The following is a 44,869-nucleotide window of genomic DNA, read 5'->3' on the forward strand; positions in this document are numbered from 1 at the left end:
CTACCAGGGGCTTCACTCATGCCTGACGCCGAGTCACCATCCCACCGTCCAACACCATCACGCACCGTAACCGTTACGTTGCCGAGAAGACTTCACTGTCCAGGCCCTGTGCCGGCATGCCAAGTTCACCGAGACGTGGGACACGTACGCGCACCCGCCGGTCGCCGTTCACGGTGTCACGGTGTCACGGTGACCACCTTCGGGGGACTCTTCGCCTCCGCATGAACGGTCCAGCCCGGAAACGCAGAGTTCAGCAGCGCCGATCCGGACTTGACCCCAACGACCCCTCCTGTGCAAGACTCAGAAGCAGCTTGAGGCTAACCACCGCGGCGTGAGGGTGAGAAGGTCCGTGGAATGACCTGCCCACCCAATTCGACCCCGATTCGACCCAGTGGGTGCGCACAGAGCAGTTCAACGCGCTGACCAGGGTAAGGGTGGCGTGGCGGACCCGGCAGCCTATGACTGCGGGTACCAGGCACATCCACGGCCGGCGGTGTTGACTGGGGCCATGACGGCGACGGAACTCGGACAGGCGCTACGGCGCTGGCGCGACCGGGTCGCCCCGGACACCGCCGGGTTGCCGGCCGGCGGCCAGCGGCGCGCGGCCGGTCTGCGGCGCGAGGAGCTGGCGCTGCTGGCCGGGATCTCGGTCGACTATGTGACGCGCCTGGAACAGGGCCGGGCGGCCAATCCGTCCGTCCAGGTCGTCGAGGCGCTGGCGCGGGCACTGCGGCTGTCCGCGGACGAACGGACCTACCTGTTCGGGCTGGCGGGGCTGGTGCCGCCGGGCCCCGACGTGGTTCCCGGGTACATCACGCCCAGCGTGCAACGGCTGCTGGACCGGCTGGCCGGCACTCCGGTCGCGGTCTCCGACGCGGCCATGACCCTGCTGGTGGCCAACCCGATGTACGCGGCGCTGATGGGCGATCCGTCCGGTCTCCGCGGCTTCGAACGCAACGGTGTGTGGCGCAACTTCCTCGGCCGGCCGACCCGGGTGCGGCACACCCCCGAGCAGCGGCGTGCCTTCGAGAACGGCCTGGTCTCCGAGCTGCGCTCGACGGCCGCCCGCTATCCGGCCGACCGCCAACTACAACGCCTGATCGTGGAGTTGCGCACCGGGAGCGAGCGGTTCGCCGAGCTGTGGGACGCAGGGGTCGTCGGCCGGCTCGAGGCGTCGCGCAAGACCATCGAGCATCCGCAGGTGGGCCCGCTCACGCTGGACTGCGACCAGCTCCGGGTCGAACACCACGATCTGCACATCCTCGTGTACTCGGCCGAGCCGGGTACCGAGGCCGCCGAGAAACTCGAACTGATCTCGGTGCTCGGCACGCAGAGCCTGGTCGAGAGGCTCTGACGCAGACGTCAGCCGTCCTGCGGGCGTTTCACGGGTCCCGGACGGCCGTGCAGACACCGCCGTCGACGAGGATGCCGCCGAGCGGTGTCGCGTCGACCGGGATTCCGCATGGACGTCTCACGGGCCGGACCCACCGCCGAACAGAAACTTGCGTAACTCAAGCAAAACCTTTAGCTTCCTTTCATGTGGAAATCGGTGCGGCGCGCCGGGTGGGCCACGGCCCATCTCTTTCTGGCCGCCGCGATGGCATTCGGAATGTGGATCTTCGTCACCGTCCTGTTGATCACGGCGATCGGCTCGGCGGTGGTCGTCGGTGTCTGGCTGCTGCCGGAGACGGTGCTGCTGATCCGGCGGATCGCGGGGGCCAAGCGGAGCCTGACCGCCGCCTGGACCGGGGTGAAAATCCCCGAGGTGTACCAGCCCCTGACCGGGACGGTGCGCGAGCGCGTGGTCATGGCCGTACGGGATCCCGGCACGCGCACCGACGCGCGGTGGATGGCCGCCTATTGGTTCTACGGCGCGCTGCTCGGCGTCGCCCTGCCCCTGTGGCCGGTGGGGCTGGTCGTCGACGGTGTGTGGTGCGGGCTCCTGCGCCGCGAGGCGGTCGTACTGCCGCTGATCGTGCGGCTCGCGGATCTGGAGGCCGACTGGTCGACCGCGCTGCTCAAGCCATCGCCGCAGGCGCACCTCGCGGCCCGGGTCCAGGAACTGGCCGCGACCCGCGCCGACGCGATCGCCGCGCACGAGGCCGAACTGCGCCGGATCGAGCGGGATCTGCACGACGGGGCACAGGCGCTACTGGTGGCGCTGTCCATGCGCGTCGGGCTCGCCAGGCGCGCCTACGGCGGTGATCGCGACACCGGTCTCCGACTCCTTGACGAGGCCCAGGAGCAGGCCGAGAAGGCGCTGACGGAGCTGCGGCAGGTGGTGCGCGGCATCCATCCGCCGATCCTGAGCGACCGCGGCCTCACCGGCGCGGTGCGGGCACTGGCGGCGGGCAGCGTTCTGGAGGTCGCCGTGGACGACGACGGCCTGGGTCAGGGCGTGCGCGCGCCGGCCGCGGTGGAGGCGGCCGCCTACTTCGCGGTGGCCGAGTCGCTGACCAATGTCGCCAAGTACAGCGGGGTGTCCCGTGCCGAGGTCCGGCTCGTCCGGGTGCGGCGCGGGCTGCGTGTGCGGGTCCAGGACGAGGGCTGTGGCGGCGCCGACGAGACCGGCGGGTCGGGGCTGCTCGGCATGCGGCGACGGGTTGCCGCGCTCGACGGAAGCATGGAGGTGTCCAGCCCGGTCGGGGGGCCGACCGTGATCGAAGTGGAGTTGCCGTGCGTGTGGTGATCGCCGAGGACAACGCCCTCCTGCGGGAAGGGCTGGTCCTGCTGCTGACCTCGGCCGGACATGACGTCCTGGCCGTCGCGGGCAGCGGACCCGAGATAATGCCCGCGCTCCTGGAGCACCGCCCGGACGTGGCCGTGGTCGACGTACGGATGCCCCCGGGCTTCCGTGACGAGGGGCTGCGGGCGGCGCTGGAGGCCCGCGAGCGGCTGCCCGGGCTGCCGGTGCTGGTCCTCTCGCAGTACGTCGAGGAGTCGTACGCCGGCGAGTTGCTCGGCGGCGGGACCAGCGGGATCGGGTATCTGCTCAAGGACCGGGTCGGCCGGGTCGACGAGTTCCTCGACGCGCTGGAGCGGGTGACCGCCGGCGGTACCGCGCTGGACCCCGAGGTGGTCACCGAACTCCTCACCCGCCGCAAGGACTCACCGCTGGACTCGCTCACGCCCCGCGAGCGCGAGGTGCTGGCGCTGATGGCCGAGGGCCACGACAACGCGACCATCGCCAGGACCCTCGTCGTCACCGAGCGCGCCGTCCACAAACACATCGGCAACGTGTTCCTCAAGCTCAGCCTCCCGCCGAGCGACAGCGGCCACCGCCGGGTCCTGGCGGTCCTCGCCTACCTGGCCCACGCGCCCCAGCCGTGAGCGCTGCACCGAGGCACCTGGACGGAGCGCAGAGGGAGGGGCCGCGACCACCGATCAGGGCAGGGACGGCCGCCACGATCCCGTCCTGGCGGCGAAGGCGCCGATGAAGCCACCGGCTCCGTTGGTCAGCGCCTCCTGCACGATCCGGTAGACCGCGTGGTCCCCGGCGGGGCCAGCGGCCGCGCCTCGCCCGTGCGCTGCAGCTCGACATCGCATCGTCCGGGCGGGCACTCCGACTCGACGTCGAGATGACCACGCGGGCCGCGGCCGAACAGCTACCCGCCACCCGCCGCGAAGCGGTCGCCGCCTGCCACCGCTACTTCACCGGCCACCTCGACCAACTCCACTACGACACCGCCCTGGTGCCGCACCGGGTACCGGCAGCCACGTGCTGGCCAGCGTGCGGTGTCGGCGACCGGGCGTCCTGACCGGAATTCCAGTGCGGCGGCGCCAACGACCCGAGCCGGCCGCAGCTGGGCCATTCCCACGGGCGAGACCGCCGGCTACGCCTCGCCCGCAACGCCCACACGGGCCTGCGCACGTTGCGGGCCACCGCACGGGGCGCGCGAGTGGACAGCGGGCAGAGTGCCGGCAAAGCGGCCGGACCGCGGGACCGATCGACTCAGCCGCCGCTCTTACGCCTGAACGACCGCTGGCTCGCAGCCGGGCCGTGCGCCGCACGCACCTTCGACGCATCGGGGTTGGCGGCGACATCGGCGGCGTCCGCCTGCGCACCGCGCTTGCGCGCCAGGGCTTCGCGGAACTTGCGCTTGAGGTCGTAGTTGCCGTCGCTGTCCGGCGCCAGAGGGGACGTCTCGGGGTCAGCCGGCTCCGAACCTTCCGTAGATACGGGCTCTGCGGTCATGGTGACCTCCTGGGTTCGGGGGGTGTGCAGGCACAGCTTGTCATGCCGGGCGCAGTGCGGGGCGCCGGCGACATCGTCCTGCTCCGTTTCGGCGAGTATCCCTCTCGCCGGCAAGGGCGTTCACGTCGTAGGTGAGGCGCACAGGACGGGCTTCGGGGCGGGCCGAGGGTTGTCGATCCCGTGGCCGGGACGTTCAGCGCCAGGGCAATGCCTCTCAGCCGTTGCGACGCACGAGTGCGGCCTTGCGGGCCTCGGCGAGCTTGCGGGCCTCGCCGGCCTTTCGGGACTTGCCGCCGGCGCCGCGGGAGGTGTCCTTGCTGGTGCCGAGGCCGCGGAAGGGAGCATTGCTGTTCTTCGGTCGGGGGACGGCGGGCCCGCCGTCGAGCGGGGTCCCGGAGGGAGCCTTGGCTCCGGTGATCCGGCTCAGCTCCGCCTCGCCCGAGCGCACCTTGGTGACGGTTGCCTCGATACCGGCCCCGGCCATCATTCGGCTCGTCTCGCGGCGCTGGGCCGACAGCACGAGCGTGACCACGCTGCCGGACTCACCGGCGCGGGCGGTGCGGCCCGCCCGGTGCACATAGTCCTTGGCGTCGGTGGGCGGGTCGACGTTGACCACGAGATCGAGGTCGTCGACGTGCAGGCCACGGGCCGCGACATTGGTCGCCACCAGAACGGTGATCTGGCCGTTCTTGAACTGCGCCAGGGTCCGTGTGCGCTGTGGCTGGGACTTGCCGCTGTGCAGGGCCCCGGCGTGCACGCCGCTGGCCCGCAGATGCCGGGTGAGCTGGTCGACGGCGTGCTTGGTGTCGAGGAACAGCAGTACGCGGCCCTCGCGGGCGGCGATCTCCGTGGTGACGGCGTAGCGGTCAGGGCCGTGGACGACCAGAACGTGGTGTTCCATCGTCGTGACCGTGCCGGCGGACGGGTCGACCGAGTGGACGACGGGATCGTGGAGGTAGCGGCGGACCAGCTGGTCGACGTCGCGATCCAGAGTGGCCGAGAACAACATCCGCTGACCGTCGGGGTGCACCTGATCGAGGACGTCGACAACCTGCGGCAGGAATCCCAAGTCGCACATCTGGTCGGCCTCGTCCAGCACGGTGATCCTCACCCGTCCCAGGCGGCAGGCCTTGCGCTCGATCAGGTCGTGCAGGCGTCCGGGGGTGGCGACGACCACCTCGGCTCCCTGACGCAGCTCGGCGACCTGCCGGCCGATCGACATGCCGCCGACGACCGTGGCCATCCGCAGCCGCAGTGCCTCGGCGTACGGCGCCAGCGCCTGGCTGACCTGTTGGGCCAGCTCCCGGGTGGGCACAAGGATCAGAGCGAGGGGCTGCTTGGGTTCGGCGCGCCGCCCGGCCGTACGTGTCAGCAGCGGCAGGCCGAAGGCGAGCGTCTTGCCCGATCCGGTGCGCCCGCGTCCCAGGACATCGCGCCCCTCCAGGGCATCGGGCAGTGTGGCGGCCTGGATCGGAAAGGGTTCACGCACCCCGAGTCCGCTCAGTGTCCGCACCACCTCGACCGGCAGTTCAAGACCGGCGAAGGAGACGGCCGGGGGCAGCGCCGGGGTCGTGGCCTCGGGCTGGGCGGGACCGCCGTGAGCGATGCCGGAGTCATCGGGATGCTTCATGAACAGCCTTCCGCAGAGGAACGTACCGAGGAAGGCCCGGCAGGATTGAACAGCCCACGCACAAACGGAACCGAACAGGCAGAATCGCCCACCGCGACGACCACGCAAACGCACGACGGTAGCACACTCACCGAGATCCGCCGACGCATCACCGAGGTGACCGCCCCACACACCTGCCTGCAAAAAGGGGCTTTCCTACGGCGAGATCGTGACCGCCTGAGGCGGCATCGCGAACGGCCGGAGCAGCGGCACGGCCAGTGCCGACGAAACGGGGAGCCGCAGCGCACATGACCTTCGCTGCCGCAAGGTCGATACTGATGAGCAGGACGCCCGCCCACCGACTCCAAGGGACCCGGGGAGACTGATGACCCGTCAGTTATGTCAGCATTTGGTCAGCTCCGGTACCGCCGGGACCCGCCGTCAAGCGCCCGGGACCGCCAAGGTCAACACCCTGTTACACCTCGCTTGAACAGGGAAAATGCCGGTCAGAGAACTACTTGCTACGCTGTATGGGAGACAGCCATGAAGATGCTGATCAACGTCCCGGAAACCGTGGTGGCGGATGCGCTGCGGGGCCTGGCGGCCGCCCATCCCGATCTCACCGTGGACGTGGAGAACCGGGTGATCGCACGACGGGACGCCCCCGTCGCCGGGCAGGTCGGGCTTGTGTCGGGCGGGGGTTCCGGGCATGAGCCGTTGCACGGCGGATTCGTGGGTCCGGGGATGCTGTCGGCTGCCTGTCCCGGTGAGGTGTTCACCTCTCCCGTTCCGGACCAGATGGCCCGGGCCGCCGCTGCCGTGGACAGCGGGGCGGGCGTCCTGTTCATCGTGAAGAACTACACGGGCGATGTGCTTAACTTCGACATGGCCGCCGAACTCGCCGAGGACGAGGGCATCCAGGTCGGCAAGGTACTCGTCAACGACGACGTGGCCGTCACCGACAGCCTCTACACCGCCGGCCGGCGCGGCACCGGCGCCACCCTGTTCGTGGAGAAGATCGCCGGCGCGGCCGCTGCCGAGGGGCAGCCGCTGGAGCGGGTGGAGGCCATCGGGCGCCAGGTCAACGAGAACTCCCGCAGCTTCGGCGTGGCGCTGAGCGCCTGCACCACCCCGGCAAAGGGCACCCCCACCTTCGATCTGCCGTCGGGCGAGCTGGAGTTGGGCATCGGCATCCACGGCGAGCCGGGCCGGGAGCGGCGGGCGATGATGACCTCCGGCGAGATCGCCGACTTCGCCGTGAACGCCGTCCTGGAGGACATGCCGCCGCGCAACCCGGTACTCGCCCTGGTCAACGGCATGGGCGCGACCCCGCTCCTGGAGCTGTACGGCTTCAACGCCGAGGTCCAGCGCGTGCTCGCCGAGCGCGGTGTCGCCGTCGCCCGCACGCTGGTCGGCAACTACGTCACCTCCCTGGACATGGCCGGCGCCTCGGTCACCCTCTGCCAGGTCGATGAGGAACTGCTGCGGCTGTGGGACGCCCCGGTGAAGACGCCGGCCCTGCGCTGGGGAATGTGAGCGAGAGACAACAGCGCCCCGCGCCCGTACCGCAACGCAAGGAGATCCAGTGCTCGACGCCGACTTCTTCCGCCGCTGGATGGCGGCGACCGCCTCCTCCGTCGACCGCGAGGCGGAGCGGCTCACCGCCCTCGACTCCCCCATCGGGGATGCCGACCACGGCAGCAACCTCCAGCGCGGGTTCAAGGCGGTGGTGGCCGCGATCGAGAAGGAGGCGCCCGACACCCCGGGTGCCGTGCTGACGCTCGCCGGGCGCCGGCTGATCTCCACGGTCGGTGGCGCGTCGGGACCGCTCTACGGCACGCTGCTGCGCAGCACCGGCAAGGCACTCGGTGACGAGGCCGAGGTCAGCGAGACACAGCTCGCCGAGGCGCTCCGGGCCGGGGTGGACAAGGTGATGGCCCTCGGCGGGGCCGCGCCCGGCGACAAGACGATGATCGACGCCCTGGTGCCGGCCGTGGACGCGCTCGGCGACGGCTTCGGCGCGGCGCGGACCGCCGCCGAGGAGGGCGCCGAGGCGACCACCCCGTTGCAGGCCCGCAAGGGCCGGGCCAGCTACCTCGGGGAGCGCAGCATCGGTCACCAGGACCCGGGCGCCACCTCGTCGGCGCTGCTGATCGCGGGACTTCAGGAGGCAGCCGGTGAGTGACGACAAACTGGTCGGGATCGTACTGGTGTCACACAGCGCGGAGGTCGCCGCCTCCGTCGCCGAGCTGGCCAAGGGCCTGGCGGGCGGCGGCACGGCGGTACCGGTCGCCCCGGCGGGCGGCACCGAGGGCGGCGGGCTCGGCACCAGCGCCGAGCTGATCGCCGCCGCTGCCGCGTCCGTCGACCGGGGCGCGGGGGTCGCCGTCCTCACCGACCTGGGCAGCGCCGTGCTCACGGTGAAGGCGCTGCTCGCCGAGGGCGACGAACTCCCTGACGGCACCCGCCTGGTGGACGCCCCGTTCGTCGAGGGCGCGGTCGCCGCGGTCGTGACGGCGGCCACGGGCGCCGACCTCGGCGCGGTGGAGGCGGCCGCCGCCGAGGCCTACAGCTACCGCAAGGTCTAGGCGTATCGATCACGAGCGTTGTCAACACTTGCCGGGCTTGATCATGGCGAGGACCTCGTGATCGCACGCCACCAGTCCCCGAGGCGTCGATGGTGGACCTCGTCGAGGAACTCGCGGCCGCCGACCGCGGCAGCCGGTAGGCGGTCACCTCCCTGCGAGAGACTGGATCGAGCGGCATGGCCGGATGCCGTGTCGGCACGGCGATGGTGTCGATGCCGGGTTCCCTCAGGGCAGAAGTCACGGACGTGCGGCGGCTGCAACGTCTCCCTCGGCGGCTCCGGCAGGTCACCGTGCCGCCCTCACGCGTCGAGGCGCCTCCTGAGCACGCAGGCGCGCCCGTACCGATGCAGAGGAGTCCGACGCGGTCTCCGCGGCGAGGAGTGCCCCTGCCGACCCCCTAGGCAACTCCCGTCGCCACCAGGGCGAGAGCCGAGCGCAGGGTCGTCGTGAGTTCGGCCTCCGCCGTGGCGGGGTCCGTCGTCCCGTCGGCGACCCGCCAGGCGTAGTGCTCGACGGCCGCGCGCAGCGCCGCGTTGAACATGGCCGCCTGGATGGTCGGACGGAGATCGTCGGCGGGCAGCCCGGAGCGCTCGGCCAGGGCGCGGGCGAACGCGGGTTCGGCCTCGTCGTAGGTCTGCAGCCACTCCGCGCGCAGGCCCGGCTCGGTGCGGGTCAGGCGGACCAGGGCGCCGATGGTGCCGCGGTCGGGGCCCCGCACCAGACGGCTGTCGGTCGGTACCGCGCTCTCGAAGGCCTCCTCCAGCGGCCGGCCCGGCCGCCAGGCACGCAGGCAGTCGGCGACCACCTCGATGCCGGCCGCGAACAGCGGTCGTACGCACGCCTCCTTGCTCGGGAAGTAGCGCCACACCGTGCGCGCGGAGACCCCGACCGCCTCGCCGATCTGCTCGCCCGTGGTCGCCGCCACCCCCTGGACGACGAACAGGTCCACCGCGGCGCGGGCGATCTCCAGTCGGGTCTCGGCCCTGCGCTCCTCCGTCAGGGGCGGGCGCCCCGTGCGTCCCCCTGGTGCGGTCATCAGTTCCTCCGCTTCCGCCGACTGCTGCACGGAATTCTCGCCGAAGCGTCGGAAAGATCTCGCCACGACTTTATGTCACTGAGCGACATTAAGTCGTATGGTGTGCCCGTCACCGGGCGCCAGGACGCCCTCGAACCACCTGATGGGAGCACCACATGGCCAGCGGACTCGACGGGCGCGGCGTCATCGTCACCGGCGCGGGATCAGGGATCGGACGTGCCGCCGCCCTGGCCTTCGCCAGGGAGGGCGCCCGGGTCCTGGTCGCCGACCTGAACGCCGAGGGCGCGGGCGCCGCCGTCAAGGAGATCGAGGAGGCCGGCGGTACGGCCGTGGCCGTCACCGGTGACCTCAGCGAGCAGTCCGTGGTCGACGAGGTGGTCGCGACCGCCGTGGACCGGTTCGGCGCAGTGGACGTCCTGGTGAACAACGCCGGGATCATGGACCGGATGTCGGCGCTGGGCGAGGTGAGCGACGCGGAGTGGGAGCGGGTGATACGGGTCAACCTCACCGCGCCGTTCCTCCTCACTCGCGCGGTGCTGCCGCACATGCTGGCGGCGGGCAGGGGTGTGATCGTCAACACCGCCTCCGAGGCCGGTCTGCGAGGCAGCGCGGCCGGCGCGGCCTACACGGCCTCGAAGCACGGTGTCGTCGGTCTGACCAAGAACCTGGCGGTGATGTACCGCAACCAGGGCATCCGGGCCAACGCGATCGCGCCCGGCGGCACCAGGACCGCGATCCAGATCGACCTGGCGGACGGCGCCCACGGGCCGGCCGCTCTCGGCCCGTACTTCGGCAACGTCGGCCAGGTCTCCGAGCCCGAGGAGCAGGCGGCCGCGATCGTCTTCCTGGCCTCGGACGCGGCCGGCAACATCAACGGCGCGATCCTGCCGGTGGACAACGGCTGGGCGGCCGTCTGACCCTCCGCCGGGGGTGGCCGGTCAGCCGCCCTCGATGAACTGCGCCGCCAGCCGCTCCCCCTCCTCCTGCGCCGCGTCGCGGTCCTCGATGGGCTTGATGGCTGAGTCCTTGAAGACGATGAAGGTGACGCCGGACGGCACCCCGCCGACACGCGGATCGGGGTTCACGCCCAGACCCTTCGCGGTGGCGTACGACGCCTCGCCGATGATGTCGCGCGGTCCCGTGTCGCCGACGACGGCGTACTGCACCCGGTCCTTGTAGATCACGGCGGCGACCGCACCGCCCTCGATGCCCGAAGCCCAGTGGTTCCAGCGGCTGCTGGGGCCCGGTACGACGACGTAGGGCAGCGTCTCCGCGTCGAGGTGGCGGCCGTCGGACTGCTGGAAGGCGGTGGCGGCGGAGAAGGCCGGGTCGGCGGTGCGGTTGCAGTGGGCGGTGGGCCGGCCGTCGCAGTCGATGTCGAGGTCGGCCTTCCAGAAGACGGCCTGCTCGGTGCCGCACACGGGGACGGTGGCGGCGGTTCCGGCATCGGTACGGTAGCGGCCCTTGGAGATCTGGGTGCAGTCACGCATCCGGGCCAGCAGGTCGGTGGCGGTGATCCTGTTCCTTTCTCCCGGGGCGGTGAGCGGGGCGGCGGGGGCGGGCAGCGTGGTCGGAGCGAGCAGGGCGGCGCCGGCCACGACCAGCGTCAGCGACTGGACACGCACAGCGAGGGACCCTCTCGGTGGGGGACATGGAGTCACCCGGTCCAATGTGGTGTGGGCAGGGCGGACGGGCCAGCAAGAGGGGGCCGTACAGGGCCGTACGGAGCAACGAACTGACACTCCGTCGAGAATCCGTCAGGGGCCGGGGCGCTGAGCCGGTGTCAGCCCAGTCGCCCCGGCCGCCCGCGTCGGCGCGGGATCAGCGACGACAGCGTTCCGCGCCACGGGCGCGAACTCCCCCGCGTTCTCAGGAAGTTCAGCCGCAGAGCCCTCAGCATACGTAACCATTGCCCGCCGTCTCCAATACGGCCCCCTTGATGTCCGCATCTCAGGCGGGTCATATTGGTCCGGACCTTTGCCGTGCTGCCGTCCCCGGGGAGGCGGAACCGTGCGCCGAGTTGTCGTCCTGGTCTGCGCCCTGCTGTTGATGACGTCCTGCGCCTTGGACGGGGCCGGCGACGGCGACAGCGGCCGACTGCCCGGCGCCCCGACGGGGGTCACCGCGGCGGCCGGGAGCGCGACGAGCGTGCATGTGATGTGGAACGCGTTGCCGGACAGTTCGGGCATCCGCGTCTACGAGGTATACCGCGGCACCACAAAAGTCGCTGAAGTGCCGGGGGCGCAGCACATGGTGGACGTCACCAGGCTCAGGCCGTCCACGGTGTATGCGTTCACCGTCCGGGCGCGGGGCGCCGACGGCAGTCGCGGCCCGCGCAGCCGTGCGGTGCGGGCGAAGACACCGGCGGTGGTCGCGGCGGACCGCACAGCGCCTACGCGTCCGGCGCACCCGGGCGGCCGGGCCGTGGGCAGCCGTGCGGTGCAGCTGTCCTGGGGCGCCGCGAAGGACGACCGGGCGGTGGTGTCGTACGACATCTACCAGGGCGGTGCGAAGATCCACAGTGTGGGCGGGAGCCAGACCGCGACCGTGGTCACGGGGCTGCGGCCGGGCGCCCACTACGTGTTCACCGTCCGGGCCCGGGACGCGGCCGACAACCTCTCGCCGGCCGGCGCTGCGGTGCGTCTCACCACCCCGGGCAGCGACGACGGCCGGAACACCGCACCGACCGGGTTCACGGTCAGGAGCCATGAGGAGAGCGGGGCGTACTACCTCGATCTGGCCTGGGATCCGCCGCGCGTGGACGGGGTGATCACGGAGTACCAGATCCGGCTCGACAGCGGTACGACGACCTCGCTGGTCTGGGGCGGCACCCCACCGAAAGGCCACTCGACGTACAGCTTTTATGTGGGGCGGGACCATGGGGTCGTGCACCATGCCCGGTTGCGGGCGCGGCTGCCGGACGGGACCTGGGGCGGGTGGTCGGCGGAGCGGGCCGTGACGACGGGGCGGTGACCGGCACCCGGCCTGGGCCGGACGGGCGAATAGATCACCTGGTCAGCCGCCCCCGGGTGCGACGCGGGCCGGGGCCGCTTTGGCTGACCCTAGGCAGCACGGGAGTCTCCGATCCTCGGCGGCGCAAGGGACGTTCCGCCTACCGTGCCGCCGGAGGGCAGCCACATGCGCATCTCACGACTTCTCCTCCGCTCCGGCCTGACCCTGGCGGCCGCCGCCGCGCTCCCGACCTGGCTCGCCGGCCCGACCGCCGCGGTCTCGGGCATCTCCGTGAGCACCACCGGTACCACGGTCTCGGTGGTCACCAGCGCCTGCACGCAGAGCAACGGCAGCTGGGGCAACGCCTCGCTGCTCAACAGCGGCCAGACCTCATTCGCCCAGGGACGGCAGGCGGCCCTGGCGGGCACGTCGGTGAGCCAGTCCGCCGCCTGGTCGGGCGTGTCGCCGGGCACCTACACGGTGGTCGTCGTCTGCTCCAACGGCGGTACGGCGGGCTCCCAGTCGGTGATCGTCTCGGCGGCCGCGGCCCCGACGACCTCCTCCACCACCAGGTCGGCCGCGCCCGCCCGGGGCGTGATGGGCGGTCTGGGCGGTGCGGCGCGCGACTACGGCCCGCTCACGCTGGGCGTCGGCGCGGCGCTGGTCGGCTCCGGTGTCATCGCCACGGGCTGGTACCTGCGCAAGCGCTCCAAGCCGTACCGGCTCTGACCCCCCTCAGGTCTCCGGGAGCTCGGTCTCCGGGAGTTCGCCGACCTCCCGGAGGGCCTGGCCGAGCCACTGGGTCCAGAAGGTCTCCAGGTCGATGCCGGCCCGCAGCACCAGGTGCCGCAGCCGGTCCTCGGGGGCGTCCTTGCCCGGCGGGAAGTCGCGCCGCTGGATCTCCTCGTACTCGGCCAACTGCCTTCGGTGCAGCTCCAGATGGCGGCGCAGATCGGCTTCGAGTCCGGCGGTGCCGACGACCGCCGCCGCGCGCAGCCGCAGCAGCAGCACGTCCCGTTGCGGCTTGGGGTCCTGGGAGGCGGCGGTCCAGCGGGCCAGTTCGGCGCGGCCCGCGGGCAGGACCTCGTAGCTCTTCTTCTGCCCGCGGGCCGGCTGCTCGGCCGGCAGGGTGCGGATGTGGCCCTCGGCCTCCAGCTTTCCCAGCTCGCGATAGATCTGCTGGTGCGTCGCCGACCAGAAGTAGCCGATCGACCTGTCGAACCTGCGGGTCAGCTCCAGCCCGGACGACGGCTTCTCCAGCAGGGCGGTGAGAATGGCGTGCGGGAGTGACATGGGCTCATCCTAGGGACGGCCTCTACAGGGCGGCCGCCAGCTCGGTGCCCTGCTTGATGGCCCGCTTGGCGTCCAGTTCGGCGGCGACGTCGGCACCGCCGATGAGGTGTGCGCTGCGGCCGGCGGCCACCAGTTCCTCGTACAGGTCCCGGCGCGGTTCCTGCCCGGTGCAGAGCACGACGGTGTCGACCTCCAGGACGGTGCTCTCCCCGTCGACGGTGATATGCAGCCCGGCGTCGTCGATCAGGTCGTACCGCACGCCGGGGACCATGGTGACGCCCCGGTGCTTGAGTTCGGCGCGGTGGATCCAGCCGGTGGTCTTGCCGAGGCCGGCGCCGACCTTGCTGGTCCTGCGCTGGAGCAGGTGGACGGTACGCGGGGGCGCGGGGCGCTCGGGAGCGGCGAGGCCGCCGGGTGCCCGGTAGTCCATGTCGACGCCCCAGTGCCTGAAGTACGTCGCCGGGTCCTCGCTCGCCTTGTCGCCGCCGTCGGTGAGGAACTCGGCGACGTCGAAGCCGATGCCGCCGGCGCCGAGGATCGCGACCCGGTCGCCGACGGGGGCCCCGTCGCGCAGCACGTCGAGGTAGCCGAGGACGCGGGGGTGGTCGGCGCCGGGGATGTCGGGCGTGCGCGGGGTGACGCCGGTGGCGACCACGACCTCGTCGTAGCCGGTGACGTCCTCGGGCTCGACGGTGGTGTTCAGGCGTACGTCCACGCTGTGGGCGGCGAGCTGGTGGCGGAAGTAGCGGAGGGTCTCGTCGAACTCCTGCTTGCCGGGGACCTTGCGGGCCACGTTCAGCTGACCGCCGATCTCGGCCGCCGCGTCGAACAGGGTGACCTGGTGGCCGCGTTCGGCGGCGGAGACCGCGCAGGCGAGGCCGGCGGGTCCCGCGCCGACGACCGCGACGCGCTTGCGCAGCCGGGTCGGCGCGAGGACCAGTTCGGTCTCGTGGCAGGCGCGCGGGTTGACCAGGCAGGAGGTGATCCTGCCGCTGAAGGTGTGGTCGAGGCAGGCCTGGTTGCAGCCGATGCAGGTGTTGATGGCCTCGGGCGTGCCGGCCGCGGCCTTGGCGACGAAGTCGGGATCGGCGAGCATCGGGCGGGCCATCGAGACCATGTCCGCGCCGCCGTCGGCCAGCAACTCCTCGGCGACTTCGGGGGTGTTGATGCGGTTGGTGGTGACCAGCGGGACGGAGACCTCGCCCATGAGCCGCTTGGTGACCCAGGTGTAGGCGCCGCGCGGCACCGATGTGGCGATGGTGGGGATACGGGCCTCGTGCCAGCCGATGCCGGTGTTGATGATGGTCGCCCCGGCGGCCTCGACGGCCTTGGCGAGAGTGATCACCTCGTCGAGGGAGGAGCCGCCGGGCACCAGGTCCAGCATCGACAGCCGGTAGACGATGATGAAGTCCGCGCCGACGGCCTCGCGCACCCGCCGGACGATCTCGACGGGGAACCGCATGCGGTTCTCGTACGACCCGCCCCAACGGTCGGTGCGCCGGTTGGTCGGGGCCGCGATGAACTCGTTGACGAGATAGCCCTCGGAGCCCATGATCTCGACGCCGTCGTAGCCGGCCTGCCGGGCGAGGCGGGCGGTGCGGGCGTAGTCGTCGATGGTCCGCTCGATGTCCTCGTCGGTCAGCTCGCGGGGCGGGAAGGGGCTGATGGGGGCCTGGAGCGGGCTGGGTGCGACGAGGTCCCGGTGGTAGGCGTACCGGCCGGTGTGCAGGATCTGCATCGCGATCCTGCCGCCCTCGCGGTGCACGGCCTCGGTGACGACCCTGTGCTGCTCGGCCTCATCCTCGGTGGTGAGCTTGGCGCCGCCCTCGTAGGGGCGCCCCTCCTCGTTGGGCGCGATGCCGCCGGTGACGATGAGGCCCACTCCCCCGCGGGCCCGGGCCGCGTAGAACGCCGCCATCCGCTCGAAGCCGCGCTCGGCCTCCTCCAGGCCCACGTGCATGGAGCCCATGAGCACGCGGTTGGGCAGGATGGTGAAGCCAAGGTCGAGGGGTTTCAGCAGATGCGGGTAACGGCTCATCGGGCCCTCCGTGCGCGGTGTCGTCGCTCCAGTTCTAGAGGACCGCGCACGGATTATGCAACTAGTTGCACAAAGGCTCCTGGGTGACGTGTCTCAGATCACCGCTCACCTGCTTTCGAGCAGGACGTGCAGCTCCTTCTCCTGGTCGCCCGAGGCGGAGGAGAGGCTGCGTACCGTGAACAGGGAGTCGAGGGTCGTACGGAGCCGGTCGATCGCCCAGTAGCCGCCCTGCGCGTCGGCCTCGACCGAGGCCGAGAGCCGGGGCGGCGGGGCGCACTCATGGGTGTCGGTGACCTCGAACGTGCCGAGCCACACCATCGGGCGTGTCTCGTGGAGTTGCTGGGGCACGTCCTCGGCATCCCGGTCGGACTCGAAGCACTGGCGCAGTGTGTCGAACACGATCCGGGCGTCTTCCTTGTTGCATCCGCTGATCTCAAGGGAGACGGATTCCTCGTGCAGTCGCTCAGGGCCCATCGTGATAGCTCCTCTCATGGCAATGGCGCGGTGTCACGGGTTCCCCCGCGAACCGCGCCATGCCAACAGAAAAGCACCGATTCCCGAGTGGTGCACCACTCGGGAAGGGACTCAGCCCCGCGTGAACTTGTACGTCTTGCTGTCCGTGAGGATGCAGAACCCGGGCGACATCACGATGACGCGCAGGGTGCCGGTGCGCCGGTCGTAGTCGATGCCCTCGGCCTCGAAGGTGCCCGAGCAGGAGCTGCGCAGCGGAAGCTGGCGCAGCGCGGTGACATGTCCGGTGACGTTGGCGGAGCCGGGCTGGGCGGACAGGTCGATCTGCAGGAGCGGCTTGGTGTAGCCGAAGAGGCTGCCGTCCGGGTCGTCCGAGGAGCACAGCAGCGTGGTCGCACCGGAGAAGTCGCAGCCCTGGACGTCACGCACGGCGTGGTCCAGGTTGACGACGGACACCAGCGGGAGGTTCGCGGACGGCGAGGTGGTCTTGTTGACGCCCGGCGTGGGGAAGACCAGGAAGCGGGTCATCGTGCCGTACTCGCCGGAGAGCATGTACTGGCCGTCGGGCGAGATCGCGTCCCAGGAGTTGTTGAGTGCCTCGCCGGAGGCGAGCGTGTGCACGTACTCCGACCAGGTGCCGCCGGGGGCCTGCACCCGGTACATCTTGGTGGTGCCGGAGTCCGCCTGGTACGGCTCGACGTAGTAGCCGTCGTACGACTCGTCGGGGTCGCCGACGTGGTTCCAGCCGCGGCTGGAGACGCTGAGCGGGATGGTGCCGACGCCGGTGTAGCGGTTGGCGCTGTTGGCAGGGACCTCGACCGAGGTCAGGCCCTGGCTCTCGGTGAGCGGGTCGGCGCGGTCGGAGCCGGTCTCGTTCCAGGTGTCGGCGGCGGACGCCGTGCCGGTCGAGAGGACGAAGGCCGCGGCGAGGGCGACCAGGGAGGTCAGGCCTGCGCGACAACGTTGCCGGGTGGACGCGGGCATGGAAGCCTACTCCTCGGTTCAGGGGGGTGGGACGCGCGTGCGGCGGTCAGTCTGGCGTGCGCCTGACAGGCATGTACAGACCAACGACGGAAAGGGGAGGTGAACTCGCGCCCGCGCCGCCCCCGTGGTCGTTTCGCCGTACGGATGCCGCCGTGTTGAGAGATGGTGGAAAAAGTCGGCGGCGGCGTCGGAGAGTCAGGTGTGAGCGCGATAGAACAAGGGGAGTCGGCACGGGGGACGACGTGCCGTGCGAAGGTTCGAAGGCGGTGCGTGGGATGAGTCCAGCCGAGGCGTCGGTGGCCGAGGGCGAGGAGCCGGTGCGCGGGCCCGTGCGACCGGGCGGACTGCTCGACGTCCTGGGCGTGGCCTCGGTCGTGCTGGACGCCAAGGGCCGCATCGTGCTGTGGAGCCCTCAGGCGGAGGAGCTGTTCGGCTACTCGGCCCGCGAGGCGCTCGGGCAGTACGCGGCCCGGCTGATGGTCGACGAACGCCATATCGATCTGGTCGGCAAGCTGTTCGCGGACGTGATGAGCACCGGGCAGAGCTGGGCGGGCGGCTTCCCCATCCGGCGCAAGGACGGTTCCACCCATGTGGTGGAGTTCCGCAACATGCGGCTCATGGACGACAACGGCGACGTGTTCGCGCTGGGTCTCGCCGCCGACCAGTCGACGGTGCGCCGGCTGGAGCAGGACGTGGCGCTGTCCGAGCGGATCGTGAAGCAGTCGCCGATCGGGCTGGCCGTCCTCGACACGGAGCTGCGGTTCGTCTCGGTCAACCCGGCGCTGGAGCGGATCAGCGGGATCGCCGCCGAGGAGCACGTGGGGCGGACGGCCCGCGAGGTGCTGCCGCATCTGGACGCCGACGCCCTGGAGTCCGCGGCGCTGCGGGTGCTGCGCACCGGTGAGCCGGTGATCGACCGGTTCACGGTGGGCCGTACGCCGGCCGACCCGGACGAGGAGCACATCTGGTCGGTGTCGGTGTACCGCCTGGAGGACGCGTCGGACAACGTGCTGGGCGTGGCGGCCTCGGTGGTGGACATCACCGAGCCTTACCGGGCCGGTGTCGAGGCCGAGAACGCGCGCCGGCGCCTGGCCGTGATCGCCGACGCCTCCGCCCGGATCGGCACCACTCTGGACCTGGAGCGCACCGCCGCCGAGCTGGCCGACGTCGCCGTGCCGGAGCTGGCCGACGTGGCGGCCGTGGACCTGCTGGACACGGTGGTCGAGGGCCGGCGCAGCACGCTCGGCCCGGCCGAGGACGCGGTGCTCCGCGCTCTCGCCGTGCGCGCGGAGCAGGAGTCGGACGCGGTCCAGGCGGCCGATCCGCCGGGCACGGTCGCCCGGTACGCCCCCGATCGGCTGGTCACCGAGTGCGTACGGACCGGCGAAGCGGTTCTGGTGCCGCACGTCAAGGACGAGGACCTGCCCAGGATCGCCCGCTCCCCCGAGGCGGCCGTGCTGCTGGGCCGGGCCGGGCTGCACTCGTATCTGGCCGTGCCGCTGATCGCCCGCGGCGAGGTGCTGGGCGCCCTCGACCTCAAGCGCACCCGCACTCCGGCACCCTTCGACGAGGACGATCTGCTGCTGGCACGGGAACTGGCCGCCCGCGCGGCCGTGCAGATCGACAACGCCCGCTGGTACCAGAACGCCCGCACCACCGCGCTCACCCTCCAGCGCAGCCTGCTGCCCACCCACCCCCGGATCACCACCGGCCTGGAGGTCGCCTCCCGCTACCAGCCGGCCGGCGCCACCGTCGAGGTGGGCGGCGACTGGTTCGACGTCATCCCGCTGGACGGCGGCAGAACGGCCCTCGTGGTGGGCGATGTGATGGGCAGCGGCATCAACGCGGCGGCCACGATGGGCCGGCTGCGCACCGCGACCACCACCCTGACCGCACTGGGCCTCGACCCGGCCGTCCTGCTGGAGCACCTGGACAAGACCACCTCGGGCCTCGACCACTCCATCGCGACCTGTGTGTACGCAGTGCACGACCCGCGGCTGCGCCAGTGCCGGATCGCCAACGCCGGCCATCTGCCCCCGGCCCGGCTCCGCCCCGGCCGGCCGCCGGAACTGCTCGACCTGCCCACCGGGGTGCCGCTGGGCGTCGGCGGGATCCCCTTCGCCACGACGACCGTGGACTTCCAGCCCGGCGACGAGCTGGTGTTCTACACCGACGGTCTGGTCGAGACCCGCAGCCACTCCCTGGACGAGCGGCTGGACGCGCTGCTGGCCCTCCTCGACGACCCAGCCCGCCCGCTGGAGGAGGTCTGCGACCTGCTGTTGCGGGAGCTGCACCACCCCGACAACCACGACGACGTGGCGCTGCTCATCGCACGGGCGCAGGAACTGCCGTAGCCGAAGCGGTCAACGGCGATCAACCGACTTCATGGGCCTGGGCCGAGGCGGCGGCATGCACGACCACAGCCGCCCGGGCGACCGCTCACCGTCACCGAGCCCTTCGGACAGCGGGGCGACGACCTAAGCGGGTCGAGCGAAGTCGGCTGCGGTTCGGTGGCGCCCCACCGGGGCGCGGGGCGGCATCGGCACAAGGCGCCGCGGCCGGACGACGGCACGTCACGGCGCTTGCGGCGAAGCGCTCAGTCCCGGTCCCGTACGCCGATCACGACGTTGGCGTACAGCTCCTCCGAGACCGCGAGCCGGGCCGTCAGACCGGTCTGGGCGAAGGCCTCGACGGCCGCCTGGGCCTGGCGTTCGCTGGTCTCGACGAGGACACAGCCGCCGGGCGCCAGCCACTCGGGGGCCCCGGCGGCGACCCTGCGCAGCACGTCCAGGCCGTCACCGCCGCCGTCGAGGGCGACCAGCGGCTCGTGGTCGCGGGCCTCGGCGGGCAGCAGGCCCACCTCGCCGCTGGGGACGTAGGGCACGTTGGCCGCGAGGATGCCGACCCGGCCGCGCAGGGCGGCGGGCAGGGCGTCGAACAGGTCGCCCAGGTGTGCGTGACCGCCGTAGGGGGCGATGTTGCGCCGGGCGCAGCCGACCGCGGCCGGGTCGATGTCGGCGGCATGCAGCTCGGCGTCCCCGAGGGCGGCGGCGAGGGCCGCGCCCACCGCGCCGGAGCCGCAGCACAGGTCCACGACGACGGATGCGTCCGGGGCCTCGGCCAGGGCCTCGCCGACCAGGAACTCGGTACGGCGGCGGGGCACGAACACGCCCGGTTCCACCAGCACCCGCAGCCCGTGGAAGCCGGCCCAGCCGACGACGTGTTCGAGGGGCTGTCCGGTGGCACGCCGGTCCACCATCGTGGCCAGCTCGTCCGGGGTGCGGGCGGTGGCGAGGATCAGCTCCGCCTCGTCCTCGGCGAAGACACAGCCCGCGGCGCGCAGCGCGGAGACGACGGCGGTGGTGTCGGAGAGTGAGAGCATCGCCGAGAGCCTATCCGGCCGCCGGTCCGCCGGTCACACGCCGACCGTCTCCTCGGCCTCTTCCTCCGCCTCTGCCTCTTTTGCCGTTTCCTCCGCCGCGAGCGCGGCGGGCGAGTCCGTTACGGCCACGCGCACGGCGGGGGCCTTGGCCCGCTCGTACGCCGCCGCGACCGCGGTGACCGCGAGGCCGACCAGCAGCCAGACCGCGAGGGTCCACACGTTGCGGCCCAGGCCGTCGTCGCCGAAGTACAGCAGGCTGCGGACGCCCTCGACGAAGCCGGCGCCGTTCCAGAAGGCGTGCAGGGTGCCGAAGAAGCCGTTCTGCAGCTCGGGGCGGAACAACCCGCCCGAGCTGGTGAAGTTGAGCATCACGTACAGCACCATCATGGCCAGCGTGGTCCACCGCTTGAGGAAGGTGTGCAGGCCGACGCCGATGAGCAGGGTGCCGGCCGAGTAGAGCCAGGCCATGCCCCAGACTCCGGCCAGATCGTGGTGGGCGAGGTGGAACACCGGTCCGGCGAGCAGTGCGCCGATGCCGCTGACGACGGCGGAGACGCCGAGCGCGAGCAGGGCGCGTATCCGCATGGGGAGGGTGCCGCCGGCCGCGCCGAGGGCGGCGACCGAGGCGTAGGAGCCGATGCTCACCGCGATGAGCAGGAAGAACAGGCCCTGTCCTGTGGGGTCGTCGGCGACCGGTCGGGCCACGTCGGTGACCTTGAGCGGGACCCCCTCCTCGGCGGCGACGGGGGTGAAGACCTTCTCGACGGCGGTGGCGCCCATGTCGGAGGCGGCGCTCGCGACCAGCAGCTCCGGCGTCCTGGGGCTGGGCACATAGGCACCGGTGACGGTACGGGACGTCAGCAGGTCGACGGCCGCGGCGCGGGTGGGGACGGTACGGACGTCGAGCCGGTCACCCGCGGTGTCCTTGACGGTCTGCGCGAACACCTTCGCCTCCGGTCCGGCGCCGACCACGGCGACGGGCAGATGGTGGGGCTCCGGATGGACGAACGCACCCATGTACGCCAGCCCCATGCCCAGGCACATCAGCAGCGGGGTGATCAGGTGGGTGAGCACATGGCGCAGTGCCGGTGACCTCATCGCGTACGACCTCCAGACCTTCCGGCCAAACTGGTTGGCTTATACAACTCATGTTCAAGTTGTACTATACAACTAGAACGTCGGAGGAGGTATTCCCGTGAGGGTGTTGCTGGTGCTGGTGCCGCCGTCGAAGGTCCTCCCATGACGGCGGCGGAGACGGCCGTCGAGACCATCCAGCGCGAGATGACGGTCTTCGCGCGCCGGGCCCGGGCATCGGCCGGGCGTATGCACCCCGAGCTGTCGCTGGTGTCGTACACGCTGCTCGGGCATCTGGAGGAGCGCGGCGGCTGCCGGGCGACCGACCTGGCCGCGCACTACGCGCTGGACAAGTCGACGGTCAGCCGGCAGGTGGCGGCGCTGGAGCGGGCGGGGCTGGTCGAGCGCCGCCTGGACCCGGAGGACCACCGGGTCCAGGTGCTGCATCTCACGGAGGCCGGGCAGGAGATCCTGGCCCAGGTCACACGCAGCCGCAGGGCCGCGTTCCGGGAGCGGCTGGCGGACTGGCCGGAGGAGGACCTGGTCAGGTTCGCCGGATACCTGGAGCGCTACAACGCCGGGACGTCGGCGGACACCGGCGAGGACTGACCGAGCGCCTGCGGCACCCGGGCCGCGAGGAAGGCGGTACGGCGGCGCAGGCGGAAGCCCAGGGACTCGTACAGCCGGATCGCGGTGGTGTTCTCGGCACCGGTGTGCAGGAACGGGGTCTCTCCGCGGGCCCGGATGCCGTACGCGACGGAGCGGATCAGCCGGGTCGCCAGGCCCTCGCCGCGGTACGCCGGATCGGTGCAGACCGCGCTGATCTCGGTCCAGCCCGGCGGGTGCAGCCGCTCCCCCGCCATCGCGATCAGCCTGCCGTCACGGCGGATGCCCAGGTAGGTGCCGAGTTCGATGGTGCGGGGCAGGAAGGGGCCCGGCCGGGTGCGCTCGACCAGGTCGAGCATCTCGGGCACGTCGGCGGGGCCGAGGCGGACCGCCTGCGGCTCCGGGACGGCGTCCATGCCCTCGTCCACCAGCTGCACGCCCGGGATGTTCATGGTGAGTTCCCAGCCGTCCGGGAGCTCACCCCGGAAGCCGGCCAGCCCGATCTCCGCGCCCGGGCCGGCCAGGGCGGCGAGGTCGGCCCAGTCCTCGGCGCCGGGATCGTCGGGGAGGGCCAGCCACGGAGAGACGTCCACCGGGTAGCGCAGGACCCGTCCGCGCCGTTCGGCGAAGAGGGCGTGCGGGCCGGTGAGCGAGGCGAGGGCGGGGTTGTCCAGGATGTGCGGCGCGCCCTCGCGGGGAACGGGGACGCTCATGCGGCGACCTCGATCACGACCTTGCCGCGCGCGTGCCCTTCCTCGACGGTGCGCAGCGCCTGACCGGCCTCGTCGAACGGGAAGGTCCGCGAGACATGCGGGTCGAGCTCACCGCCCACCACGAGTTCGGCCACCTCGTCGAGGACCGCGGCGGTACGGGCGCGTTCGACCCGGCTGCCGCCCAGCGCGGCGACAGTGTCCGGCGCGGCGCCCGCGGTGATCAGCTTCGTGCGGTCGGCGAGCAGGCCGGCCGCCTCGGCGAGCACCTCGCCGCCGACCAGGTCGTAGACACCGTCCACGCCCTGGGGCGTGGCGGCCCGCACCCGCTCGGCCAGGCCGGGGCCGGAGGGCACGTGCACGGCGCCGAGCGACTCGACGAAGTCCTTCTTGGCCTCGCTCGCCACGCCCACGACCCGCAGCCCCCAGGCGCGGGCGATCTGCACGGCCGCCGCGCCGACTCCGCCGCCCGCACCGGTGACCAGCAGGGTCGCGCCCTCGGGCAGATCGAGCTGGCGTACGCCGTCGTAGGCGGTGGCCGCGGCGACCGGCAGGGTGGCGGCGTCGGTGAAGGAGAGCGCGGCGGGCTTGTGCGCCGTCACGGCCGCCGTCAGCAGGACGTACTCTGCGAACGCGCCGGCGGGCGTATTGCCGAAGACCTCGTCGCCGACGGCGAACCCGGTCACGCCCTCGCCGATCTCCTCGACCACTCCGGCGGCCTCGCTGCCAAGGACGACCGGGAAGCGCGCCTCGCCCTCGCCGGGGCGGCGGAAACCGTTCCGCAGCTTCCAGTCGACGGGGTTGACCCCCGCCGCCCGTACCGCGATCAGCAGCTCACCGGGGCCGGGAACGGGCCGCTCCACATCGGCGAAGGCCTCGTTCTCGGGCCCGCCGTGCCTGGTGTAGACGTACGCCTTGGGCATCGTTCTTCCTCGCTCTCTGATGCTGTCACCGGTGTCCCGGTACCGGCACTCAGCGCCAAGGACGATCGCTCGGCCGCTATTCCCGCACCCGCGGATCGTTCATACGGCCGCAATGAGCGGGGTCCTGACCTGGGCCTGAGCGGCCCACTCCACGAACGCCCGGCGACTCGGCTGTGCTGATCGGCTTCGGCGCGGGGCTGAACCACGCCGGGCAGGTGGTACTGCCGCCCTGAGCGGCACTGCCCCCGAGCCGCCCCGGGCGTCGTCCTTTCGGCCGAGGCCCGGGGGCCGCAACCGGCCGCCTGGCCGAGGTGGCGGTGGCGGGCGGGGGAGGAAGCTCTGGGGCGAACGGCCGGCGCAGCCTCCTGGCCAGGTCCACGCACTCCGCGCCGTCGGCCGCCTCGCCCACGACCTCGATGCCGGAGCCTCCGCCGTTCGGGCACCCTGCCGGACGGGACCCCAGGGTGGAATGGGCGGGACTCGGCGGGGACGAGAGTCCGACGGTCACGCTCACCTATCACGGCGCCGGGGCCTTCGACACCGTGTACTTGGGCAGGCCGCATGCGGAGGAAGAGGGGCCGCCTCTCGACGACCCCGTCGAGACAGGTCGGACCACGTCCGACGACCGTGATCGTCCGGGCAGGGCAGCTGGAGGGCGGTGAGGTCTCCGGATGGCTACACACGGTGGCGAGCGAGTCGGCTGAACGGGGCCTTACGGACCGCCTGCCGGGGGCGTGCGGTCCGGGTGCCGCGGGGCGCCGGGGCCGGGGGGCGGCGCGCGGCGGAACGTGTGCTTCAGCCGGTGTGCCCTTCGTGGCTCCGGCAGGTGGGCGAGGTGCTCCGTACGGGGTACAAGACCGATGTGGACGCTCGCGTGCAGGGGGGGCACGCTGGGAGCTGCGGACCGGCTGTCCGGCCCTACGGCTCCCGTGGCGGCGAGGAGGTCGACATGCGTACCCGGGCGCGTGGCTGGCGCTGGCGGCACAACCCGCTGCGGCGCAAGTCCGACATGGTGGAGGCATGGATCGCGCTGGCCGTCGCGGTCCTGTTGGGCGTGGGTGCACCCCTGATGGGGGCGGTGGTGGGACTGTGGGCCCATGATCAGGCGCGGTCGGTGGCGACGGTGGAGCGGGCCGAGCGGCACATGGTCCGGGGGGTGGTCGTCGGGAACACGCCGGGGCAGCTGCCGTCGGTGCAGAGCGGCGACCGGGAGCACTCCTACCAGGCGGACGTCCGCTGGACCGAACCCGGCAAGGGGACGAAGACCGCCCTGGCCCGGGTGCCGGCGGGGACCCGGACCGGTGACACGGTGGACGTGTGGTTCGACCGTCAGGGGCACGGTGTCGCCCCGCCGCCCAACGAGGTCGCCGTCTGGCAGCACACGGTCACCGTGGGCGTGTGCGGAGCGGGCGGCGCGGCGGCCGTGGTGCTGCTATGCCACGGTGTCGTCCGCCGGGTCGCACTGCGGCACCGGCTCGCCGAGTGGGAGCAGGAGTGGGCACGCACCGGACCGGACTGGACCCGCGGCCGCGCCTGAGGAGCCCTGAGGCCCCGGCGTATCCCCTACTCCGACGTCTGCTGCATCCGGCGGGACACGCGCGCGTGCGTGCGCAGCGCCTCGGTCAGCCCCGGCAGGACCGGTTCGCCCCGACCGAGGTGACCCGACCACCTGTGACGGCGGCCCAGCCGCCCGGGATCTCCCGCCCGCCGTCGACGACGAGCAGTCCGGCGTCCTTGACCAGCAGATCAACGGTTGACGGCATGGGGTCATCGTAGGCGCCGGGCGGCGCGGAGGCCTGGCGACTCGTCAGACCACCCACGTACGGTGTGATCATCCGCACGATCCCTTCACCAAAGGCGGTTGTTGATGGCCCTGTTCGACTTTCCCCTCGACGAACTCCGTGAACACCGCAGTGCATCGGTGGCGCCCGAGGACTTCGACGCCTTCTGGTCCAAGACGCTCCAGGAGGCCCGCGAGCACGATCTCGACGCCCGCTTCGATCCGGTCGACACCGGGCTGTCCACGGTCGAGGTGTACGACGTGACCTTCGCCGGGTTCGGCGGGCACCCGGTCAAGGGCTGGCTGCGGCTGCCGGCCGGCGCCACCGAGCCGCTGCCGCTGATAGTGGAGTTCATCGGCTACGGCGGCGGGCGCGGCCTGGCCCACGAGAACCTGCTGTGGGCGTCGACCGGGCGGGCGCACTTCGTGATGGACACCCGGGGCCAGGGCAGCGCCTGGGGCGGCGGGGGTGGCACCGCCGACCCGGTGGGCGGCGCGCCGGCGTTCCCCGGGTTCATGACGCGGGGCATCGACGCGCCCGAGAACTACTACTACCGCCGGGTGTACACGGACGCGGTCCGGGCGATCGAGGCGGCGCGCTCGCATCCGCTCACCGACGCGGCGCGGACGGTGGCGCTCGGGGCCAGCCAGGGCGGCGGGATCACCCTCGCGGCCGGCGGCCTCGTTCCGGACCTGGTCGCGGTGGCGCCTGACGTGCCGTTCCTGTGCGACTTCCCGCGCGCCACCACCCTGACGGACCGTCACCCCTACCGTGAGATCGCGCTGTTCCTCAAGACGCACCGCGGCCGTTCGGCCGAGGTGCAGCGCACCCTCTCCTACTTCGACGGGGTGCACTTCGCGGCGCGCGGCCGGGCCCCGGCGCTGTTCTCGGCGGCGCTGGAGGACCAGACCTGCCCGCCGTCGACGGTGTTCGCGGCCTTCAACTCCTGGGCGCACGAGGACAAGGCGATCGAGGTGTACGACTTCAACGACCACGAGGGCGGCGGGCCGTACCACGAGGCGGCGAAGATGCGCTGGCTGCGCGCATATGCCTGACGATTCGGAGGAGATGGACGCGCGCGCGGCCGCCGAGCGGTTCGTCCGGGTCTGGGAGCGGGGCTGGGCCGCGCACGACGTGGACGCACTGCTCGCCCTGTACGCCGAGGACTGTGTGCACCGCTCGATGCCGTTCCGCGCACCGCACCGGGGACGGGACGCGCTCGCCGCGTATCTGCGCTGGTCGTTCGAAGGGGAACAGGTGACGGACGTACGGTTCTCCGCGCCGCTGGTGGGCCCTGACGGGGTCGCGGTGGCCGAGTTCCGGGTGTTCTGCGAGGAGAGCGGCACGGCGGCCACGCTGGCCGGATGCGTGTTCGTGCGTTTCGACGCGCGGGGCCTGGCGGTGGAGAGCCGGGACTACTGGCACACCACCGAGGGGCACCAGGAGCCGTACGGGGATCCCTTCGTCCACTGACCTTCCCTCCAGTCCGACCAGTCGGTACGTTCTGGGTGCCCGGGCCGCAGCGTCGCGGCCCGGGCTTTCCGGCGTACGACGGAGGGCGCATGTCCGAGCACGAGCCACAGGTCCACGGTCACTGCGAGCCGCGTTTCGAGGCGGTGCGGGAGGCCTTCGAGGAGAACTTCCGGGACCGTGAGGAGCTGGGCGCCGCCGTGGCGGTCACGGTCGACGGCGAGACGGTCGTGGATCTGTGGGGCGGCTGGGCGGATCCGGCGCGCATCCGGCCGTGGGAGCGGGACACCCTGGTGAACGTCTGGTCGACGACGAAGGGCCCGGTGGCCCTGTGCGCACACATCCTCGCCGACCGGGGGCTGCTCGACCTCGACGCGCCGGTGGCCGACTACTGGCCCGAGTTCGCGGCGGCGGGAAAGGGGCGGGTCCTCGTCCGGCATCTGCTCTCACACCGCGCCGGCCTGTCCGGCCTGCGGGAGCCGCACTCGCTCCAGCAGCTGTACGACTGGGAGCTGACGACCGCCCGGCTGGCGGCGACGGAGCCCTGGTGGGAGCCGGGAACACGGTCGGGGTATCACGCGCTGACCTACGGCTTCCTGGTCGGCGAGGTGGTGCGGCGGGTGTCGGGGCTGTCGCCGGGGGCGTTTCTGGAGCGGGAGGTGACCGGGCCGCTGGGCATCGACTTCACGGTCGGGCTGCCGGAGAAGGAGTCCGGGCGGGTGGCGGTGCTGGAGCATCCACGGATCATGTCGGACAGTGAACAGGCTGCGATCTTCAGCCAGTTGGCACCGGCGGCGGTCGCGGCCCTGGCCAACCCGGGGGTGGGCGCGAGCGCGGCGAACACGCCGGAGTGGCGGGCGGCCGAGATCCCGGCGGCCAACGGCCACGGCACGGCCCGGGCGGTGGCCGCGCTGTACGGCGTGTTCGCGGGCCGGGGCGAGTACGGCGGCCTGCGTCTGCTGTCCCCGGAGGCGGCCGAGCGGGTGCGTCAGGGGCAGGGCAGCTGCCGTGACCTGGTGCTCGGGACGGGTTTCGAGCACGAGACCGAGGTGGGGCTCGGCCTGTGGCTGAGTGGGGTGAACGGCTCCTACGGACCGAACCCACGGGCCTTCGGGCACGACGGATTCGGTGGTTCGTGCGGGCTGGCCGATCCGGAGGCGGGGGTCTCGCTGGGGTACGTGATGAACCGGATGGGTCCACGGATCGCGGATGATCCACGAAAGACGGCCCTGGTGAACGCCCTCTACACGAGCCTGTGAGCCCGGTTCGGTTTCGGCCGAACCTGTGAGCCGCCCTTCCCTGATGGTTTAGACCAATGCTAGATCTGGTCGCGCAATGAGCCCGCACGGCTACGTCTTGTCACCAACAGGAGGCGCGGCATGGCCCGCACCACCCAGCACGCCCACTCCGAGAGCGAAGAGCAGCCCCTGTACTGGCGGATCGCGAGACAGCTTCTCGCCGAACTGCGCGACGGCACCATTCCGCCGGGCGAACGACTGCCGGGGGAAAGGCACTTGGCACAGCACTTCGGCGTCAGCCGGGAGACCGTCCGGCAGGCGCTGGAGGTGCTGCGCCACAGCGGTCTGGTCGCCACCGACCGGCGGGGCAGTCACGCCACGCTGCGCGGCCGGCCGGTGGAGAGCCCCGTCTCCCTGGCGTTCCCGGTGGGCGCCGGGACCACGGAGCACGGCGCGGTCGACCGGGCCACGGTGACCTGGGAGGAGCCACCACCGGAGCACGCGGCGGCACTCGGCCTCGCCCCGCACCGGCCGACCCTTGTCCACCGCTACGAGTCCGCCTCCCCCGACGGCCGCGCCCTGCGCACCGCCGTGACCTCCTTCTCGACCGTCGCACTGACCGAGGTCGAGGAACTGGGCCGCTACCGGGACCGGGCCGACGGTGCGGCCGCCGCACAACTGCGCCGGGCCTACGACTGGATGCGCAAGGCCGGCCTGACCCTGCACCACCGGGACTCGATAAGCCAGGTCGCGGACGCGGCCTCGGTCCGGGTGACCCGCCGGGTGCACGACCAGTACGCCCGCCCGCTGGAGATCACCGACCTCGTGGTGGACGCCCGGCAGGACGCGTTGGTCTACGAGTTCACGGTCCCCGCGGCGGGCTGACCTTCGCCGCCCTTCCTGGCCAGGACGAGCCGGGCGCGCGGGCTGCCGTCGTCACGCCGGCCGAACCCGGGCAGCGCGCACAGCTCCGCCGAGAACCCCGCCCGCTCCAACTCCCCCAGCACAGACCCGAGTCGGAAGGCCCGGTAGTACATGACGAACGGCGGCCGCCACAGGGCGTTGCGCACCCGCATCACGGCGTCGAAGCCGAGCAGCATCCAGAACCCGAAGCCGGTGGGGCGGGACGGCGCCAGCACCGGGAAGGCGAAGACGCCGTCCGGTCGCAGTGCCGAGTGGACCTGGTCGAAGAGGCCGGGCAGCTCCCGGGGCAGGAAGTGCCCGAACGCCCCGAAGCTGACGACCAGGTCGAAGGCGGCCCCGAAGGGCAGGGCCCGGGCGTCGGCCCGCACCCAGTTGACGTCCGGCCCGTCGGGCGGGGGCAGGCGCCGGGCGATGTCGAGCATGCCGGCGCTGAAGTCGACGCCGGTGACGCTGTTCCGGCACACCTGGGCGAGCACGTCCAGACCGGCGCCGGTCCCGCAGCACAGGTCGAGCCCGTCCGTGAACGGGCCGAGCGGGGCGAGCGCCTTGGCGACCGCCTCCAGGAGCGAGTCCGAGGTCCGGAAGGGGGTGTGGTCGAACTTCGGGGCCAGCAGGTCGTAACCGCGCTCGACCGAGGACAGGGCCTGGACGGTGAGCTCGCGGAGGCTCGGGCCTTCGGGGCTGAACATCCGGCCAGCTTACGGGAGCCACCGGCACCGGACACGGCGGAGGCACGGACCCGCGAGGGACCGCGCCTCCGGCCGGGTGTCATGCCGCGGCACCGGGTTTCACGCCACGGTGAGCGTGAGGGCTCCCGTGCAGGTGGAGCCGGCGGTGATGGCGGTCTCGGTGCCGTCCGCGGTCAGTTTCACCGTCCTGCCGCGCGGCGCCCGCACGGCCGCGTCGGCGGCGACGGTGAGGCTGGTCAGATACGAGGTGCCGGTGACCGTCCACGTCGAGCCGCTGTTCAGCCGGACGACGACCCCGTTGTTCACGGCGGCCTGCACGCTGTTGGGGACGATGCCCAGCTCGTAGAAGGTGGACGAGTCGATCGAGGACAACCGGTGCTTGGCGGTGGTCGCCGAGATGACGCCCTCGACACGGGAGTCCTCGAAGGTGAGGACCATGTTCTTGCCGCCCCGCAAGCCGTTGTAGAAGTCGCCCGTCAGCTTGATGGAACGGAAGGTGGCGGCGCCGTCGGTGGAGTGGATGGCGGTGACGTCGAAGGAGGAATCCTTGGCCGGGTCGGTGGTGGGCTCGGTGTGGACGCCGATGTTCATCATCTTGCCGTTGACGTCGACCGGACCCGGGTCGTCCAGCTCGATTATCTGCAGGATGACGCCGTCCCGCGGGTTGAGCCGGGCGCCCTGCGAGCCGTCGACCGAGATCGCCGTCTGCTGGCCCTTGTTGAGGAAGGTGGCCCGCGCGGAGTTGACGACGGTGCCGCCGTCCAGGGTGAGTTGACCGGCGCCGAAGAACATGTAGCCGAAGTGACCGGAGTTGACGACCGTGCTGCGCACCGCCGAAGTGCGGTGGTGGCAGCGTAGGTAGGGCTTATGGCCAGAACAAGAAATGCGTCGGGGAAGGGCCATCGGGGGTTCCTATGGCTGGTATGCGGCTCAGGCGCGCAGGCGTACCGGGAGGGCACGGACGCTGTTGCCGACGAAGCCGGCCTGCCGGGCGAGGCCGTCCTCGGGCACGGCGAGGTCCAGGGCGGGGAAACGGTCGAAGAGCCGCTCCAGGGCCACCGTGGCCTCCAGCCGGGCCAGCGGGGCGCCCAGGCAGTAGTGGGCGCCGTGGCCGAGGGAGAGATGGCGGACGGCGTCGGGGCGGGCGGGCCTGGTGACGTCGAACCGGTCGGCGTCCGGGCCGTGCGCGGCCGGATCGCGGCCGGCGGCGGAGTAACCGGCCAGCACCGGGGTGCCCGCCGGGATCACCGCGCCGCCGACGGTCAGGTCCCGCACGGGATAGCGGAACGGGAAGTAGCTCACCGGCGCGTCCCAGCGCAGCGTCTCCTCCACCACGTCCGCCCAGCTCGCCTCGCCCCTGCGCACCAGGTCGAGCTGGTCGCGGTGCCCGCACAGGGCGCGCACGGCGTTGGTGATCAGGTTGAGCGTGGTCTCGTGCCCGGCGATGATCATCAGCACCAGGATGCCGATCAGCTCCTCCTGCGCGAGCCGGTCGCCGTCCTCGTCGCGGGCGGCGATCAGGGCGCTGGTGAGATCGTCGCCGGGCCGCTCGGACCGGGCCGCGGCGACGGCGGCGAGGACGGCGACCAGTTCCCGGTTGGCGGCCACGGCCTCGGCCGGTTCGATGTCGGTGGCCACGACCTGGTTGGACAGGTGGTGCAGCCGGTCGCGGAACTCCGTGTCCACGCCGAGGAGTTCACCGATCACGCTCATCGGAAGGGGCAGTGCGAAGTGCCGCCGCAGATCGGCGACTCCGTCCACCGCGGCCCGCTCCAGGTCGTCCAGCAGGGATGCGGTCAACTGCTCTGTCCGGGGTCGCAGTTCCTCGACCCGGCGGGGTGTGAAGGCCCGGCTGACCAGTCCGCGCAGCCTGCGGTGGTCGTCCCCGTCGGCGGTGGTCATGCCCCGTACGGTGGCGAAGGTCAGCAGCGGCCAGCCCGCGGGGATCCGGCCCTCGCGCAGCTCGGTGAAGTGCCCTGGGCTCTTGGCGACTTCGGGATGCTGGAGGAACTCCCTGAGCGTCTCGTGCCCGAGTACGGCCATGCCCTCGACACCGCCGGGCAGGACGACCGGTGCCACGGCGCCGCGCGCGAGCAGCCTGGCGTTGTCGGCGTGCGGGCAGCCGCCGGCGGGGTCCAGGCGGTGTGGCACGGACGAGGTCTCCACCGGCGCTCCTGACGGCCGTAGTACGCGGGCACGGCCGATCGTAGGCGCACCCGAGCCGCCGGGATGCGGGGTTCCCGGCCACGTCGCGTCCGGGAATACCGGTGACCGGTGCCATGTTGACGAGTACGGAACACCGGGTATAGTGCGATCAGCACCTGTGGTCGCCCCCTAGTCGGGCGCCGGTGCCGGTTCCCTCTCCTCCAGCCGCTTCGGCCGTCGCTTTGCGACCGGCCCCCGGCTTCTCCGCGGCACCTCGTGACCAGGGCTTTCTGTGCCGTTCCCGAGGTGTCGTTCCCGCCGCACCGAGGCCCGTGTGTACGCCTCCCGCTCGCGGCCCACTCCCCCTTCCTCTCCTGTTTTCCGTCCCCGAAAGGACCACCTCTCATGACCACCACACTCGAACCTCCCGTACAGCAGCAGGCCCAGCCCGCCGCCCGGCCCGTCACCGGTGTCCTCGACATCGACGCGGGCGGGAAGGGGCATCTGCGGGCCCCGAGCTGCCAGTCCTCCCCGGCGGACCCGCAGGTCTCCGCCGCGCTGATCCGCCGTCACGGCCTGCGCAAGGGCGACCTCGTCGAGGGCGTCCGGGGCAACCAGCGCATCCTGACCGAGGTCACGCGCGTCAACGGCCGCACGCCCGAAGAGCAGCGCGGGCGCCGTCACTTCCGCGATCTGACCCCGCTGCACCCGCACGAGCGGATCCGCCTCGAACACCCCGCCTCCGGGCTCGCCGGACGGGTCACCGACCTGTTCGCCCCCGTCGGCAAGGGGCAGCGCGGGCTGATCGTGGCCCCGCCGAAGACCGGCAAGACCGTGCTGCTCCAGCAGTTCGCGGCCGCCGTCGCCGGCAACCACCCGGAGTGCCACCTCATGGTGCTGCTGCTCGACGAACGCCCCGAGGAAGTCACCGACATGCGGCGCTCGGTCCAGGGCGAGGTGTACGCCTCCACCTTCGACCGGCCCGCCAAGGAGCACATCGCCCTCGCCGAACTCGTCGTCGAGCGGGCCAAGCGGCTCGTCGAGGACGGCCGGGACGTCGTCATCCTCCTGGACTCCCTGACGCGGCTGTGCCGGGCCCACAACAACGCGGCCGCATCCAACGGCCGTACCCTCAGCGGCGGCGTCGACGCCGGCGCGCTGCTCGGCCCCAAACGGTTCTTCGGCGCCGCCCGCAAGGCCGAGGAAGGCGGCTCGCTCACCATCCTCGCCACCGTCCTGGTGGACACCGGCTCCCGCGCCGACGGCTACTTCTTCGAGGAGCTGAAGGGCACCGGCAACATGGAGCTGCGCCTGGACCGCGAACTGGCCTCCCGGCGGGTCTTCCCGGCCGTGGACATCGCCCCCTCCGGCACCCGCTGCGAGGAACTCCTGTTCGCCCCGGCCGAGTTGACCGCCGTACGCGGACTGCGCCGGGCCCTGCAGAGCCGGGAGGGGACGCCCTCCGGCCTGGAGACACTCCTTGAGCGGATGCGCGAGACGCCGGACAACGCCACCTTCCTGCGCCGTGTCCAGCCGACCCTGCCGGCGGGCTGACACCGGAGCCGGGCGTGCGGCATCCGGGTTGCTCAGTGCGTCCGTCCGGCCCAGGCTGCGCGCGGGACACCGGCTCCCTTCCTACGTTGATCATATGACGATCGGATTCCCTGACCGATTTCCTCGCCGAGCGGTGGTGTCGAGCTGCGCCCTCTGTCTGACGGGCCTGCTGGCGCTCACGTCCGGTACGGCCACCGCCGGCATCGGGGCGCCGGCCCCGGCCCCGCCCCCGAGTGCGGTGGTGCCCGGGCCGTCCCTGCTGTACCACTCCGGCACACAGGTACGGCCGCACCCCGGGGTGCCGGAGGTACCGGACGTCTCCGCGCTCTCCTGGCTGGTCGCCGACGCGGCCAACGGCCAGGTGCTGGCGGCGAACGAGGCACATCGCGAGCTGCCGCCGGCCAGCACACTGAAGACCCTGTTCGCGCTGACCGTGCTGCCGGTCCTGCCGCCCGGTCTGGAGCACCGGGTGACACCCGAGGAACTGGCGGACGTCGCCGAGGGCAGCAGCCTGGTCGGCGTCGAGGAGGGGCACACCTACCGGGTGGCCGATCTGTGGCGCGGGGTCTTCCTCAGCTCCGGCAACGACGCCGTGCACGTCCTGGCCGCGCTCGACGGGGGCTGGGACCGCACCGTCTCCCGAATGCAGGCAAAGGCACGTGCCCTGGGCGCCCTCGACACGCGCGTCAAGTCCCCCGACGGCTACGACGCACCGGGGCAGGTCTCCTCGGCGTTCGACCTGGCGGTGTTCGGCCGGGCCGGGCTGCGCAACCCTGACTTCGCCCGCTACTGCTCCACCGCCGCGGCCCGCTTCCCCGCCGGCGACGGCTGGTCGTTCGGCATCGAGAACACCAACCGGCTGCTGACCGGCGAGGACGGTGTGGCGCGCTATCCCGGACTGATCGGGATCAAGAACGGCTACACCAGCAACGCCGGCAACACCCTCGTCGCCGCCGCCCGGCGGGGCGGCCGCACCCTGGTCGTGACGGTGATGAACCCCCAGGACGGCGGCGTGTACGACGAGGCCCGTCAGCTGCTCGACTGGGGTTTCGATGCGGCCGGACGGGTCGACCCGGTGGGTTCGCTGGACGCTCTGCGGGCCAAGCCGCGGCCGGGTCCGAGCACCGTACCGATGGCGGCGGCCGCCGCACCGGAGGACGACTCCGGCTGGTCCGACACCGCCATGGCCGCGGGCTTCGCGGTGCTCGGCGTGGGCGCCGTGACCCTCGCCGTGCGGCTCAGGGGCGACCGCTCCGCGCGGGACTGACCGGTCGGCAGGCCCAGCAGCAGACCCAGGGTGATCCAGGTGTAGAGGTTGCTGCCGAAGAACCCGTCGACGCCCGACGCGTCGTCGAACCACAGCCACACCACGCTGGTGCACATCACCGCGTAGAGAGCGCCCGCGATCCGCGGGTACCCCGCGCGGGCCAGCAGCGCGAACGAGGGCAGCGCCCAGACCAGGTGGTGCACCCAGGTGATCGGGCTGACCAGGCAGGCGGCGAGACCGGTGAGCGCGAAGGCGGCCGTCCAGTCCTCGGCCGCCACCGCCTTACGGGTCCGCCACGCCCACACGGCCAGTGTGAGCAGCACGGCCGTGGCCCACAGCGGCTTGTCCGGGTGGCCGAGCCGGGCCAGTACGCCTTGCAGCGACTGGTTCGACACATAGTCGAGCCGGCCGACCCGGCTCGTGTCCCAGAGCGCCTGCGTCCAGTAGAAGCGGGACGCCTTCGGGTCGGCCCAGGCGGCGAGCCCGGTGGCGGCGAACGCCACCGCCGTCGCGGTCGCCGCCGCCCGCCACCTACGGGCGAGCAGCAGCATGCCGATGAAGAGCGCGGGGGTGAGCTTGACGGCGGCGGCGAGCCCGATCCCCACCCCCGCCCAGCGCCCCCGCCCGCTGCGCAGCAGACAGCAGTCGCCCAGGACCAGGGCGAGCAGCACCAGGTTCACCTGGCCGAAGCTGAAGGTGTCCCGCAGCGGCTCGAACAGCGCCAGCGCGCACAGGGCCAGCGCCCAGCGGTACCAGCCCCAGCGCCGCCAGCCCGGCCCGGCCAGGATGCGCAGCACGAAGGCCAGCGCGGCCAGGTTGACCAGCAGCGAGGCCGCGATGGCCACGTGCAGCCCCACCATTGCCATGGGCAGCATGCCGACCGCGGCGAACGGCGGATAGGTGAAGCCGTACGTCGTCCCGGGCACCCGGTAGTCGTAGATCCGCCCGCCGTGGTGCACCCAGGTGTGCACGGTGCCGTAGTAGACGCGCAGGTCGAACCAGTCGCGCAGCAGTGGCACCGTGGCCGTGAACGCGGTCACGGCGGCGACCAGGACCAGGACGAGCAGCAGTCTCCCCCGGTCGGTGCTCGGCCCTCTCATGCCGTACGTCCCACGGCCGGGGCCTGCGCGGCCTGGTGGGCCTGCCACAGCACGACCACGCCGAGCACCCCGCCGGAGACGGCGAGGATCAGCTGGCCGACGTCGGCGGGGCCGCCGCTGGGCAGCACCGCGAGCGCGAGCACTCCGGTGACGGCGGCCACCCGGTGCCGCACCGAGGTGCTGGGCGCCGCTGCCGCTATCAGGAACAGGCCCCAGATCGCGTACCAGGGCCGGATCGCCGGTCCGAAGGCGGCGACCGCGGCCAGGCTCAGGCCGAGGGCGTAGATCGGGCGGGGCCGCAGCCGGAGCCATATCAGCAGCACGGTCACCGCGGTGAGCGCGAGCCCGAGCAGATGCCAGGCCGGGACGGCCAGCGGTGCCAGATCGCTGCCGAGGTGTTCGAGGAGCGCGCCGGTGGCCCGGCCGAGCAGGCTGCTGAGCGCCCAGTTGTGCGCGGAGACGGGCGTGTCGAGCGCCCTTATCCAGCCGTACCCGGTACCGGCGACCGCGGTCGCGACCACCGTCGTGGCACCGGAGGCGGCCGCCGTCAGCAGGGTGGCGCCCACCGGGCTGCGGCCCTTGCGCGCCTGTACGACGATGATCGCCAGCAGGCCCAGTGCGGCCGGTGCCTTCACCAGTGCCGCGAGCGTGACGAGCACGGCTCCGAGGAGCGGCCAGCGGCCGAGCGCCGCGACCAGACCGAGGCCCAGCAGACCGAGCATGATCGCGTCGTTGTGGGCGCCCGCGACCAGGTGCAGCAGCACCAGGGGGTTGAGGGCGCCGAGCCAGAGCGCGGCGGCCGGGTCGGCACCGCTGTGCCGGGCGAGCCGGGGCAGCGCGGCCGCCATCAGGCCCACGCCGAGCAGGGCGACCAGGCGCATCCCGAAGAGCCCGGCCGGGAGTTCGCCCCGGGTCAGGCCGGACAGCAGCGAGGCCACACCCATGAACGCGGGACCGTACGGGGCGGCGGTGTTCTGCCAGACCGGGGCGACCTCGTCGGCCAGCGGACCGCCGAGCTGGGCGGGTCCCGCCGTGTAGACGTCCATGTGCGCGTCGACCATCGCGCCCTGTGCGAGGTAGCTGTATACGTCCCGGCTGAACAGCGGGGGCGCGAGCAGCAGCGGGGCCGCCCAGACCGCGAGGACCAGCAACAGCTGCCGGGGGGTGGGTGGTTCGCCACTGCGCACGAGGCGGCCCAGCAGCAGCCAGGCCGCGATGAGCAGCACGACGCCGAAGTAGACCCCGACCAGGCCGAAAGCCGCCTGCACGGAGCTCGGCGCGAGGAGATCCTCCACGGGCAGGGCACCGGCTGTCTCACCTCCCAGGGCCAGGAAGGCGGTGCCGGCCAGGCCGAGTACCTGGCAGCGGCGTAGATCGACGGGGAAAGCCATGGCCAACACTGGGTCAGCGTGTCAATGGTGGGTGGCCAGAAAGCGACGGGGCGTTTTCCTGGAAGCGGCCTAGTTGTTACCTGTGGGTGGTGGATCCTCTTCTCCCCGCCGCACGCACCCGGAGCCGTCCCGGTTTTCAGCGGTGTGGCGCCGGGTCGATGGCAGTGTGACACCGAGCGTGCGGCCGGCCGGAGCCGGGCCACCGCGGATCCTGTTCCGCCCGGACGGCCCCGACGCCGCGCACGCCCGCGTGCTCGTGACGGGGGTGCTCGGCCCGGCCGCACAGAACACCGGCCACCGGCCAGGGCCTGTCTGACAATTCCCGTCGTCGCCCGGAGGGCGGCCTCGCGGCGTCAGGTGCGTGCTCTCGGCGTTGCCGGGCGTAGGCCTTCGTACTGGACGTACTTGGGTCTGCGCCCGGTGCGGCGAGTGGGGGTCCCCCCGGCCGAAGGCTGGGGGAGCGTGCATGGCGTCGCGAGGCAGACGGGAATTGTCAGACAGGCCCTAGAACACCGACAGACCCGTGAGCGTCGTGAACCTGTCCAGCGCGGCCACTCCCGCCACCGAGTTGCCCCGCTCGTCCAGACCCGGGCTCCACACGCACAGGGCACAACGCCCCGGGACCACGGCGATGATGCCGCCGCCCACCCCGCTCTTCCCGGGCAGGCCGACCCGGTAGGCGAAGTCCCCCGCCGCGTCGTACGTCCCGCAGGTCAGCATCACCGCGTTGACCTGCTTCGCCTGGCTGCGGGTGAGGAGGCGGGTGCCGTCGGCCCGGATGCCGTGGCGGGCCAGGAACGTGGTCGCCAGGGCGAGGTCGGCGCAGGAAGCGGCGACGGAGCACTGGCGGAAGTACTGGTCGAGGAGGACGGGCACCTCGTTGTCGATGTTGCCGTAGGAGGCCATGAAGTGGGCCAGGGCGGCATTGCGGTCGCCGTGCTGGGACTCGGAGGCTGCCACGCCCTTGTCGAAGTCCAGGGCGGCGTTGCCGCTCTCGGCGCGCAGAAAGGCGAGGAGTTCGCCGGCCGCGTCTCCGGTACGGGTCTGGAGGCGGTCGGTGACGACTAGGGCGCCCGCGTTGATGAAGGGGTTGCGCGGGATGCCGTTCTCGTACTCCAGCTGCACCAGGGAGTTGAAGGGGTTACCGGAGGGTTCGCGGCCGACGTGCTCCCAGAGTTCGTCGCCCTCACGGGCCAGGTCGAGGGCGAGGGTGAAGACCTTGGTGATGGACTGCGTGGAGAACGGCTGCCGCCAGTCGCCCACGCCGTAGACCGTGCCGTCCAGCTCGGCGACGGCCATGCCGAAGCTGCGGGGGTCGCAGGCGGCGAGCGCCGGTATGTAGTCGGCGGGGCGCCCGCGGCCGGGCGTCCGCTCGATCTCCTCCGCGATCCGCTCCAAAACCGGCAGAAAGGCCGGTGACGACGTCATTGTCATGATCACTATTGTGCCTCCCCGCCGGTCCTGGCGCGTTCCCGCAGGTCAGACGAGGGGTGAACCACTGCCGGCGACGACCTCGGGACGCAGCAGATCCGCGAGCCGCTCGGCCGGCAACAGCCCCTTCTCCAGGACGAGTTCCGCCACGCCCCGGCCGGTGACGAGGGCCTCCTTGGCGATGTCGGTGGCCGCCGTGTACCCGATGTACGGGTTGAGAGCGGTGACCAGACCGATGGAGTTCTCGACCGTCGCCCGCAGGACGTCGGTGTTGGCGGTGATGCCGTCGACGCACCGCTCGGCCAGCGTCAGGCAGGCGTTCCGCAGATGCGTGATGCTCTCGGACAGGGAGTGCAGGATGATCGGCTCGAAGGCGTTGAGCTGGAGCTGCCCGGCCTCGGCGGCCATGGTGATGGCGACGTCGTTGCCGATGACCTCGAAGGCGACCTGGTTGACGACCTCGGGGATGACCGGGTTGACCTTGCCGGGCATGATCGACGAACCGGCCTGCACGGGCGGCAGATTGATCTCGCCGAGCCCCGCGCGCGGCCCGGAGGACAGCAGCCGCAGGTCGTTGCAGCTCTTGCTGAGCTTGACCGCGATCCGCTTCAGCACGCCGGACATCTGCACGAACGCCCCGCAGTCCTGGGTCGCCTCCACCAGGTTCGCGGCGGTGACCAGGGGCAGCCCGGTGATCCCGGCGAGGTGCCGGCGGGCCGACTCGGCGTATCCGGCGGGCGCGTTGAGGCCGGTCCCGATGGCGGTGGCACCCAGGTTGATCTCATGGATCAACTCGACGGCCTCGTCAAGACGGCAGCGGTCCTCGTCGATCATGACGGCAAAGGTGGAGAACTCTTGACCGAGCGTCATGGGAACCGCATCTTGCAACTGTGTACGGCCCATCTTGAGCACATCACGGAACTCGACGGCTTTCCGGCCGAAGGCGTCCTGGAGTACAGCCATCGCCCTGAGCAGTCCACGCACCGCGAAGACGGTCGCAATCTTGACGGCGGTCGGGTAGACGTCGTTGGTGGACTGACCGAGGTTGACGTCCTCATTGGGGTGCAGGTACTGGTACTGCCCCTTCCCGTGCCCCATCAACTCCAGCGCCCGGTTGGCGACGACCTCGTTGGCGTTCATGTTCGTCGAGGTACCGGCACCGCCCTGGATGACATCGACGACGAACTGGTCGTGCAGCTTGCCGTCCCGGATCTCCCGACAGGCGGCGACGATCGCGGCGGCCTTGGCGGGCGCCAGCAGCCCCAGCTCCTCATTGGCGAGAGCAGCGGCCTCCTTGACGGCGGCGAGGGCGTCGATCAGATGCGGGTAGGCGGAGATCGGCGTCCCGGTGATGGGGAAGTTCTCGGTGGCCCGCAGGGTGTGCACACCCCAGTAGGCGTCGACGGGAACGTCGCGGTCGCCAAGCAGATCGTGCTCGGTACGGAAGGTCATGAGGGTGTAGATCTCTTTCTGAGAGGGTGAACATGAGCGCCCCGTCAGGGGGCGCGGGGAACTGCGCGACCAGCCACACCCGGCCCGCAGCCGCCGAACAACGAGTCGGCCCGGCCCACTAGGCGCAAGCCGAGACCACAACAGGCTCCAGCGACCGAACAGGCCGCACCCGCCCGACCTCCCGGCCCCCACCGAGCAACGCCTCACCCGCGAACTCCGTGAGCAGAGCAGGGTCAACACCGGCCCGCGCCAACGCCGCCGCGGCCACAGGAACCCGCGCCCGGTTCGCCCCGTCGGCGATCTTCACGGCAACAGCCCGCCCATCAGGCAGCGCCGCGACCTGCACACCCTCGAACCCGTCCTTCGCCAGCAATCCCGGCACGGCCCGCATCAGCGCGGCGACATCCCGCCCCGCCCCGGACGCCATCTCGGCATGCTCCCGCATCGCATCGGCGACCCGCGCCTCCGGCGTCCCCGGCGTGGCGGCCACGATCCGCGACACCGCGCGGGCGAGCCCGTGCAGGGAGATGGAGAACAGCGGCGCACCGCAGCCGTCCACGGTGGTCCGGGCGATGCGCTGCCCCGTCAGGTCCTCGACGATCTCGGCGATCGCCTGCTGGAGCGGGTGCTCCGGCTCCAGACAGTCCTCCAGGGACCAGTCGTTCAGCTTCGCGGTCCACAGCATCGCCGCATGCTTGCCGGAGCAGTTCTGGGCGAGCCGCGACGGCAACCGGCCCTCACGGATCCAGGTGTCGCGGACCGCGGGGTCGTACGGCAGGTCGGGGACGTTGCGCAGGTCGTCCTCGGTGAGGCCGGCGAGGTCGAGGATCCGACGGGTTCCGGCGAGGTGGCGTTCCTCGCCGGAGTGGCTGGCGGCGGCCAGGGAGAGCAGCTCGCCGTCGAGCGGCAGGCCGGCCCGCAGCATGGCCACGGCCTGGACGGGCTTGATGGCCGAGCGCGGGTAGAACGCGGCCTCGATGTCGCCGAGCTGGAACTGGACCCGGCCGTCGGCGCCGAGGACGACGACGGAGCCGTAGTGGATGCCCTCGACGACCCCGCCGCGGACGAGGTGGGCGACGGGGGCGTGGAGGGGCTCACGGACGATGGGTGCGGCCGCGGGGGAACTGCTGTACATCACTGCCTGGTCTCGGGTGAGTTGGGACGGACCGGTACGCGGTTCACGCGTCGGTTCCGGCGGACGGGCGCGCGAGTCGGCCGCGGATGGCGTACCAGCCGGCGACCAGCGCGGCGACGATCAGCGGCAGGCACAGCACGGTGGTGCGTCCGGCGCCGCCGTCGGCGTACATGAGGACCAGGACGGCGGCCAGGAAGGCCAGCGTCACGATCTCGGTCCAGGGGGAGCCCGGCAGTCGGTAGCCGGGGCGGGTGAGTTCGCCCTTCTGGGTCTTCTGCCAGAAGAGCAGGTGACACAGCATGATCATGCCCCAGGTGGCGAGGATGCCGATCGCCGCGAAGTTGAGGACGATCTCGAACGCGTCGGCGGGGACGACGAAGTTGAGGCCCACGCCGAGCACACAGATACCGCTGGTCAGCAGGATTCCGCCGTACGGCACCTGGCTGCGGCTCATCCTGGCGGTGAACTTCGGGGCGGACCCGTTGACGGCCATGGAGCGCAGGATGCGGCCGGTCGAGTACAGGCCGGAGTTGAGGGAGGACATGGCCGCGGTGAGGACGACGAGGTTCATCACACCGCCGGCGGCCGGGACACCGACGTTGGACAGGACGGTGACGAAGGGGCTCTCCCCTGCCGTGTACTTGTTCCAGGGCAACAGCATCGACAGCAGGACGACCGAGCCGACGTAGAAAAGGCCGACGCGCCACATGATCGAGTTGATCGCCTTGGGCATGATCTTCTCGGGGTTCTCGGTCTCGCCCGCCGCGACACCGACCAGTTCGACCGAGGCGTAGGCGAAGACGACGCCCTGGATGATCAGCAGCATGGGCAGCAGGCCGTTGGGGAAGACGCCGCCGTTGTCGGCGATCAGGGAGGGGCCGGGGGTGGCGCCGTCCACGGGGTGCTGGGTGACCAGCAGGAAGATGCCGATGCACATGAAGATCACCAGCGCGCTGACCTTGACGATCGCGAACCAGAACTCCAGCTCGCCGAAGATCTTGACCGAGATCAGGTTGACGGTCAACACAACGGCAAGGGCGATCAATGCGATCAACCATTGCGGGATGTCGGAGAACGTCCCCCAGTAGTGGGTGTAGGTGGCGACCGCGGTGATGTCGGCGATACCGGTGGTCGCCCAGTTCAGGAAGTACATCCAGCCCGCGGTGTAGGCGCCCTTCTCCCCGAGGAACTCACGGGCGTACGACACGAAGGCGCCGGAGGACGGGCGGTACAGGACGAGCTCGCCGAGGGCGCGTACGACGAGGAAGGCGAAGACCCCGCAGACCGCGTACGCGAGGAACAGGGAGGGGCCGGCGTCGGCGAGGCGGCCGCCGGCACCGAGGAAGAGGCCGGTGCCTATGGCGCCGCCGATGGCGATCATGTTGACGTGCCGGTGCTTCAGCGACTTGCTGTAGCCGTGGTCTCCGGCGTCGACGTGACGGGACGAGGGGCGCGTCTCGTCTTTGAGGTGCTGTTCGCTCACGCCTCGGTTCCGCCTTCCGTGTGCTCGTCCGTGCGCGTGGCGCGCACGATGCGGGTGAGGGTCGTCTCGACGCGGTCGAGGTGGTGGCTCATGGCGTCCACGGCGTCGGGTTCGGAACCGTCGATCAGCGCCTCGACGATCGCCCGGTGCTCCCGGTTGGACTGCTCGCGGCGGCCGCCCAGTTCGTTGAGGAAGGCCGACTGACGCGCCAGTGCGTCCCGGATCTCCTCGATGACCCGGCGGAAGACCGGGTTCTGGGCGGCCTCGGCCACGGCCAGGTGGAAGAGGGTGTCCATCGCGACCCACGCGGTGGTGTCCGTCTCCCGCTCCATACGGTCGAGCAGATGGGCCAGGTGGTCCAGGTTCTCCGGGGTGCGGCGCAGCGCCGCGTACCCGGCGACCGGGATCTCGACGTGGCGGCGCACTTCGAGCAGGTCGCTGGCCGCGTAGTCGCCGAAGGTGGGGTCCTCGACGGCGCTGGCGACGACGAAGGTGCCCTTGCCGGTCTTGGAGACGGTCAGACCCATCGTCTGGAGGGCCCGCAGGGCCTCGCGCAGGACGGGCCTGCTGACCTCCAGGGTGCGGCACAGCTCCGCCTCGGAGGGGAGCTTGTCGCCTATGGCGTACTCGCCGCGCTCGATGGCGCCGCGCAGATACGCCAGTACCGCCTCCATGGCGCTCACGCGCCTCGGGGGCTGTCCGGCTGTCCGGCTGTCTGACAGGTTCACGGGTGAGATGTTCCGGGTTGCGGGACGAGACTGTCAAGCCTTCCGGAAAGGAAACATTCACGGGGTGCGACACCTGAATGCACAGGTGTCACACCCCGCGGCGGAGCGATGACCGGGTCAGGCGCTGATCGCGTCCGTGGCGAGCAGCCCGAAGAGGGCCAGGCCGACGACGATCCGGTACAGCACGAAGGCGTTGAAGGAGTGCTTCGCGACGAACTTGAGCAGCCAGGCGATGGAGGCGTAGGCGACCACGAAGGAGACGACCGTGCCGACGAGGAGCGGAGCGGCGCCGACACCCGCGCCCAGGGCGTCCTTGAGCTCGTAGAGGCCGGCGCCGGTCAGAGCCGGGATGCCGAGGAAGAAGGAGAGACGGGTGGCGGCGACCCGGTCCAGGTCGAGGATGAGCGCGGTCGACATGGTGGCGCCGGAGCGGGAGAAGCCGGGGAAGAGTAGGGCGAGGATCTGCGAGCAGCCGACCAGCATCGCGTCCTTGAAGGAGGTGTCGTCCTCACCACGCTTGTGGCGCCCCATCTGGTCCGCCGCCCACATCACCCCGGAGCCGACGATCAGCGAGCCGGCGACCACCCAGAGCGAGCCGAGCGGGCCGTCGATCAGCGGCTTGGCGGCCAGGCCCACGATCACGATCGGGATGGTGGCGTAGATGACCCACCAGGCGAACTTGTAGTCGTGGTGCACCCGCTCCTCGCGGTTCCTCAGCCCCCGGCCCCACGCGGAGCAGATCCGCACGATGTCCTTGAAGAAGTACACGAGCACGGCGGCGATGGCGCCGACCTGGATGACGGCGGAGAACCCGACGACGGAGTTGTCGTCGACGGGGATGTTCATGAGCCCCTCGGTGATCTTGAGGTGGCCGGTGGAGGACACGGGGAGGAACTCGGTCACCCCCTCGACTACTCCAAGGACGGCGGCCTGACCGACGGAGATGGCGCTCATGGGATCCAGTTCTGCAGAATTTGGTCGACAGTGCGGTAGACAGTCTTACAACGCGCGGGTTTGAAGCAAGTCCTAGCTAGGGGCTGTCTGACAATTCCCGTCGTCGCCCGGAGGGCGGCCTCGCGGCGTCAGGTGCGTGCTCTCGGCGTTGCCGGGCGTAGGCCTTCGTACTGGACGTACTTGGGTCTGCGCCCGGTGCGGCGAGTGGGGGTCCCCCCGGCCGAAGGCTGGGGGAGCGTGCATGGCGTCGCGAGGCAGACGGGAAT

At 71.7% G+C, this 44,869-nt stretch carries 42 protein-coding genes and 1 pseudogene; 19 read left to right on the forward strand and 24 right to left on the reverse strand.

All coding sequences use genetic code 11. The annotated features are described in order from the left end of the window. Nucleotides 1–508 precede the first annotated feature (508 nt). From ACZ7OO_RS41060 to ACZ7OO_RS41075, 4 genes are all read left to right on the forward strand, one after another. Complete coding sequence (locus tag ACZ7OO_RS41060; RefSeq protein WP_471512513.1) at nt 509–1,354, forward strand: helix-turn-helix domain-containing protein; 846 nt, start codon at nt 509–511, stop codon at nt 1,352–1,354. A 183-nt stretch (nt 1,355–1,537) separates the two neighbouring features. Then, on the forward strand, nt 1,538–2,689 hold the full coding sequence (locus ACZ7OO_RS41065) for a sensor histidine kinase (RefSeq protein WP_471512514.1): 1,152 nt from the start codon (nt 1,538–1,540) through the stop codon (nt 2,687–2,689). Further along, the gene (locus tag ACZ7OO_RS41070) at nt 2,677–3,330 is read left to right on the forward strand and encodes a LuxR C-terminal-related transcriptional regulator (RefSeq protein WP_471512515.1); all 654 of its coding nucleotides are present in this window, start codon (nt 2,677–2,679) and stop codon (nt 3,328–3,330) included. Before ACZ7OO_RS41065 ends, ACZ7OO_RS41070 begins: the two co-directional genes overlap by 13 nt. A 248-nt stretch (nt 3,331–3,578) precedes the next feature. Then, nucleotides 3,579–3,758 (forward strand): hypothetical protein, encoded by a 180-nt coding sequence (locus ACZ7OO_RS41075; protein WP_471512516.1) that lies wholly within the window; start codon nt 3,579–3,581, stop codon nt 3,756–3,758. A gap of 194 nt (nt 3,759–3,952) precedes the next feature. Here the strand turns inward: ACZ7OO_RS41075 and ACZ7OO_RS41080 are convergent, their stop codons facing one another. Together ACZ7OO_RS41080 and ACZ7OO_RS41085 are read right to left on the reverse strand one after the other, a co-directional pair. Continuing rightward, nucleotides 3,953–4,195: a DUF5302 domain-containing protein gene (locus tag ACZ7OO_RS41080; protein WP_471512517.1), complete on the reverse strand. Its 243-nt coding sequence runs from the start codon at nt 4,193–4,195 to the stop codon at nt 3,953–3,955. Nucleotides 4,196–4,409: 214 nt separating this feature from the next. Beyond that, entirely contained in the window at nt 4,410–5,825 is a 1,416-nt protein-coding gene (locus ACZ7OO_RS41085) for a DEAD/DEAH box helicase (protein WP_471512518.1), read from the reverse strand. A gap of 522 nt (nt 5,826–6,347) precedes the next feature. Here ACZ7OO_RS41085 and dhaK point away from each other — a divergent pair. From dhaK to ACZ7OO_RS41100, 3 genes are read left to right on the forward strand one after another with little or no spacing between them, the layout of a single operon-like run. After that, the gene (gene dhaK, locus ACZ7OO_RS41090) at nt 6,348–7,340 is read left to right on the forward strand and encodes a dihydroxyacetone kinase subunit DhaK (protein WP_471512519.1); all 993 of its coding nucleotides are present in this window, start codon (nt 6,348–6,350) and stop codon (nt 7,338–7,340) included. 49 nt (nt 7,341–7,389) lie between these two features. Further along, complete coding sequence (dhaL, locus tag ACZ7OO_RS41095; RefSeq protein WP_471512520.1) at nt 7,390–7,989, forward strand: dihydroxyacetone kinase subunit DhaL; 600 nt, start codon at nt 7,390–7,392, stop codon at nt 7,987–7,989. Next, entirely contained in the window at nt 7,982–8,392 is a 411-nt protein-coding gene (locus ACZ7OO_RS41100) for a PTS-dependent dihydroxyacetone kinase phosphotransferase subunit DhaM (RefSeq protein ID WP_471512521.1), read from the forward strand. The genes dhaL and ACZ7OO_RS41100 overlap by 8 nt, the downstream gene beginning before the upstream one ends. Before the next feature lie 397 nt (nt 8,393–8,789). Here the strand turns inward: ACZ7OO_RS41100 and ACZ7OO_RS41105 are convergent, their stop codons facing one another. Next, nucleotides 8,790–9,428 (reverse strand): TetR/AcrR family transcriptional regulator, encoded by a 639-nt coding sequence (locus ACZ7OO_RS41105; protein ID WP_471512522.1) that lies wholly within the window; start codon nt 9,426–9,428, stop codon nt 8,790–8,792. 155 nt (nt 9,429–9,583) lie between these two features. Here ACZ7OO_RS41105 and ACZ7OO_RS41110 point away from each other — a divergent pair, with 155 nt between their 5' ends. Further along, nucleotides 9,584–10,345 carry an SDR family NAD(P)-dependent oxidoreductase gene (locus ACZ7OO_RS41110; RefSeq protein WP_471512523.1) on the forward strand — a complete coding sequence of 254 codons (762 nt, stop codon included), beginning with the start codon at nt 9,584–9,586 and terminating at the stop codon, nt 10,343–10,345. A gap of 21 nt (nt 10,346–10,366) precedes the next feature. Here the strand turns inward: ACZ7OO_RS41110 and ACZ7OO_RS41115 are convergent, their stop codons facing one another. Continuing rightward, a complete protein-coding gene (locus tag ACZ7OO_RS41115) occupies nt 10,367–11,053 on the reverse strand; it encodes a glycoside hydrolase family 75 protein (RefSeq protein WP_471512524.1) in 687 nt (228 codons plus the stop codon). Between the two features lie 385 nt (nt 11,054–11,438). On the opposite strand from ACZ7OO_RS41115, the gene ACZ7OO_RS41120 reads away from it, so the two are divergent. Together ACZ7OO_RS41120 and ACZ7OO_RS41125 are read left to right on the forward strand one after the other, a co-directional pair. Further along, nucleotides 11,439–12,401, forward strand: a complete 963-nt coding sequence (locus ACZ7OO_RS41120) for a fibronectin type III domain-containing protein (RefSeq protein ID WP_471512525.1) — start codon at nt 11,439–11,441, stop codon at nt 12,399–12,401. A gap of 165 nt (nt 12,402–12,566) precedes the next feature. Beyond that, nucleotides 12,567–13,109 (forward strand): hypothetical protein, encoded by a 543-nt coding sequence (locus tag ACZ7OO_RS41125; RefSeq protein WP_471512526.1) that lies wholly within the window; start codon nt 12,567–12,569, stop codon nt 13,107–13,109. A gap of 6 nt (nt 13,110–13,115) precedes the next feature. Here ACZ7OO_RS41125 and ACZ7OO_RS41130 read toward each other — a convergent pair whose 3' ends face one another. The 4 genes from ACZ7OO_RS41130 to ACZ7OO_RS41145 form a co-directional block, all read right to left on the reverse strand. Then, the gene (locus ACZ7OO_RS41130) at nt 13,116–13,673 is read right to left on the reverse strand and encodes a PadR family transcriptional regulator (protein WP_471512527.1); all 558 of its coding nucleotides are present in this window, start codon (nt 13,671–13,673) and stop codon (nt 13,116–13,118) included. A gap of 22 nt (nt 13,674–13,695) precedes the next feature. Next, the gene (locus tag ACZ7OO_RS41135; protein ID WP_471512528.1) at nt 13,696–15,711 is read right to left on the reverse strand and encodes an FAD-dependent oxidoreductase; all 2,016 of its coding nucleotides are present in this window, start codon (nt 15,709–15,711) and stop codon (nt 13,696–13,698) included. A 105-nt stretch (nt 15,712–15,816) separates the two neighbouring features. After that, the gene (locus ACZ7OO_RS41140; protein WP_471512529.1) at nt 15,817–16,185 is read right to left on the reverse strand and encodes a hypothetical protein; all 369 of its coding nucleotides are present in this window, start codon (nt 16,183–16,185) and stop codon (nt 15,817–15,819) included. 111 nt (nt 16,186–16,296) lie between these two features. Further along, the gene (locus tag ACZ7OO_RS41145; RefSeq protein ID WP_471512530.1) at nt 16,297–17,166 is read right to left on the reverse strand and encodes a hypothetical protein; all 870 of its coding nucleotides are present in this window, start codon (nt 17,164–17,166) and stop codon (nt 16,297–16,299) included. A 275-nt stretch (nt 17,167–17,441) separates the two neighbouring features. Here ACZ7OO_RS41145 and ACZ7OO_RS41150 point away from each other — a divergent pair, with 275 nt between their 5' ends. Further along, nucleotides 17,442–19,520, forward strand: coding sequence for a SpoIIE family protein phosphatase (locus tag ACZ7OO_RS41150; RefSeq protein ID WP_471512531.1), 2,079 nt, complete (start codon nt 17,442–17,444; stop codon nt 19,518–19,520). Nucleotides 19,521–19,762: 242 nt separating this feature from the next. Here ACZ7OO_RS41150 and ACZ7OO_RS41155 read toward each other — a convergent pair whose 3' ends face one another. Both ACZ7OO_RS41155 and ACZ7OO_RS41160 read right to left on the reverse strand, forming a co-directional pair. Further along, nucleotides 19,763–20,548, reverse strand: coding sequence for a putative protein N(5)-glutamine methyltransferase (locus ACZ7OO_RS41155; protein ID WP_471512532.1), 786 nt, complete (start codon nt 20,546–20,548; stop codon nt 19,763–19,765). Between the two features lie 33 nt (nt 20,549–20,581). Continuing rightward, a complete protein-coding gene (locus tag ACZ7OO_RS41160) occupies nt 20,582–21,646 on the reverse strand; it encodes an ABC-2 transporter permease (protein ID WP_471512533.1) in 1,065 nt (354 codons plus the stop codon). Between the two features lie 141 nt (nt 21,647–21,787). Here ACZ7OO_RS41160 and ACZ7OO_RS41165 point away from each other — a divergent pair, with 141 nt between their 5' ends. Then, complete coding sequence (locus ACZ7OO_RS41165) at nt 21,788–22,231, forward strand: MarR family winged helix-turn-helix transcriptional regulator (RefSeq protein WP_352221787.1); 444 nt, start codon at nt 21,788–21,790, stop codon at nt 22,229–22,231. Here the strand turns inward: ACZ7OO_RS41165 and ACZ7OO_RS41170 are convergent. After that, nucleotides 22,192–22,941, reverse strand: a complete 750-nt coding sequence (locus ACZ7OO_RS41170; RefSeq protein ID WP_471512534.1) for a GNAT family N-acetyltransferase — start codon at nt 22,939–22,941, stop codon at nt 22,192–22,194. The genes ACZ7OO_RS41165 and ACZ7OO_RS41170 overlap by 40 nt on opposite strands. Further along, nucleotides 22,938–23,861, reverse strand: a complete 924-nt coding sequence (locus ACZ7OO_RS41175) for an NADP-dependent oxidoreductase (protein WP_471512535.1) — start codon at nt 23,859–23,861, stop codon at nt 22,938–22,940. The genes ACZ7OO_RS41170 and ACZ7OO_RS41175 overlap by 4 nt, the downstream gene beginning before the upstream one ends. A 949-nt stretch (nt 23,862–24,810) precedes the next feature. Here ACZ7OO_RS41175 and ACZ7OO_RS41180 point away from each other — a divergent pair. Next, nucleotides 24,811–25,398, forward strand: coding sequence for an Rv1733c family protein (locus tag ACZ7OO_RS41180; protein WP_471512536.1), 588 nt, complete (start codon nt 24,811–24,813; stop codon nt 25,396–25,398). Nucleotides 25,399–25,483: 85 nt separating this feature from the next. Here the strand turns inward: ACZ7OO_RS41180 and ACZ7OO_RS41185 are convergent, their stop codons facing one another. Next, nucleotides 25,484–25,624: a hypothetical protein gene (locus tag ACZ7OO_RS41185; protein WP_471512537.1), complete on the reverse strand. Its 141-nt coding sequence runs from the start codon at nt 25,622–25,624 to the stop codon at nt 25,484–25,486. Nucleotides 25,625–25,728: 104 nt separating this feature from the next. Between ACZ7OO_RS41185 and ACZ7OO_RS41190 the strand changes: the two genes are divergently transcribed. From ACZ7OO_RS41190 to ACZ7OO_RS41205, 4 genes are all read left to right on the forward strand, one after another. Next, the gene (locus ACZ7OO_RS41190) at nt 25,729–26,697 is read left to right on the forward strand and encodes an acetylxylan esterase (RefSeq protein ID WP_352221797.1); all 969 of its coding nucleotides are present in this window, start codon (nt 25,729–25,731) and stop codon (nt 26,695–26,697) included. Between the two features lie 13 nt (nt 26,698–26,710). Then, nucleotides 26,711–27,115 carry a nuclear transport factor 2 family protein gene (locus tag ACZ7OO_RS41195; protein WP_471512551.1) on the forward strand — a complete coding sequence of 135 codons (405 nt, stop codon included), beginning with the start codon at nt 26,711–26,713 and terminating at the stop codon, nt 27,113–27,115. Between the two features lie 89 nt (nt 27,116–27,204). Beyond that, nucleotides 27,205–28,371 carry a serine hydrolase domain-containing protein gene (locus tag ACZ7OO_RS41200; RefSeq protein WP_471512538.1) on the forward strand — a complete coding sequence of 389 codons (1,167 nt, stop codon included), beginning with the start codon at nt 27,205–27,207 and terminating at the stop codon, nt 28,369–28,371. 120 nt (nt 28,372–28,491) lie between these two features. Further along, entirely contained in the window at nt 28,492–29,235 is a 744-nt protein-coding gene (locus ACZ7OO_RS41205) for a GntR family transcriptional regulator (RefSeq protein ID WP_471512539.1), read from the forward strand. Here ACZ7OO_RS41205 and ACZ7OO_RS41210 read toward each other — a convergent pair. The 3 genes from ACZ7OO_RS41210 to ACZ7OO_RS41220 form a co-directional block, all read right to left on the reverse strand. Continuing rightward, on the reverse strand, nt 29,205–29,963 hold the full coding sequence (locus ACZ7OO_RS41210) for a class I SAM-dependent methyltransferase (protein ID WP_471512540.1): 759 nt from the start codon (nt 29,961–29,963) through the stop codon (nt 29,205–29,207). The two genes, ACZ7OO_RS41205 and ACZ7OO_RS41210, sit on opposite strands and share 31 nt — an antisense overlap. Before the next feature lie 99 nt (nt 29,964–30,062). Beyond that, nucleotides 30,063–30,794, reverse strand: a complete 732-nt coding sequence (locus ACZ7OO_RS41215) for a hypothetical protein (protein ID WP_471512541.1) — start codon at nt 30,792–30,794, stop codon at nt 30,063–30,065. Nucleotides 30,795–30,893: 99 nt separating this feature from the next. Then, a complete protein-coding gene (locus ACZ7OO_RS41220; protein WP_471512542.1) occupies nt 30,894–32,129 on the reverse strand; it encodes a cytochrome P450 family protein in 1,236 nt (411 codons plus the stop codon). 384 nt (nt 32,130–32,513) lie between these two features. On the opposite strand from ACZ7OO_RS41220, the gene rho reads away from it, so the two are divergent. Both rho and ACZ7OO_RS41230 read left to right on the forward strand, forming a co-directional pair. Further along, nucleotides 32,514–33,662 (forward strand): transcription termination factor Rho, encoded by a 1,149-nt coding sequence (gene rho, locus ACZ7OO_RS41225; RefSeq protein WP_471512543.1) that lies wholly within the window; start codon nt 32,514–32,516, stop codon nt 33,660–33,662. A 94-nt stretch (nt 33,663–33,756) separates the two neighbouring features. Further along, nucleotides 33,757–34,602, forward strand: a pseudogene (locus ACZ7OO_RS41230) (D-alanyl-D-alanine carboxypeptidase family protein); the annotation flags it as partial. 89 nt (nt 34,603–34,691) lie between these two features. Here ACZ7OO_RS41230 and ACZ7OO_RS41235 read toward each other — a convergent pair. The 8 genes from ACZ7OO_RS41235 to ACZ7OO_RS41270 form a co-directional block, all read right to left on the reverse strand. After that, the gene (locus ACZ7OO_RS41235; protein ID WP_471512544.1) at nt 34,692–36,029 is read right to left on the reverse strand and encodes a glycosyltransferase family 87 protein; all 1,338 of its coding nucleotides are present in this window, start codon (nt 36,027–36,029) and stop codon (nt 34,692–34,694) included. After that, complete coding sequence (gene mptB, locus ACZ7OO_RS41240; RefSeq protein WP_471512545.1) at nt 36,026–37,420, reverse strand: polyprenol phosphomannose-dependent alpha 1,6 mannosyltransferase MptB; 1,395 nt, start codon at nt 37,418–37,420, stop codon at nt 36,026–36,028. The genes ACZ7OO_RS41235 and mptB overlap by 4 nt, the downstream gene beginning before the upstream one ends. 504 nt (nt 37,421–37,924) lie before the next feature. Further along, nucleotides 37,925–38,854 carry a glutaminase gene (locus ACZ7OO_RS41245; protein WP_471512546.1) on the reverse strand — a complete coding sequence of 310 codons (930 nt, stop codon included), beginning with the start codon at nt 38,852–38,854 and terminating at the stop codon, nt 37,925–37,927. Between the two features lie 45 nt (nt 38,855–38,899). Continuing rightward, nucleotides 38,900–40,303, reverse strand: a complete 1,404-nt coding sequence (gene aspA, locus ACZ7OO_RS41250; RefSeq protein ID WP_471512547.1) for an aspartate ammonia-lyase — start codon at nt 40,301–40,303, stop codon at nt 38,900–38,902. Between the two features lie 118 nt (nt 40,304–40,421). Then, nucleotides 40,422–41,438 carry an asparaginase gene (locus ACZ7OO_RS41255; RefSeq protein WP_471512548.1) on the reverse strand — a complete coding sequence of 339 codons (1,017 nt, stop codon included), beginning with the start codon at nt 41,436–41,438 and terminating at the stop codon, nt 40,422–40,424. Between the two features lie 43 nt (nt 41,439–41,481). Continuing rightward, the gene (locus ACZ7OO_RS41260) at nt 41,482–42,921 is read right to left on the reverse strand and encodes an amino acid permease (protein WP_471512549.1); all 1,440 of its coding nucleotides are present in this window, start codon (nt 42,919–42,921) and stop codon (nt 41,482–41,484) included. Continuing rightward, entirely contained in the window at nt 42,918–43,595 is a 678-nt protein-coding gene (locus ACZ7OO_RS41265) for a FadR/GntR family transcriptional regulator (RefSeq protein WP_471512552.1), read from the reverse strand. The genes ACZ7OO_RS41260 and ACZ7OO_RS41265 overlap by 4 nt, the downstream gene beginning before the upstream one ends. A gap of 171 nt (nt 43,596–43,766) precedes the next feature. Beyond that, nucleotides 43,767–44,603, reverse strand: coding sequence for an undecaprenyl-diphosphate phosphatase (locus ACZ7OO_RS41270; protein ID WP_471512550.1), 837 nt, complete (start codon nt 44,601–44,603; stop codon nt 43,767–43,769). Between the last annotated feature and the right edge of the window lie 266 nt (nt 44,604–44,869).

Source organism: Streptomyces sp. NPDC111744 (assembly GCF_055634995.1).

Coding starts and splice junctions, on each gene's coding strand:
- ACZ7OO_RS41060 (WP_471512513.1), top strand. CDS start 509: ATGACGGCGACGGAACTCGGACAGGCGCTACGGCGCTGGCGCGACCGG.
- ACZ7OO_RS41065 (WP_471512514.1), top strand. CDS start 1,538: ATGTGGAAATCGGTGCGGCGCGCCGGGTGGGCCACGGCCCATCTCTTT.
- ACZ7OO_RS41075 (WP_471512516.1), top strand. CDS start 3,579: ATGACCACGCGGGCCGCGGCCGAACAGCTACCCGCCACCCGCCGCGAA.
- ACZ7OO_RS41080 (WP_471512517.1), bottom strand. CDS start 4,195: ATGACCGCAGAGCCCGTATCTACGGAAGGTTCGGAGCCGGCTGACCCC.
- ACZ7OO_RS41085 (WP_471512518.1), bottom strand. CDS start 5,825: ATGAAGCATCCCGATGACTCCGGCATCGCTCACGGCGGTCCCGCCCAG.
- dhaK (WP_471512519.1), top strand. CDS start 6,348: ATGAAGATGCTGATCAACGTCCCGGAAACCGTGGTGGCGGATGCGCTG.
- ACZ7OO_RS41105 (WP_471512522.1), bottom strand. CDS start 9,428: ATGACCGCACCAGGGGGACGCACGGGGCGCCCGCCCCTGACGGAGGAG.
- ACZ7OO_RS41110 (WP_471512523.1), top strand. CDS start 9,584: ATGGCCAGCGGACTCGACGGGCGCGGCGTCATCGTCACCGGCGCGGGA.
- ACZ7OO_RS41125 (WP_471512526.1), top strand. CDS start 12,567: ATGCGCATCTCACGACTTCTCCTCCGCTCCGGCCTGACCCTGGCGGCC.
- ACZ7OO_RS41130 (WP_471512527.1), bottom strand. CDS start 13,673: ATGTCACTCCCGCACGCCATTCTCACCGCCCTGCTGGAGAAGCCGTCG.
- ACZ7OO_RS41135 (WP_471512528.1), bottom strand. CDS start 15,711: ATGAGCCGTTACCCGCATCTGCTGAAACCCCTCGACCTTGGCTTCACC.
- ACZ7OO_RS41140 (WP_471512529.1), bottom strand. CDS start 16,185: ATGGGCCCTGAGCGACTGCACGAGGAATCCGTCTCCCTTGAGATCAGC.
- ACZ7OO_RS41145 (WP_471512530.1), bottom strand. CDS start 17,166: ATGCCCGCGTCCACCCGGCAACGTTGTCGCGCAGGCCTGACCTCCCTG.
- ACZ7OO_RS41150 (WP_471512531.1), top strand. CDS start 17,442: ATGAGTCCAGCCGAGGCGTCGGTGGCCGAGGGCGAGGAGCCGGTGCGC.
- ACZ7OO_RS41155 (WP_471512532.1), bottom strand. CDS start 20,548: ATGCTCTCACTCTCCGACACCACCGCCGTCGTCTCCGCGCTGCGCGCC.
- ACZ7OO_RS41160 (WP_471512533.1), bottom strand. CDS start 21,646: ATGAGGTCACCGGCACTGCGCCATGTGCTCACCCACCTGATCACCCCG.
- ACZ7OO_RS41165 (WP_352221787.1), top strand. CDS start 21,788: ATGACGGCGGCGGAGACGGCCGTCGAGACCATCCAGCGCGAGATGACG.
- ACZ7OO_RS41170 (WP_471512534.1), bottom strand. CDS start 22,941: ATGAGCGTCCCCGTTCCCCGCGAGGGCGCGCCGCACATCCTGGACAAC.
- ACZ7OO_RS41175 (WP_471512535.1), bottom strand. CDS start 23,861: ATGCCCAAGGCGTACGTCTACACCAGGCACGGCGGGCCCGAGAACGAG.
- ACZ7OO_RS41180 (WP_471512536.1), top strand. CDS start 24,811: ATGCGTACCCGGGCGCGTGGCTGGCGCTGGCGGCACAACCCGCTGCGG.
- ACZ7OO_RS41185 (WP_471512537.1), bottom strand. CDS start 25,624: ATGCCGTCAACCGTTGATCTGCTGGTCAAGGACGCCGGACTGCTCGTC.
- ACZ7OO_RS41190 (WP_352221797.1), top strand. CDS start 25,729: ATGGCCCTGTTCGACTTTCCCCTCGACGAACTCCGTGAACACCGCAGT.
- ACZ7OO_RS41195 (WP_471512551.1), top strand. CDS start 26,711: ATGGACGCGCGCGCGGCCGCCGAGCGGTTCGTCCGGGTCTGGGAGCGG.
- ACZ7OO_RS41200 (WP_471512538.1), top strand. CDS start 27,205: ATGTCCGAGCACGAGCCACAGGTCCACGGTCACTGCGAGCCGCGTTTC.
- ACZ7OO_RS41205 (WP_471512539.1), top strand. CDS start 28,492: ATGGCCCGCACCACCCAGCACGCCCACTCCGAGAGCGAAGAGCAGCCC.
- ACZ7OO_RS41210 (WP_471512540.1), bottom strand. CDS start 29,963: ATGTTCAGCCCCGAAGGCCCGAGCCTCCGCGAGCTCACCGTCCAGGCC.
- rho (WP_471512543.1), top strand. CDS start 32,514: ATGACCACCACACTCGAACCTCCCGTACAGCAGCAGGCCCAGCCCGCC.
- ACZ7OO_RS41235 (WP_471512544.1), bottom strand. CDS start 36,029: ATGAGAGGGCCGAGCACCGACCGGGGGAGACTGCTGCTCGTCCTGGTC.
- mptB (WP_471512545.1), bottom strand. CDS start 37,420: ATGGCTTTCCCCGTCGATCTACGCCGCTGCCAGGTACTCGGCCTGGCC.
- ACZ7OO_RS41245 (WP_471512546.1), bottom strand. CDS start 38,854: ATGACAATGACGTCGTCACCGGCCTTTCTGCCGGTTTTGGAGCGGATC.
- aspA (WP_471512547.1), bottom strand. CDS start 40,303: ATGACCTTCCGTACCGAGCACGATCTGCTTGGCGACCGCGACGTTCCC.
- ACZ7OO_RS41255 (WP_471512548.1), bottom strand. CDS start 41,438: ATGTACAGCAGTTCCCCCGCGGCCGCACCCATCGTCCGTGAGCCCCTC.
- ACZ7OO_RS41265 (WP_471512552.1), bottom strand. CDS start 43,595: ATGGAGGCGGTACTGGCGTATCTGCGCGGCGCCATCGAGCGCGGCGAG.
- ACZ7OO_RS41270 (WP_471512550.1), bottom strand. CDS start 44,603: ATGAGCGCCATCTCCGTCGGTCAGGCCGCCGTCCTTGGAGTAGTCGAG.